Annotated in this window: 48 protein-coding genes and 3 tRNA genes (2 of these 51 only partly in view); 25 read left to right on the top strand and 26 right to left on the bottom strand. The window is 44.7% G+C overall.

Features of this window, described 5'->3' with window-relative positions; genetic code table 11:
- The 5 genes from AAHF05_RS14205 to AAHF05_RS14185 all read left to right on the top strand — a co-directional run.
- Positions 1–635, top strand: the end of a protein-coding gene (locus tag AAHF05_RS14205) for a DotA/TraY family protein (protein WP_182290632.1). The gene continues 2,026 nt to the left of window position 1, outside the view; only the last 635 of its 2,661 coding nucleotides appear in the window; the start codon falls outside the window, past its left edge; the stop codon is at positions 633–635.
- Between the two features lie 309 nt (positions 636–944).
- Entirely contained in the window at positions 945–2,024 is a 1,080-nt protein-coding gene (locus AAHF05_RS14200; RefSeq protein ID WP_048264298.1) for a protein kinase, read from the top strand.
- A 9-nt stretch (positions 2,025–2,033) separates the two neighbouring features.
- A complete protein-coding gene (locus AAHF05_RS14195) occupies positions 2,034–3,668 on the top strand; it encodes a hypothetical protein (protein WP_049121198.1) in 1,635 nt (544 codons plus the stop codon).
- 381 nt (positions 3,669–4,049) lie between these two features.
- Complete coding sequence (locus AAHF05_RS14190; protein WP_182290630.1) at positions 4,050–5,297, top strand: hypothetical protein; 1,248 nt, start codon at positions 4,050–4,052, stop codon at positions 5,295–5,297.
- Positions 5,298–5,415: 118 nt separating this feature from the next.
- Positions 5,416–5,595, top strand: a complete 180-nt coding sequence (locus AAHF05_RS14185) for a hypothetical protein (RefSeq protein ID WP_064839920.1) — start codon at positions 5,416–5,418, stop codon at positions 5,593–5,595.
- Here the strand turns inward: AAHF05_RS14185 and AAHF05_RS14180 are convergent.
- From AAHF05_RS14180 to AAHF05_RS14160, 5 genes are all read right to left on the bottom strand, one after another.
- On the bottom strand, positions 5,582–5,797 hold the full coding sequence (locus AAHF05_RS14180) for a hypothetical protein (protein WP_175154310.1): 216 nt from the start codon (positions 5,795–5,797) through the stop codon (positions 5,582–5,584). The genes AAHF05_RS14185 and AAHF05_RS14180 overlap by 14 nt on opposite strands.
- Positions 5,798–5,858: 61 nt before the next feature.
- The gene (locus AAHF05_RS14175) at positions 5,859–6,266 is read right to left on the bottom strand and encodes an H-NS family nucleoid-associated regulatory protein (protein ID WP_182290628.1); all 408 of its coding nucleotides are present in this window, start codon (positions 6,264–6,266) and stop codon (positions 5,859–5,861) included.
- Between the two features lie 122 nt (positions 6,267–6,388).
- Complete coding sequence (locus AAHF05_RS14170) at positions 6,389–6,667, bottom strand: hypothetical protein (RefSeq protein WP_223584468.1); 279 nt, start codon at positions 6,665–6,667, stop codon at positions 6,389–6,391.
- A 113-nt stretch (positions 6,668–6,780) separates the two neighbouring features.
- A complete protein-coding gene (locus AAHF05_RS14165) occupies positions 6,781–7,251 on the bottom strand; it encodes a hypothetical protein (protein ID WP_048703575.1) in 471 nt (156 codons plus the stop codon).
- Between the two features lie 125 nt (positions 7,252–7,376).
- The gene (locus AAHF05_RS14160) at positions 7,377–7,826 is read right to left on the bottom strand and encodes a hypothetical protein (protein ID WP_182290626.1); all 450 of its coding nucleotides are present in this window, start codon (positions 7,824–7,826) and stop codon (positions 7,377–7,379) included.
- 341 nt (positions 7,827–8,167) lie between these two features.
- Here AAHF05_RS14160 and AAHF05_RS14155 point away from each other — a divergent pair, with 341 nt between their 5' ends.
- The 3 genes from AAHF05_RS14155 to AAHF05_RS14145 are packed head-to-tail and all read left to right on the top strand — an operon-like array spanning position 8,168 to position 9,585.
- Positions 8,168–8,743: a hypothetical protein gene (locus AAHF05_RS14155; RefSeq protein WP_182290624.1), complete on the top strand. Its 576-nt coding sequence runs from the start codon at positions 8,168–8,170 to the stop codon at positions 8,741–8,743.
- Positions 8,744–8,748: 5 nt separating this feature from the next.
- A complete protein-coding gene (locus tag AAHF05_RS14150) occupies positions 8,749–9,300 on the top strand; it encodes a DNA-directed RNA polymerase subunit beta (protein ID WP_374936346.1) in 552 nt (183 codons plus the stop codon).
- A 9-nt stretch (positions 9,301–9,309) separates the two neighbouring features.
- Complete coding sequence (locus AAHF05_RS14145; RefSeq protein WP_048260929.1) at positions 9,310–9,585, top strand: membrane protein; 276 nt, start codon at positions 9,310–9,312, stop codon at positions 9,583–9,585.
- Positions 9,586–9,756: 171 nt separating this feature from the next.
- Here AAHF05_RS14145 and AAHF05_RS14140 read toward each other — a convergent pair whose 3' ends face one another.
- Both AAHF05_RS14140 and AAHF05_RS14135 read right to left on the bottom strand, forming a co-directional pair.
- Positions 9,757–10,797: an ImmA/IrrE family metallo-endopeptidase gene (locus tag AAHF05_RS14140; protein WP_063930100.1), complete on the bottom strand. Its 1,041-nt coding sequence runs from the start codon at positions 10,795–10,797 to the stop codon at positions 9,757–9,759.
- Between the two features lie 12 nt (positions 10,798–10,809).
- Complete coding sequence (locus AAHF05_RS14135) at positions 10,810–11,478, bottom strand: hypothetical protein (protein WP_016240049.1); 669 nt, start codon at positions 11,476–11,478, stop codon at positions 10,810–10,812.
- A 329-nt stretch (positions 11,479–11,807) separates the two neighbouring features.
- Between AAHF05_RS14135 and AAHF05_RS14130 the strand changes: the two genes are divergently transcribed.
- Together AAHF05_RS14130 and AAHF05_RS14125 are read left to right on the top strand one after the other, a co-directional pair.
- Positions 11,808–12,008 (top strand): hypothetical protein, encoded by a 201-nt coding sequence (locus AAHF05_RS14130; RefSeq protein ID WP_016240050.1) that lies wholly within the window; start codon positions 11,808–11,810, stop codon positions 12,006–12,008.
- Between the two features lie 21 nt (positions 12,009–12,029).
- The gene (locus AAHF05_RS14125) at positions 12,030–12,533 is read left to right on the top strand and encodes a hypothetical protein (RefSeq protein ID WP_016240051.1); all 504 of its coding nucleotides are present in this window, start codon (positions 12,030–12,032) and stop codon (positions 12,531–12,533) included.
- Between the two features lie 26 nt (positions 12,534–12,559).
- Here AAHF05_RS14125 and mobQ read toward each other — a convergent pair whose 3' ends face one another.
- Positions 12,560–14,071, bottom strand: a complete 1,512-nt coding sequence (gene mobQ, locus AAHF05_RS14120; RefSeq protein ID WP_374936345.1) for a MobQ family relaxase — start codon at positions 14,069–14,071, stop codon at positions 12,560–12,562.
- A gap of 1,658 nt (positions 14,072–15,729) precedes the next feature.
- Here mobQ and AAHF05_RS14115 point away from each other — a divergent pair.
- The 5 genes from AAHF05_RS14115 (at position 15,730) to pilV (ending at position 19,814) form a co-directional block, all read left to right on the top strand.
- A complete protein-coding gene (locus AAHF05_RS14115; RefSeq protein WP_016240054.1) occupies positions 15,730–16,239 on the top strand; it encodes a hypothetical protein in 510 nt (169 codons plus the stop codon).
- 46 nt (positions 16,240–16,285) lie between these two features.
- Positions 16,286–16,801, top strand: a complete 516-nt coding sequence (locus AAHF05_RS14110; RefSeq protein ID WP_016240055.1) for a hypothetical protein — start codon at positions 16,286–16,288, stop codon at positions 16,799–16,801.
- Positions 16,802–16,884: 83 nt separating this feature from the next.
- The gene (locus AAHF05_RS14105; protein ID WP_001280264.1) at positions 16,885–17,208 is read left to right on the top strand and encodes a conjugal transfer protein TraD; all 324 of its coding nucleotides are present in this window, start codon (positions 16,885–16,887) and stop codon (positions 17,206–17,208) included.
- A gap of 337 nt (positions 17,209–17,545) precedes the next feature.
- Entirely contained in the window at positions 17,546–18,115 is a 570-nt protein-coding gene (locus AAHF05_RS14100) for a type 4 pilus major pilin (RefSeq protein ID WP_094543098.1), read from the top strand.
- A 154-nt stretch (positions 18,116–18,269) separates the two neighbouring features.
- On the top strand, positions 18,270–19,814 hold the full coding sequence (pilV, locus tag AAHF05_RS14095; RefSeq protein WP_374936472.1) for a shufflon system plasmid conjugative transfer pilus tip adhesin PilV: 1,545 nt from the start codon (positions 18,270–18,272) through the stop codon (positions 19,812–19,814).
- A gap of 167 nt (positions 19,815–19,981) precedes the next feature.
- Here the strand turns inward: pilV and AAHF05_RS14090 are convergent, their stop codons facing one another.
- Complete coding sequence (locus tag AAHF05_RS14090; protein ID WP_374936344.1) at positions 19,982–22,942, bottom strand: type III restriction-modification system endonuclease; 2,961 nt, start codon at positions 22,940–22,942, stop codon at positions 19,982–19,984.
- A 9-nt stretch (positions 22,943–22,951) separates the two neighbouring features.
- The gene (locus AAHF05_RS14085; RefSeq protein ID WP_047730336.1) at positions 22,952–24,853 is read right to left on the bottom strand and encodes a site-specific DNA-methyltransferase; all 1,902 of its coding nucleotides are present in this window, start codon (positions 24,851–24,853) and stop codon (positions 22,952–22,954) included.
- Positions 24,854–25,047: 194 nt separating this feature from the next.
- Here AAHF05_RS14085 and AAHF05_RS14080 point away from each other — a divergent pair, with 194 nt between their 5' ends.
- Positions 25,048–26,436, top strand: a complete 1,389-nt coding sequence (locus AAHF05_RS14080) for a SpnT protein (RefSeq protein WP_374936471.1) — start codon at positions 25,048–25,050, stop codon at positions 26,434–26,436.
- 46 nt (positions 26,437–26,482) lie between these two features.
- Here the strand turns inward: AAHF05_RS14080 and AAHF05_RS14075 are convergent, their stop codons facing one another.
- Positions 26,483–27,757, bottom strand: coding sequence for an integrase arm-type DNA-binding domain-containing protein (locus AAHF05_RS14075; RefSeq protein ID WP_106731487.1), 1,275 nt, complete (start codon positions 27,755–27,757; stop codon positions 26,483–26,485).
- A gap of 180 nt (positions 27,758–27,937) precedes the next feature.
- A tRNA-Asn gene (locus AAHF05_RS14070) sits at positions 27,938–28,013 on the bottom strand.
- Positions 28,014–28,174: 161 nt separating this feature from the next.
- Between AAHF05_RS14070 and emmdR the strand changes: the two genes are divergently transcribed.
- Complete coding sequence (emmdR, locus tag AAHF05_RS14065; protein ID WP_129325239.1) at positions 28,175–29,629, top strand: multidrug efflux MATE transporter EmmdR; 1,455 nt, start codon at positions 28,175–28,177, stop codon at positions 29,627–29,629.
- Between the two features lie 103 nt (positions 29,630–29,732).
- Positions 29,733–29,808 (top strand) — tRNA-Asn (locus AAHF05_RS14060).
- A 142-nt stretch (positions 29,809–29,950) separates the two neighbouring features.
- Here AAHF05_RS14060 and AAHF05_RS14055 read toward each other — a convergent pair.
- The 3 genes from AAHF05_RS14055 to shiA all read right to left on the bottom strand — a co-directional run bounded on the left by AAHF05_RS14055 (position 29,951) and on the right by shiA (position 34,580).
- Complete coding sequence (locus AAHF05_RS14055; RefSeq protein ID WP_129325240.1) at positions 29,951–31,717, bottom strand: aminopeptidase P family protein; 1,767 nt, start codon at positions 31,715–31,717, stop codon at positions 29,951–29,953.
- 18 nt (positions 31,718–31,735) lie between these two features.
- On the bottom strand, positions 31,736–33,190 hold the full coding sequence (locus AAHF05_RS14050; RefSeq protein ID WP_129325241.1) for an AMP nucleosidase: 1,455 nt from the start codon (positions 33,188–33,190) through the stop codon (positions 31,736–31,738).
- A 73-nt stretch (positions 33,191–33,263) separates the two neighbouring features.
- Entirely contained in the window at positions 33,264–34,580 is a 1,317-nt protein-coding gene (gene shiA / locus AAHF05_RS14045) for a shikimate transporter (RefSeq protein ID WP_049004969.1), read from the bottom strand.
- A 256-nt stretch (positions 34,581–34,836) separates the two neighbouring features.
- Between shiA and pagP the strand changes: the two genes are divergently transcribed.
- The gene (pagP, locus tag AAHF05_RS14040) at positions 34,837–35,412 is read left to right on the top strand and encodes a lipid IV(A) palmitoyltransferase PagP (RefSeq protein ID WP_028019632.1); all 576 of its coding nucleotides are present in this window, start codon (positions 34,837–34,839) and stop codon (positions 35,410–35,412) included.
- Here pagP and AAHF05_RS14035 read toward each other — a convergent pair.
- From AAHF05_RS14035 to AAHF05_RS14025, 3 genes are read right to left on the bottom strand one after another with little or no spacing between them, the layout of a single operon-like run.
- Positions 35,409–36,374, bottom strand: coding sequence for an acyltransferase (locus AAHF05_RS14035; RefSeq protein WP_108089619.1), 966 nt, complete (start codon positions 36,372–36,374; stop codon positions 35,409–35,411). The two genes, pagP and AAHF05_RS14035, sit on opposite strands and share 4 nt — an antisense overlap.
- Positions 36,371–39,433: an efflux RND transporter permease subunit gene (locus AAHF05_RS14030; protein ID WP_129325243.1), complete on the bottom strand. Its 3,063-nt coding sequence runs from the start codon at positions 39,431–39,433 to the stop codon at positions 36,371–36,373. The genes AAHF05_RS14035 and AAHF05_RS14030 overlap by 4 nt, the downstream gene beginning before the upstream one ends.
- Positions 39,433–40,515 carry an efflux RND transporter periplasmic adaptor subunit gene (locus AAHF05_RS14025; RefSeq protein ID WP_028019629.1) on the bottom strand — a complete coding sequence of 361 codons (1,083 nt, stop codon included), beginning with the start codon at positions 40,513–40,515 and terminating at the stop codon, positions 39,433–39,435. The genes AAHF05_RS14030 and AAHF05_RS14025 overlap by 1 nt, the downstream gene beginning before the upstream one ends.
- Before the next feature lie 397 nt (positions 40,516–40,912).
- On the opposite strand from AAHF05_RS14025, the gene AAHF05_RS14020 reads away from it, so the two are divergent.
- From AAHF05_RS14020 to ldtA, 3 genes are read left to right on the top strand one after another with little or no spacing between them, the layout of a single operon-like run.
- Positions 40,913–41,344, top strand: coding sequence for a universal stress protein (locus AAHF05_RS14020; protein WP_028019628.1), 432 nt, complete (start codon positions 40,913–40,915; stop codon positions 41,342–41,344).
- Between the two features lie 47 nt (positions 41,345–41,391).
- Complete coding sequence (locus AAHF05_RS14015) at positions 41,392–44,088, top strand: cation-transporting P-type ATPase (protein WP_374936343.1); 2,697 nt, start codon at positions 41,392–41,394, stop codon at positions 44,086–44,088.
- A gap of 59 nt (positions 44,089–44,147) precedes the next feature.
- Entirely contained in the window at positions 44,148–45,044 is an 897-nt protein-coding gene (ldtA, locus tag AAHF05_RS14010; RefSeq protein WP_108089622.1) for a L,D-transpeptidase, read from the top strand.
- Between the two features lie 76 nt (positions 45,045–45,120).
- On the opposite strand, the gene AAHF05_RS14005 is transcribed toward ldtA, so the two are convergent.
- A tRNA-Asn gene (locus tag AAHF05_RS14005) sits at positions 45,121–45,196 on the bottom strand.
- 319 nt (positions 45,197–45,515) lie between these two features.
- Here AAHF05_RS14005 and nac point away from each other — a divergent pair.
- A complete protein-coding gene (gene nac, locus AAHF05_RS14000; protein WP_008499475.1) occupies positions 45,516–46,433 on the top strand; it encodes a nitrogen assimilation transcriptional regulator NAC in 918 nt (305 codons plus the stop codon).
- Between the two features lie 96 nt (positions 46,434–46,529).
- Positions 46,530–47,480, top strand: a complete 951-nt coding sequence (gene cbl, locus AAHF05_RS13995) for an HTH-type transcriptional regulator Cbl (protein ID WP_028019625.1) — start codon at positions 46,530–46,532, stop codon at positions 47,478–47,480.
- A 42-nt stretch (positions 47,481–47,522) separates the two neighbouring features.
- Here the strand turns inward: cbl and AAHF05_RS13990 are convergent, their stop codons facing one another.
- From AAHF05_RS13990 to AAHF05_RS13970, 5 genes are all read right to left on the bottom strand, one after another.
- A complete protein-coding gene (locus AAHF05_RS13990) occupies positions 47,523–48,476 on the bottom strand; it encodes a radical SAM protein (protein WP_129325245.1) in 954 nt (317 codons plus the stop codon).
- 207 nt (positions 48,477–48,683) lie between these two features.
- On the bottom strand, positions 48,684–50,294 hold the full coding sequence (locus AAHF05_RS13985; RefSeq protein ID WP_129325247.1) for a bifunctional UDP-sugar hydrolase/5'-nucleotidase: 1,611 nt from the start codon (positions 50,292–50,294) through the stop codon (positions 48,684–48,686).
- Between the two features lie 21 nt (positions 50,295–50,315).
- Complete coding sequence (locus AAHF05_RS13980) at positions 50,316–51,197, bottom strand: nucleoside-specific channel-forming protein Tsx (protein ID WP_129325249.1); 882 nt, start codon at positions 51,195–51,197, stop codon at positions 50,316–50,318.
- Positions 51,198–51,258: 61 nt separating this feature from the next.
- On the bottom strand, positions 51,259–52,821 hold the full coding sequence (locus AAHF05_RS13975) for a bifunctional UDP-sugar hydrolase/5'-nucleotidase (RefSeq protein ID WP_129325251.1): 1,563 nt from the start codon (positions 52,819–52,821) through the stop codon (positions 51,259–51,261).
- An 87-nt stretch (positions 52,822–52,908) separates the two neighbouring features.
- Entirely contained in the window at positions 52,909–54,462 is a 1,554-nt protein-coding gene (locus tag AAHF05_RS13970; RefSeq protein ID WP_129325260.1) for a bifunctional UDP-sugar hydrolase/5'-nucleotidase, read from the bottom strand.
- A gap of 132 nt (positions 54,463–54,594) precedes the next feature.
- Here AAHF05_RS13970 and AAHF05_RS13965 point away from each other — a divergent pair, with 132 nt between their 5' ends.
- The gene (locus tag AAHF05_RS13965; protein WP_129325253.1) at positions 54,595–55,722 is read left to right on the top strand and encodes a cytoplasmic protein; all 1,128 of its coding nucleotides are present in this window, start codon (positions 54,595–54,597) and stop codon (positions 55,720–55,722) included.
- Positions 55,723–55,851: 129 nt separating this feature from the next.
- Here AAHF05_RS13965 and AAHF05_RS13960 read toward each other — a convergent pair whose 3' ends face one another.
- Together AAHF05_RS13960 and AAHF05_RS13955 are read right to left on the bottom strand one after the other, a co-directional pair.
- Entirely contained in the window at positions 55,852–57,378 is a 1,527-nt protein-coding gene (locus AAHF05_RS13960; protein ID WP_129325254.1) for an aryl-sulfate sulfotransferase N-terminal domain-containing protein, read from the bottom strand.
- A 246-nt stretch (positions 57,379–57,624) separates the two neighbouring features.
- A protein-coding gene (locus tag AAHF05_RS13955; RefSeq protein WP_128348776.1) for a M15 family metallopeptidase crosses the window boundary here: on the bottom strand, positions 57,625–57,671 show its 3' portion. 343 nt of this gene lie beyond the right edge of the window; the window shows 47 of its 390 coding nt (coding positions 344–390); its start codon lies beyond the right edge, outside the window; the stop codon is at positions 57,625–57,627.

Here is a 57,671-nt window from a genome sequence, read left to right as displayed (position 1 = left end):
TGATGTTTACGGTAGTGAAAAAATCACTTTCACTGATTCACATCATCCCTGATGAAATTATGAAGTGGCTTGGTGTTCATGGTGGTCAGAGCATGTCGGGTTACGCACAGTCGGCATCAAAAGGTGTTGAAGGTGCTATGTTTACCAAAACCGTGTTGGATCAGGTTTCTCATACCTCAAATGCGATGGGTAATCAGATCAGGAATGCGCAAATCAACAAAGACCGTGAACAGCAACGTGAGCTTCAACAACAGCAACAGGCCCAACAGGGGAAAGCACAGGCGACTAATAGAGCCAATGATACGGGATCTGCATTCAGAACTCATATGAGTAATGCTGGCCCACTTGATCAGCAGGATGAATATCAGTCTCTTGAAAGTGCTAACTCGGCTTACAATGCAGCTGAGGCAGCAGATGCTATTGGTGACACAGCAGGCGCAGCGGGTTATATGAATGTAGCTCAAAAGGCTGCTAACAGAGCAGTATCATTTGGTGAACATAACAGACCGTTGCTGCCTGTAAGTTTACAGGCCCAAGCTTCACCAATTGAAAGCTTTAAGGCTCCAGATAAAGGGAATGGTAGTGGATCTTCCGGTGGTAGTTCATCATCAAAAGAAGGTAATGATGGAATGTGATATTAAGAGGGCTTAGGCCCTCTTTGATTACAATGGATGTATGATATCCTTTAGTTAGTGTACTATTGTAATTATTTCTGAGTAAATAGTTTTATTGGCAACTATATGCGTGAGGTTGGGAGAATTCAAAAGTAAAGTTTGATGTAGAGCACAATTGAAAGGATGAATAGAAATGTAAAACCCTTAACTTATTGATATGTAGATATTTAATTAGTTTCAATTTTATGCAGTAGTGGTTTAATCTTATCAATAGAATAGATAAAGATGTAGGTTATAAAATTCTTTCTTAATACCTAAATGGGATTATTCATGACTACCACAACTCCAGCTAATAAAATGGTCGGCTTAGAATTAAACAACGAATGGCTTGTTGAAAGAATTATACCAGTAGGAACAAAAACGGGCATCGGAACGGGGGGGAACTTTTCGGTGTCTTATGAAGTGAAAAATAAAAATACAGGAAAGATGGCATTTCTCAAAGCCTTTGATTTTGAAAAGACAATGCAGGAAGCTTTGTCTAAAGGCCACGATTTTATGAAGATAATGTCAGTGCTTACGTCTGATTATCAGTTTGAGGATAAACTAAATGAAATTTGCATTGAAAAAAGAATGCGAAATGTTATTAAAGTTCTTAACAAAGGACAATCGGTAATTGATGGTAGAATAGTACCATATTTAATTATGGAGCTGGCCGAATCCGGAGATATAAGGATGTATGTCGAAAGAACAAAGGATGTCAGCCTTGCAATGAAATTAGGATACCTGAAAGATGTTACAATGGGTATTAGACAATTACACTCTGCAAATATTTCACATCAAGATTTGAAACCTTCAAATGTAATGGTGTTCGATTCTTTAAATGCTAAAGTTGGTGATTTAGGCAGAGCAAGTTTACAAGGTGTACCACATCGTTTTGATAACTTTCCGATTACTGGAGATCAAAATTATGCGCCTCCTGAACAACTCTATGGGCTGATAGCCCCTGAATGGATAAATAGAAGGCAGCGTTGTGATATTTATCAGTTAGGTTCAATAGTTGCTTTTTTATTTACTGGCAGAACCGTTAATAGTTTGATGAGAGAGTTTGTTCCTACAGAAATAGCACCGCCACGTTGGGGGGGGAGTGGGAATCAATACGATCTCGCTTTACCTTATTTAGAGAAGGCTTTTTTTCAAAGCTTAGAGGTATTTGATGGGGTTCATCCAGATTGGTTAGGTTTAGGTTTGAAAAACATAGTGTTGCAGTGTAGTCATCCAAGTTATGAAAACAGAGGAATGCTTAAAGGAGGCGGGATAGCAAAGATAGAATTAGGTTTGGATCGACTTATAACTCAATTCGACCTTTTAATTCAAAAATTGAAGGTTTTTGGTCTCAGCAATAAAATATAAGGAAGCAAAATGAGCCTGTTTGATAAAGAAGAAAGACTATTGCTTCCTGAATGGACGAAGTCAATCGACTCCCTAAAGTCTCCTGAAATTAAACCTTTTAATGGTGGAGATTTTTCCTCATTGTCTGATAATACAGATGACTTATATGAAAATTTTGTTCTTAATAAAAATTTAGGCTCAGCAATAGAGTTGTTAAATGTTGCTTATATAGAAAACCGAGAAGCAGAATCGAGAGTTGCGGCAAGATTTATTGTGCAGGGATTTGATTTACCACCACAAATCCTACAATTTGCTAAATTCATTTTAAGAGGTGGTAAGCATGATAGTGAACCAACTGAAACTCAAAAACCAATCATCTCAATATTAAGAGGATGGTTGCATAATAATCCCAAAGATGCATTAGCATGGCTTGATTTAGCAAGGGCTTACGTATCAATTGGTAAGCTGGATTCAGCTGAGAAAGCTGTTACAGTCGGTACAAATCTATTACCTAATCATCGTTGGATCATTAGAGTTGCTTCAAGATTTTATGTTAATAATAATCAAAGTGATAAAGCCCATTATCTATTGTCTAAGCATCCAATGTTAAAAGAAGATCCATGGTTACTATCAGCCGAGATCGCGGTGGCGGAAAGTTATAATCGCCCTTTGAAAATGGTATCTCAAGCGAGAAAACTTATTGAGTCTGAAAGATTTTCTCCTTTGCATCTTACGGAATTGGAGAGTTCAATAGCGACAATAGAATTGTCTAATGGAGCATTAAAGAAAGCAAAAAAATTATATGTAAGTTCATTACGAAAACCTAATGACAATTCCTTGGCACAAGCAAAGTGGGCAGAAAGGAATGCGAATCTTTCGAATTTAGTTAATAGTGAACTTTTGTTTAGTCAACAAGGTGCATACGAAGCGAAAATGTGGGAGAAATACTATAATTATGATCTTTCTTCTGCTATAGATTTTGGAATTAAATGGTTTGAAGATGAGTCCTATTCTGTTCAACCTGCAATAATGGTTACCTATTTGTCGTCAGTTTTAGACAACTATGCATTATGCTATGAATATGCTGTCAAAGGTTTGGGAATAGACAAGCACGATGAAACGTTAATTTTAAACAAACTATTTTCTGAGATATGTCTCTTGGATAGAGTGGAGCAATGTATTAACTGGGAAAGGGTAAAAGAATGGGAGGGGGCTCTCAAAAGTCTTGCTGCTGTTGATAACGAGAATACGGCTGCCCATGCTAATGCTAACTTGGGCCTTTTGCATTATAAAACAAACAGATTTGAATTAGGTAAAGAGTATTATGCAATTGCCTGTGATCTTTTCTCAAAAAGTAAAAATGCGTCAGGCATTGTAGCAAATATGAATCACTATCGTGAGTGCGTTCTTGCTGATGTTTCATGGAAAGACGAAGTGTTCTATGAAATGGAACAGGCTTATAAAAACAGTCTAGCCAGAAAAGAACCTGCTTTAGTTTATTATTTCATAAAAATGAATATGTTAAAAGAGAATCCACTGAAATGGGATGAAATAAAATCGACGAGTTTAGATTTAAGCAATCTTATTGCGAAAGAAGAAAAAAAAGATAAGATTGTAACTTTCGATTTCGATCCTAAATCACCGAAGATAATAATATCCAAATAACAAATAAGCCTAATGAAATCATTAGGCTTCGTTTTTCATTATCTAATTGCGTAAGCGAAATAATAAATTATCCTTTATTAATAATATGCGGTGTTCAATTGTATCGAACTTCATACTACATTTTTATTGCATGAAATAAATCAGTATTTTTAATGCAAGCATTAGTGCATTATGGGGGGATGTGTGTGGGTAATAAATGTTTGAGAAAACTACTGCGTGATGTGAAAATTGTAAAATTAATTACACGAGGTTGGGTTGGTCACATAAAAAATGGTTGTTTTCCAAGTCTTTAATCTATTCTATTATAATTTTTAATAAAATTGACAAACTGCTTTTAATGGATTAATTAAATAATAGGTAGTGAATAAAGAGGAGTGGGCTGTGAGAGGGGGATTTAAAATAAAAAAATTAAACATAGCGAGCGTAATATGTTTGACAATATTGTATTCAAGTCATGCAGAGGCTGTTTATCCGGTCACAAACTATACTCTGGATCCTTATTTGATGGGGCGATCACCTCAATCTATGGGAAATGGAATAATCGAAACATTAGTTTCAATGAACGACAAACTGGCACAAGCAACCATAACAGCAAATGAGAATCAGAAGAATGCTGTTGTCAGTAATGCAAGTCAGGCAATCCAAGAACAGCGTATGAAAAATATCTTAAACAGAATACCTGATGCCAACGCCTGTGAAGAAGTCACAAGCGCAGGTGGTCGTGGTGCAGCAGGATCGAATACAAGCTCAGCGAAAGAGGCTTTATCTGAAAACAGCGTTAAGATGTTTACGCAAGCAAATACCGGAATAAATGAGGCCAAGAAAAACATCATGGGCAGAGTATCAATAAATGTTTGCTCTGAAGATGATGTGAAATATAACAGAGGTGGGTGCAATGCTATAGGTCAGTATCCTGATAAAGATAAATCGGCATCAAGCCTAATTACACCACCATTATCTACATCAGATGCATTGTCTAATAAGGTTTCGAATCAGTCTTATTCTGTGGAGCAGATTGAAGTTGCTGAAGCGGCAAAAAGAAATCTTATAGGTAACTTGCCTGTTGAACCATTGAAGAACAAAGGGTTAGAAGACACAAATGAAGGTCGAGAATATTTATCCGCCTTTTCGAGCTTTGTCTCCAGAAGCACTGCTGGAACAAACGCCATTGATTCCGTACTGGCAATGAAAAAAGCAAGTAATGTATCAGTGAACTCCAGAGGGGCCAAAATAGGATCCACATTAGGTTCTACGCAGGGAGCAAACCTTGCTTGGTCAGATGCTTCCGTAAAAAACAAGTATGCGACCTTATTTCCCGGCACAACATTCCCGGATAATCCTTCAGAGTGGGAAATGTTAAGATATGAGATCTATTCACGCTATGCAGATACAACAGGTGCTGACGCTTGGCAGGTAAAAATCAGTAGTGCTGATGAAAAAGAAACTGCGCATGAGCAGGCAAGAATGCAGGCACTTGATTTAAGATTACAAATGCTTCAAATCGAAAGAACAGAAGACACAAATATTTTGCTTGCGGCTCTGTTAGGACAACAACTGCAACCGGTTGATAAGCAAATGCTGAATAATTTAAAAACAAATGCAACAAGAGCGACTCAGGCAACAAAATAATATATAAACGTAATTGATTAATATTAGGTAGTTATATGAACTTGTCGAAGTTTCAACTCATTGACATAAGTTTATAAAGTGATATTTATAAAATATAACTATGTAAAGGATGGGTAAAATGAAAGAAGATGATAAATTAATTTTTATATGTACTAAGTTAGAAAAGTTGTACCAAGTCTATTTTCATATGAAAGTTGATGCGATTACAGACCTTGAAAATAGACTTAGAGAGAAAATAAGAACTGAAATACTTAAAACCTTAGCATCGCTTGAGGATCTTATAACTAAACAAGATTAGCTTCAGGAATAATCTTGGATGCTACTCGATAAATAGCCCTACCCTTATCTTTATAAGGAAGCTGCTTGTCTTCATCCTTGATTTTTTTCTGAATTTCATAATTGATTGTACTCTTCACATCGGCAGGAAGAGACATGTAAAAAATTTTCAAAATCTCAATAACGGCTTCTGCATCAGTAGTTGATGGTTCTTGTCCCAACATATGAATCTCCTAATTATAATAGAAAAATATTGAAAAGCCCGCAGGGGCTTTTCATATAATGCTATTTAATCTCAAACACTTCAAGAGTTTTACCTGCTTCAAGTGCAGCAGCGATAGCACGAGGAGTTCGGCCCTGACCTGTCCATGTTTTTTCAGAACCATCGGTATCGATGTATTTATACTTAGCTGGACGTGGGGCGCGCTTCGCTCCGGTCTTGGAAGAAAATGGGCTAACAGTTGAAAGTAATTCTGCCGGGTCTATGCCATCTTCCAACAGCTTCTGACGGAATGCTTCCAGCTTGGCCTGTTTCTCTTCCTGCTGTTTGAGAAATGAGGCTTCTTCTTCACGACGTTCTTCTACAACGATAGTGAGTTTTTCTAACATCTCTTCCAAAGTCTCAAGTGTTAGTTCACGAGCCTGAGCACGGAGAGTACGAACATTGTTGATGATCTTTAAAGCATCAGACATGCGATTTCCCTAATGTTTGTGGTAAAGAATATAAGCAATAACATCATAGTTTTAATCGTTCCTGTGCACAAAATCAATACATTATATGGTATAGACCTCAGATCCATCATGAGTTCAAATTTTTATTTGGGTTTGGGATTATTTTTAGCTGGGCGGGTTTCTTCAGATGATATATTATCAATGCGATTTTTAAACTTCCTTGAAAATCTATTTTTCTCAATGCATTTTTTCTCGGCCTCTTCCTGATTATTAATGTAGTGTTCGATTGTAATGCCGTTATCCAAGTCATAAATGACAGAAATCAAGATGTTGATATTTTCATCTCTACTGTCATGTGTAATGTCAAACTTAGATATTAGCTTTGATACAACAACGTAATTTGGATGCAAAATAGTTGTCATGATGGTATTCCATAAAATGGATGGTTGATGTATAGGCGTGTTTTTAGGAGACACAGCAGGTTAGTGTCTTATTAAAATAAATATAATGTTATGATCGAATAGTTAATTACTTATTATGGTTTGTTTTTTACCTCTCTATTAGGAAATGGAAACTCAAGATAATCGTCAGCAAGATTATTATCTTTTATGGCATTCCACCATCTTTCTCTATAATCCTGTTGATTACACAAAATTCTTTGTCTTTGCATTTCATCAAGGATGAATTCCTTTTTATCCGGCCATTCCTCCTGAAGTCTGCGAACCGTTCTGAAGAGAATGTTTTTATGTAAAGCTACACGAAAGAAATTTTGTTTATATTCTTCAAGACGTTGCTCATAATCAGCGACAACCTTCTTATGGCTATTGATTGTGTTATTCAACTGCATCTGTATTCTACTAACCCTGTCATTAGCCATAGATGCTTCAAACTGCGACTGTTGAGAATCCAGCCTTGCCTCATTTGCCTGTTGGTAAGAGTCTACAATTTCTCTATTACGTTGCGCCGCATTATAATCATAATTCCAAAACGGATTTTTTCCAGACATAAATATACCTCGATATCAATTATTCTATGTGTATATAATTAAACATTAACTTTATAAAAAGCAAATAATTCTATTAATTAATATCATTAGTCAGATATTTAATTTCCTTTTGTTTAATACTTCGTTTATGGGCCAAAGAAAATATGGTTATTAAATACTTCCACCCATTGCTCGCAAATATAATATGCATGAGATGGAACCCTGAACGTCCAGACTGGATTTAATACATCACCAGTCATAATACAGATCTCGGCATCATCGGATCTGCAATCAGGCAGCGTGTAGTTGATTTCCCTGATGTTGCTATATGGGTATATAAATGTGCTGTTCATATTTTTACGCAATGTCGAAGACATTACGTTTTTCTTTATATTATTTTTACGCAACTGCTTGGCAGTTACGTTTTTCTTTATATTATGGTTAAAGAGAAGAACCGAGCGCTTCAGTAAGTTTATGGTGAAACCCGCCTGTTCGTATTCGTAAGACAAAACAGCATCGCTGAACGAGTCAACAAAAGCGATTTTTTGATCTTTTTCGAAGATTTCCATAGAGCTTCGCTCGTTATTGTTTTCCATGCTCATTCCTCGCTGTTTTACTGCTTTATCTCAGCCCAGCATAGTCGCCAGTGCCAGCATACTCAAGCAAAATGATCTGTAAAATCGATCGATAAGCTTATATTGATAGATTCTAACGATTAAAAAGGATTTATCGATCGGTTTTTTAATTGCTTTAATCGATCGATATATTGTTTATGATAGTTTGTGACTATCATTTGTTTTGTATCGATCGATTTAAACGATGTGACGAACACCAAAAATAATTCAATTCTATCAATTGATTAGACGATAACCCCTGATCTGTCGGTGAGAGCGCCGGGATTGGGGTATACGAATCTGACTAAATCCTTGAGGAATAAATGAAAGGACATAACTTCTTACCACTGGCGGTCTCTCTGGTGTTTCTTTCTGGCTGCCAGCAGCTCAACGATGGCGTGAACAAAGTTAATGGAGCAATCAGTTCTTCGTTGTCTTCAGTAGGTAAAGCGCTGGGGGGAACTGCCACCACTCAAAGCCTTGGCCCGGTATCGTCTGTATCTGGCCTTGGCCCTGTCTGCAAAGACTATGAAGAAAACGCAATGGCAGCGGAGAAAAACTGGACTGGCAAAAGGATCTCTATCACCAATGCCACTGTTCTTGAAGTTACGAAGGGGAGAAGTGCCAGCGACATGATGACGGGAATGCCTAAGTCAGCCCCTAACTATTACCTCTTATATAAAACCTCTGATACCAGCTACTGCGGCGGGATGGTCTGGCTGGATTACTACTCTGGTATTGATGATGCCGTTCTTACTTACAAGAAAGGCCAGAAAGTCAGTGTCACTGGAACAGTCAACAACTTCGAAGTCCGTGGATTCGCTACCGTCAACAATGCCGATATGCCAGTTCGTCTGGTTGTTCTGAAAAACGGCACTATCAGTCACAAAAAGGGATAAGAACCATGCGTAAATTTTTAGCCATTGCGGGCCTTACCGTGTTGTTATCAGGCTGCGGTGAAAAAGGTGATTTTGAGAAAGCTATCAATGCGAAGATTTCACATTCAAAGCTGTGCTACTCCTTACAGGATAATGACATTGTGTTCAATAAGGGCTTCCCCATCCGGGTCAACCATGGCTACCGTTCAGCGGGGTATAGTGCCAGTGATGAAATATTGAAAGGTCTGACTAATCAGGGGCTGCTTGATGTTTCTCAACAAGCTAATGGTTTCAGTAGTGTCGATGTTCTGGAAGTAACAGACAAAGGCCAAGCGGTTGAGTTTTGGGATCGTAAAGATGGTGCCTGTGTTGGTCATCGTGCGGTTGCTGAGATAAAGGAATGGACTGAACCGGGAAACGGTAATCAGAAAATTGTTCGCGTGTCTTATACATGGAAGTTGGCGGATGTTCCTGCATGGGTGGACAAAAAAGCGTTCTCCAGCGTCAAGGGTATGAATGAACCTGAAGACGGCATGATTAATCTTGTTAAAACCAGCAATGGCTGGAAAGCGATCTAAGGGGCTATCATGGAAAACAATACCATCAAGTGTCCATTTTGCCTGAAAGAAAGCCAAAGGGGTGTCCATGTCTGCACCGGCTGCATGGCGACGGTTCTGTATGGAACCTTCCCCGGCTGGTATGCTTTCGTGGTTATATTATTGGCCTTCGGCCTGTCTATACTGATCGGAATGTCTACAGGTATGGCGGGAGCTACTATCAGCCTACCAATCATTGCTGCTGTTGGGTTTATAGCTGGTAAGGCGATATTCTCTGATAATGTTGTGTTTAGAAGAAGGATGTAATCAGACTTAATACAGGAAACCATACCATTGACTTATCTAGGTATGGTTTTTTTGTATGTAAAAAGTTGAAACTGATACAACAAACAATTACAGACAGACTGATCTGTGCCATAAGTGGACAATGCTAACATCTTGAAATGCTAATCTGTTAGCCTCACTTCATTTGAACATTCAGATACTTTGAATCAAACCAAATCTGAACAACAGATTAGAAAGCTCCCCTACAGGGATATTTAGCTGGCGAGAAATCACCGGTAAGGTTATACCATCATCAGCTAGGGCGTCGAGTAATGAGTCAATGATCATAGATCTTTCTCGCTCCATTACTTGATCCTCTCTCAATCTAAACCCACGTGCAGAAGCTTCTCTTACAAGATTATTATATTGCCAAGTAGTTAATGCTCCCGCTTGCCTCATACGGTAAATAAGAGCAAAGGTAGATACTTTCCAGTTATGACGAAGTTGAAGCACGGCATCTAAAGATGGATTGCGCATTTTTGCAGCTAGAATATTCTCTTTTGGCATTAAAAACGCTGAAGCAAATTCATTAGCCTCAATTTCAATATCCTTGCCTTGAGGTGTTCCATGTTTATGCAGAACCAAATGCCCCAGTTCATGAGCTGCATCAAATCTACTTCGTTCAGCAGTTTTTTGGTTGTTCAGAAATACATATGCCTTTCCTGCTTTCCAAAACGAATAAGCATCAACTTCCGCTGTATTTTCTGATAATGAAAATACTTTAATCCCATTCATTTCTAACAAATGAACCATGTTAAAAATGCTTTTACTGCCAAGTTTCCAGTAATCACGAAGTGCTCGTGCAGCTGATTCAGGTGTTTCGCCTCTTAAATCAATTAGGTTGAGTTCTGGTAATTTAAAATACTGTTCAAAATAGTCACTAACAATCAATCCGAGTTGACCTGCACCAATTGCTGCACCTTCCTGTGCAGATGTCATTTTCTTCAGAGAACGAAAAGATACTGTAGAAGGATCAATTGATTCAATATCTTCACCGAAGAAAAAATCGGCAGGATATTTTAAAACATCTACAAATGAAGCTATAGTTTGCTCAGATGGCTCATATAGGCAATAATCTTTCTCATAATCAACGATCATTCTCAAAGAAAGCCCTGCTTTTTTTGCTAAGGCTGTCATTGTTAATCCTCTTCTTGTCCTTGCAAGTTTAAGGCGCGAAGGGTTAAATTTTGCCATGTGATATCCGAACTACTCGTTTCTAATAACTGTGAACGCAGGGGTTTCGTTAAACTCTTCTTTAAGAGGGATAACTTTATTAACAAACGGAATCGCTTCGAAAATGTATCGTTCCTTCCATGAAGCTATTCGCGTTTTACCAGCAGAATTGCTCATTCCATCGGGAATGGATAATTCATAGCGCACTTCTTTATTACCATAATCGAAAAAGTAAAGGAGAACAAAGTTGATCATCGAATCAACAGGTTCTGATGCGACAATGGGAGAAATCCCTTTTTCAGGATTAAACAATTCAAAGTTTTCACCGACCAGAACTTCAGTAGCAGCCCCTTTAGGGTTTTTGCTCTTGGGATTCCCATCTAAAAGACCAGTGTACTTGTCGCCACTCATAACGAGAATATTTAACCCTTTATCCTTGTTATGAGTCAGGTTTAACCCGCTAACAAATGAAAAGCTCCATTCTTCACTATCAGTAAGCAATTCACGGCGCAAGCCACGAATAACCGCTCCCCAAGCACGAGACCCCGGATCTGTTTTAGCATCTAGATCAGTACTTTGTCTGATCTCCAGAAGACCATCTTCTATAGCTGCTTGAAGTGCATACTCGCTAATCCCATATTTAGAAACATTGGCAATTGCCTCATCACCAAAAACTACCTTACGCTGCATTTGATTGTTCATACGGTTCTCGCATCACTCGTCACTTCCTGATTTTATACCTAAAATTAGGGGGTAAATCAAGAAGTGAACTGATGATTTTTACAGTATCTATGTGTAAAGACTAAGAGCCTATCCTATTAGCCTATTTAATTGGTCATTTTGAAGCGAGGTGGTGCTCAAAATCCTTACGTACTACCTGTACGCTCCGGGATTGAAGCGTTGTTTGTGCTTAAACTGCCTGCAACAATTACGCCTAGCCTAATGGATAGGCTCTTAGTAGGAAACTGTATAAATAATTGACAAAAAGAGATTTTTGGCTTAAATTTATTTAAGAGTGATAGGAGGTTATTATGTTGAGTTTAAAGCCTAAAGAACATGAAATGCTTCTCAAGCGTGGTGAGCACATTGACGAATCGGACCTGATCAAAGCACCTGTTTGTGATGGCACAAGAGAAGAGCGTTTACAGTCTCTTCTAGAGTGGCAACGTCAGGTTGCAAAAACAGTTCTTGGTGAAGAGCAAGAGGCTACCCCTCACCTTTTTTATAAATAATCTATTATACGTTAATTTACTATGCCTGCTATCGTTTATTATCATCCTGATTTTATTAGTGGTAATTATAGAGGAGAGAAATTTTGTGATTTCTCACTCTTGACTAATGATCTTACTTCTAATTGCGAAGCTGGTCTTTTAACACTATTTGTTCTTGATGTAGAAGATGGAAAACTTCTTCGAGGGAAAAATAAGCCGTCTTGGACTGATACTAATGGTGATGAAATATCAATCCTTATAGGATATAAAGCAGGCGGTCATTGGCATTATCATATTGGACCATATGATCCTAACTCAACATCTACCCAAGCCAAGATCCGTGATTTAAATATATCTGGGGCAACATCTGCAGCAGTTATTCATTACAGATGGTATGACCCTACAACTAAGAAAAAGCTAATAATACTATCTTTTGGTCCGAAACACCGTAAATTTCCCAAAACCAGAGAGTTGCCTAATCATTTGACTTCTCGGGGTGGGCTTATCAGCTTTGGTAAACTAATCAAAGCTATAACTGATAAATGATATTATAGTTTCATTCTGTTATAGCTCTACGAATCTCTACTTCGTAATCCCGGTGGCCTGAACTTTGGATAGCTATCCTTTCCCATCTGCTCAAGTGGTACAGACGGGGTGAGATTCTCACATTGATTGTGTTCTGCCTGATCCTGCTTAAGACGGCTTGGGAAACGGGTGATCTCGTCAGTCGTTGGCTTGTAGTCATCTTGGTTAAACTTAGCTCGTTTCTCATATTCAGGGCGTAGAACATGACGGCCTAATACCTCATCAAAGACATAGTTTTCAGCAATACGTTTATCATGTTCTTCACTGATAAGATCATTTTGGGATTTGTTTGCTTTAGCCCATACAAACTTCTGCTTAAAAAAATCTATGACAAGAGTTGTGAAGCGTTTAAAAATATTATCCTGACGTGGAGTAGTCTTATGCTTTCTTGCACGGTCAGGGGCGCTTCTGGATGCCCTGTTTGGGTTTTGAGAGGTGGATGTTTTCAAAATAGTATTTGTTTCATAATCAGAAATACTGACCGATGGTTTCTTACCAGCAACAACCTTACTGACTTTGGATTTATCACGATAGGATTTAACGCCACGCATACGAGTATGAGGAGCTGGTGCTACCAGTAAAGGTCTTTGTTCGTCATTTGTAGAAGAGCTGGATCGCGTTTCAGGTAAAACAATTTCTTCTGGTTCAGCAAGATGTGTAATCGTGAAGCTTCTGACATCAACGACGATTTCAAGATCAAGTTCGCTGAATGTTTTGTAGACTTCAACAGCTTCTTGTTTAGCAGCGTCACGAACAGCCTGTTCTGCTGCTCTTTGCTCTTGTGCTGCTTTACTACGCCATTTGGCACTATGGATACGCTTCATTGGAGGACGGTTTGTTTCAGCGGCTTTAGCAAGCCATAGTGCTTGTTCTTCATTGTCCAGAGCAGCCGCCGCTTTTTCTAATGCCTCTTCGTGCTGGGCTTGAAGGGAACGATGATCAATACGTTCTGGCGAACCAGCAGCAGCGAGGTAGCTGTTCGCCATAGATGCCCATGATTCACGCCACAACACAGACATTTTTCTGTCATTCCAGCTTCTTTCTTTTTTACCAAACCCTTCCGAGCCAATGGTTTTTAACGTCAACATAACGTGAGCATGTGGGTTGTCGCTATCGAGATCATGGAAAGCGATATCAGCAATCATACCTTTATCAACGAAATTTTTCTGACAATACTCAAGGACAAGTTTTTTCTTTTCATCATTATTTAACTCGGTAGGAATGGAAACATCGAAATAACGGGCTGTTTGACCATTGTTCTGGCGCTCAACTTTTTCCACTTCATTCCACAATGCTGTAGAATCTTTTACGATGTGTTCTGGTGCGTTAGCTGGAGCTAATATGAAGTGCCCATATAAATCAGTACGGCGACTGTAATCATACGTATCACCTGTTCTTTCATCTGTTATACGTGTACGAGCATGATAGGCAGCCTTCGCAACGGAAGACCTGCCTTCTGAACGTTTCACAATTTTAAAATCAAGATGAAAAATAGCCATACAATAAAAACAACCTCAATATAAATTTAAATATCAAACCAAAATATAACTCTCCAATGCGACTATGCTGGTTTTAGTTTTTCGCAAGAAAAACTCTGGTGTTGACGTTGACCTTGTTTCCGAAGGAAACGGTGTTAGCCTGCGGCAGGCAACCGTCGGTAGACCCCACACACTGCGTAGCAGTGTATAGGTGGGCATTGCTTTATTTTTATATCTCCTAAAGGAGCTAAAAATAACGACAATGTAAAAAAGTTTTTCTATAGTTAAATAATAACTCTAGTTTTACGGGCTGTGAAATTTACAGGGCTAGAATCGGATGAACGGCTGAGGTATTACACGAATCTTAATGACTATGGTTTTAGAGAGCGCCCGTAAGGGCAAAAGAGTTAATTTCCCTCCCGCCGTAAGGCGGGAAAAGCTAAATGCACTAAAACAGACTTATAACGACAGTTTTTTTAAAAAAATGGATGGTGTAGGTTCGGACTTAAAATAAGAGTGAAAAAGCAAAGGGTGAAAAATAAACCATAAGGAAAGAGAGTCAAGTAACGTGGGGAATATTAGATGATTTAGGTTAATGATTTTGATTGTATATGTTGCATGATTACATATAGAGCTTGTTGCATTTTTGTGCAGAGTCTTGTAAACACCATTTTTGTTATCACCTTTTGTATCATAACCATTTGAGTTATTGCTGATTAAACAGTAAAAATCAAATAAAAATCCATTAGATCATATGTTAAATGTGTTTTTTGACGAAATATATTTAAGTTTGTCTGGTCTTTTTTATTTTTAATAAAGTTAGGTTGTTTTATTTGACAAGTAAAATGTTGTGTTGTAAATAAAATAAAGATACAAAAAAAGCCAACTTATCAAAGTTGACTTTTTAAGGACTAAAAAAGTTTTGCCGACTTTTGAAGCCTTGTAATCAGTTAGAGGAATAACGTGATTACAAATATAATAAAGTATTAAATAATCTTTTCATATTTGTCAAATCTAAATCTCAACTTTTTATAAGCTTTTCAAATACCATTTCCAAAAACATTTTAGTCTTCAAAAGCAATAACGTTAAACCTGTGTATCAGGTCTAAGAATCTTTGGACATCATGTGTTAAAAACTGTTTTGTTCTTAGGTTATTGTAGGTGGCATATAAACGGGGGGAAGTCGGTAGCCACCAACTTGAAGCGTTCATCTAAAATCTATAAAGCGGTAGTATAATTTTCTTTAGTAAAACGAGAAAATGCTTTAAATGATCATGATGTATCTGTAGGAGTCCGATGGGGTGTCCCAGTAATGGAAACGTGCTGGAACTCAATAGCTACGGTGAGAATCGCCAACCTGCGAACCTAAAAAAAATATTACAATAGTATTTTTTTACGGGGGGTTAGGGGGGTGAAGCTTGCAGAAAAACTAAGTTTTCCTGACGGAAAACTACTACGACTGAAAGTCGCTATCTAAAACCCCAGAACCTAATCTAATAAAATTCTAGTACTACTAGTACAAAAAAATAATTTTAAAAATATCAGTAGGTAGGTGCCATTTCATCAAGGCACTAACGAAAGATAAGTAGGCTTATAAATTAAATATGGTGCATGGATTAATTTGAGTTTCTTGTTTTTTAATTGTATTAATTAAAAAATATAAATAAAAAGGTAATGATATGGAAAGTAAAACAAAAAAGCTAAGAATGGGATGGATACAAAATCTTACTGAGAATGAAAAAAAGATAATAGATGATTTTCTGGAAGAAGCCGCTAAGTTAAAAGGTAAAGCACTAAATAAAAAAGAAAAACAAACTGTCAAATTTATTGCTCGTGATCAAGTCCGCTCGATTAGAAAAGAGCAAAAATCAAAAAAACAAAAGAAGAGTAGAGTTGATATGGAAGAAAAAGAAGATGAAACAATTAATACCATTTCAAATAATGCGTATGAGCAAGGAAGATTAAAGATACTATCAGCTAAAGAAAGAGATTTTATCAATAATGCCATATATGAAGAAATGAAAATTAAAGGTAGAAAGCTTGTAAAATGTGAAATGAAAGAAGTTTTAAAAATTGCTCGAAAAAAGATCCTCAACAATCGTATATCTTGTCAGATCAAAAATGAAAGAAATAAAGAAAGGTTTGAGGCAGAGTTTGAATGGAGAAAACCAGTGCCATTTCGTCGTTAAAGCATTCATTAATGATGATATTATAATTTTTTATAAGAGGTAATACATGAAAAAATTGAAAACAAAAAACTTGAAGGAAAGTGAGTTTATAAGACATATAGAAAACAATCCTGTTGTCTCAACGGCTCTATGCGAGAAATATGGAATCTCTACTGAAACTATTGCCTATGCTTTATATGTTCATAGCAATAGTTTCTTTCTTAAAAACGACTACGTTCAGGATGACATTCACTATGATATAGTTAAAAACAATTTAATAATAATGAAACCCACGCTTAGACAATATTATAGAAGAACAAGGCAAGTAGATTACAACGGATATACTTTTTTATCAGGTATTAAAGAATATCAAGACTATTGTATTTTGTTGACGCTTTGCTGCTATCACTGGATAGCTGATGTATTTACTGTCTATAATCATAGCGAAAAAAGTCAATTTATCGTTGATATTGCCAATGATCTTCTGAAAAGGAGTGTAGATCATTTTTCAGTAGAGCATGAAAATGTTATCAACTGCTTTAACATTTTAAAAGAAAAGTTCCCATCGTATAAAAAGAAATAATAATCCAATTATTCAAATATCCTCATTGACTAACATATTTATAAGAAATATATATGTATCATGGAACTATAAGAGGATAGAAAATGAGTGATATTTCAGATAAAGAACAAACCAGAAAGAAACCACGAATAAAAAAGACACTGGAACAGCAATTAGCATCTGCTCAGATGCGTTTAAATCGTTTACAACATAAGTCTAAGAAAGAGTCTAAACAGATAGAAACACGCCAGAAAATAATTTTAGGTGCGGAAGTTGCCAAGGCTCTCGATTGTGATGTTTTTACAGTGGATAAGGATCTTGTTTTAGGTATGCTACTAGAGATACCTCACCTACATCCAGATGATAAAGAAAGATTTAAAAGAAGCGGAATGTTATTTCTGGCTAGTATGAAAGGCCGAAAAACTTAATGGAATATAGAAGTCATTGTATAAGTATAAAATGTTATATGTATTCAACTTTCATTGAATTAAATTTGACATTATTTTATATTAATTGTATTTTTTATTTTATCATCACAGATGGATAACTCCATATTCAAATCTTGTAAGCTGTGGTGGTATTTAATAAAGTCATGGGGGTATCCTCCCGATAAAGCGACCGTAAGTGAACACGGTCTTTTTATTTTCTGTTAGGTAATCCGCTTATCGGCTACTTTGTATATAATATTTTTTAAGTGGTTGCGTTTATTTTTAAATTTATTATTTTCTTTATATCATTTTATTAAACAATGGAGATATAAAGGAAATGAAAAATACAGTATTAATTAAAAACATAAAAAGTAAAAAAGGTTTCTCACTTTTAGAACTATTACTTGTTCTTGGTATTATCGCAGCGTTAGTGGTAGCAGCATTTATCGTATATCCTAAAGTGCAAGCGTCTCAACGTGCACAGGCTGAAAGCAATAACATAGCAACAATCCAAGCTGGTGTTAAAGCGCTTTATACTTCAGCTTCAAGCTTTACTGGTCTTACAAACTCTGTAGCTGTTCAGGCAAAAATATTCCCAGATAACATGTTAAGTGGTTCTGGTTCTTCAGCAACACCTATTAATGCCTTTAAGGGGGATGTTATCGTTGAATCAGCAAATACAGGTCCTTCATCAGCGCAAGGGTCATCATTCACCATAACATATAAGAATGTCCCTGCAGCAGAATGTACAAAAATTATTACAGCAGCGGCAGGTAATTTCTATACGGCAGGAGTAGGCACGGTCGGTAATGTTAAACCTGCTGGCGGTGTGCTGGATGTCGCAGGAACGGCTACACAGTGTCAAAATGGTGGAAATGATAATACATTGATCTTCACTTCTATTTAACAACAATGTTTTAATAAATTATTTTTTTTGGCTCCTTATTTAAAGGAGCCTTTTTAATCATCTATTGGTTTTTATTCTTCTATATAGTTCTTCTTCCATCTTGATTTTTGTTTGTTATTTGATAATTAATTAATACGTGAATATAAAAATGGCGATGAAAATGAAAATTAAAAAAGGATTCTCTTTACTAGAATTAACTCTTGTTTTAGGTGTTGGGACGATGGTGGCTTTTATGAAGTTTCAGGATATGAAAAATGAACAGGAGAGTATAATGGCTTCTGCTGTCGGTCAACAAATGAAACAGATCGGTGAAGCAGTTAATGGCTATATAAATATCCGTTATGATAAATTATCAACCTTATCCAATGCTGCCGGAACAGGAACCGATCCGGGGCCAAGAACCTGTTCAGGTTCAGTATGTGAAATTACTTACCAGACATTGATTAACGAAGGTTTGCTACCTTCAACCTACACAGGCACTAATGCTAATAAATCCTCGTATAAAATCATATTAAAACGAGATGGAACTTCACCTAACTTTGTTATTAATGGTCTTATAACGACATCGACGGCATGGATTGAAGGCGGTAAAACACGTTATGATTTATTAGGGAAAGCCATGCAAACAGCGGGTATTGACAGTGGTATGACGCAATCAGCAACGTTAGCATCAGGTTTGCAGGGTGCATGGAAAGAAACATCAACAGTTTACAGTAATATCACCAGTGCAGGTCTTATGGCCTATCGTGTTGGATACGATTCTGCTATGTATTCTGTTTATCTCCGTCGTGATGGAACATTGCCGATGACGGGAAACCTCAATATGGGAGCTAATGATATTGATAATGCAAAAAACATAACAGCATCAGGAACAGGTGATTTTGGAAGTGATATAACATCAGGAGGAACAGTAACGGCTGCTGGTCAAGTTATAGCGCACAATGGATATGGCGACATGATAACATTCGGTGGTGATGCTGCTAATAATGATTATGAAATACGTTTAGGAGCAGCAAAGCAGTTAACGTTATACTCACCATCAGCAGGAAACTATACTACTGTATTACAAGTTAATAGAAATGTTAAGATAGATCAAAGATTAGGGATAATGGGATATGACCCGAACGATTTACCTGCCGGATGGGGTGGCGGTTTAAGAACGCTTGATGTATATGCCGCGGGCACTCTGGCAACAGGAAGTGGGGGTAATCTGACATCATATATGAATGCTACGGGTGTTCATACACAGTCCAATATTACAGCCTCTGGAAACATAGAGGCCGCCAAAAATGTCAAAGGCGCCACATTAGAATCCACTGGACGCACTACGGTGGGAGAATTTATACAGCTTAATGGACAGGCATCAGTTAATAGTAGTTGTTCTCCTAATGGTTTACAAGGAAGAGATGCCGAAGGTTCGGCATTAAGTTGTGTTAATGGGTTATGGGTAAAATTTAAATTTAATGAAAAGACATACAGTGTTGTGTTTGAATCATCCAGCAATGGAGGTGGTGATGTTTATAAAACATTAAATCTTGGAAAACACCTTCTGTGTGTTTTTTCAGGAGATCAGTCTACTGATATGGCAACTAAACACTCTGTTGTTTATCGTTCAGGCGACACATGGATTTTAGAAATGAGGGTTACTGGTTGGAAAGCAGGTGTTGTTACATGGGCAAGAGCGTCTTGTTTTGATTGAAATATAAGGTTATAATATTATATCGAATTTTCATAAGAAATTTTTGGAGTATAGGGTTACTATAGCTGTAGCTAGCAACGGAAGACAAAATCCAAATCAGATGTGTTTTTTTATATTTTAATTTTGTAAATTATAAACTGGCCTCCTAAAAGGCCAATTTATATAATTTAAAGGCTGCTCATTATTTCTGTAAGAACTGTGGCTCGAACATATTTTGCCGCATTGATTTTTTCTGCTTTTAAAGTACTAAAATGCGCTGTTCCACAGGCTATCTTCGCATCTTCTTCATTACCAAGACCAATGTGTTTACTTTTAGTCTCGACAACAAAATAGATATGTTCTTCACCATTATCCTCAATGACTAAGGCCCAGTCAGGATTGTAAGTCCCTAATGGTGTCGGGATTTTAAACCAGCCGGGAAGCTTCACATAAAGCTTAACTTCATCCTGTTCTTCGAGTTCTTGAGCGAAATGACTTTCGACTTCAGAATCTTTAGGAACATATTCGTAAACTGACTTAGACGAGGTTTCGAAAAGATTGCGGGCATATCCTGTTAGCTCCTTATCCATAAAGAGACTTTGCGCATACACCTCGCCTTTTAGTGGATAATATTTAATACCATCAACAATTGACAGGCGTTTGCAGTAGTTGATTCGGCCTATAGCTTCACTGATAAACTGCTGTGGATTTTTAGCAAAATCAGCGAGTCTTCCACTCTCTTTCAGGATGGTGCTTAAACTGCGTTTTGTCAGTCCGGTTTTTTCCTGTAGAACACCAAGAATATCTGGCAATGGCTGCTCTGCAACATCAATTACAGTGCTTGTTGTCCCATTAGACAGAGCTTTAACATCAAGGCCAGATTGACTTTGTTTGATTGTTGCTTTGCTGAAACTGACCATTGCTTTTGCTACAGGCTGCATTTCAGAAAGTGATTTCGTACAGGATTTAATCAATTCTTCTTCATCAAATGCCAGTCGGTACAGCGTTTTTTGACAAATGCGCTGCCACAACGCTTCGAATTCCGGGCTGTTTAAGACTTCTTTCCGGTATTTGATTGTTTTACGCTCATCAGCATTGTTTATATTGAGTCGCCCTGCTGATTTACGCAGGATAGTTTCAATTTGTTCCTGTAGTGAGGCATACTTCTCACTAACAACAAAAGTGTCTTCGAATAACACGTTTTTCAGGGCTTTTGTGATTTTCCCCGATTTTTCCAGATATCCTTCGGTCTGTAGTTCAGCCCAAATCTCATGTGAACCTGCGATACCCACAACTTGTGAGGAATCAGAGAAGATCAGATGGGCAAACGCATCTTTTTCGATGATACCAAAACGGATGCCTGTTTCGTTCTCAATTTCGCTCTGTAGTCGTTCGGCATAGGCTTCATAATTTTCACTGGCAACGACAGTCAGAATGTTAATGCTGTCATCACGAACACGTTCACCCTCTTGGTTAACGCACAGGCGAAGACCACGGCCTAAAGTCTGGCGGCGTTCTCGTTCACTTCCCATCTCTCGAAGGCTACAGATCTGGAACACATTGGGATTATCCCAGCCTTCTTTCAAAGCAGAGTGTGAAAAAATAAACCTCACCGGATTCGAGAAACTTAAAAGCTTCTCTTTATTTTTCATGATGAGATTATAACCACGTTCCGCATTTTCGCGGCCTGCATTATTGCTTTCGCTTGTTTCAGCCCATGCACCTTTTTTATCAATGGAGAAATAACCATCATGAACGTCTTTAGCATGTTCTGGATGAGAAGGGAGTAAATCTTTATAGGCAGGACTTTTGATGGCTTTAAGGTATTCTTCCTCAAAGATACGGGCATATTCACCCGGCTCACGTTGTCCTTCTTCAGTGAACTGACGGTAGAAATCAACCTTATCGATGAAAAACAGGGTAAGAACCTTGATTTGCTGAGTATTCAGGCGAAGTTCTTTATCCAGATGTTCACGGATTGTACGTCTGATCATATGACGCTGGATGAGCATAGGGTCAATATCCCCCACGACATCACCGACTTTCATATAGTAGGTATCAGAAGGTGTTTCCAGTGTAAGATAACCCTCTTTGCCAGCTCGGATCTCGCTTATCCGGTAACCCTGATAAATATCACGTCCTGTTTCGTCATCGAGTGTCATACCGTCATATACGGTAATCTCTGAACGATTTACGTTCCCTTTTTTATCGGCTATATCAACAAGAACAGTACCGCTGATAACATTTTTCTTACTATTAATACTGACCAGTTTCACATAAGGACTGTTGCTTGCATTCTGGACTTCAAGCCCGGCAACCTCGATCTGTTTGACCAGTTTCTGATTGTAAGCATCAATGGCATCAAGGCGGTACACCATATGATGTTTATGAATATGTGTTGCTGAATAGCGTAAGGTGAACATAGGGTGCATAGCATCAAGTGCGGTTTTACCCGCACCGTTCAAGCCACCGTCAACACTTTGCGGTTCATCGACAATAATAATTGGACGTGTAGCACGGATTAAATCAATGGGCTTATCCAGATCGTCCACAGTTGTTTTTTCACTGGACTGATAGAGCTTGTTAACATCTTTTTTGTTAATCGCACCCACAGTCATTACCATGATCTGCATAACAGAACTGGTTGCAAAATTTCGAACATCCGCAGGTTTTGCCGAATCATACAGATAGTATTCGTATGGAACTCCCGCATACAGGCTTTTGAAATGTTCTTCAGTGATTTGTAGTGTTTTATAAACGCCTTCCTTGATAGCAACTGAAGGAACCACAATAATAAATTTACTCATGCCATAGCGTTTATTTAGCTCCAGCATGGTGCGAAGATAAACATACGTTTTACCTGTCCCTGTTTCCATTTCGACAGTAAAATCATGACTGTCAAGGACAGGTGAAGGTAGAAGCTGGTTTTTTAACTGAACATTGTTCAGATTTTTAAGCAGTACATCATCTTCGGGTATTTGTGGGTTAACAGGCATTGAACCCGTTGCGCCTTCAAATGAGAGTGCACCCTGAGCTGGGGCCAGCACAGTCATTTCGCTTTCCCATTTCTCTTGCCCTTCAAACAAATCACAGACCGAAGTTATGGCGTTTTGCTGATAGGTAAGGTCAGATTCAAAATGTAGTTTCATCTCATTCCCTTACAGGCTGTGCAGGTTAGTCAGGCCATGTTGTTCCAGAATGGCGCAAAGATTTGTTTTAGCAACGTTATTTTCAAATGCGTCATCAAGGAAATAGCAGACCGTATCTTTGCCAGCTTTTAAACTCTTATGCCAGTCAATGATCCCTTTGGTTAGTGCCTCAACAGAAGAGGCAGGGATTTGACGGGTAAAGCAGGTAAACAATTTTCCACCGTCAACACAAGAAACGGTTAATCCATCAAACTGACGGGTTTCAATGTTAACACTCAAGTCAATGCCACGCTTTAGCATTAACTCTGTGAGCAAATCTTCTTCACTACGGCCTTCAAGGATTGGGCTTACATAGGCATCAATCTGTTCTGAAAGGGTTTCTGCTGTGGCTTCCCACGGACGGATATTAGATGTATCGAGTTTAAACACACGAAAACCGGTATCTCCATTCCAGTCTGGATTAATTGCTTTAACCTTATTACCTGCACGGCGGAGGCGTTCTTTCGTTAATTCAGATAGATACAATGGCTTATCAAGCTCTTCGCAGAAGTAGATTGCAGAAAGATCTTCCTTATTGCTTTTAGATAGTGTTTCAGGGAGTTGAACCAGAATGAACTTTCTATCTTGTTTATCCGTCTCGTTCAATTCGTACACTGCTTGCCCTGTAGTACCACTTCCCGCAAAAAAATCCATGATAATATCATTTTCTTTGGTCGCTATTTGTACAATCCGCTGTAGCAACCTCACGGGTTTTGGATTAGGAAATGGTGAACGTGTGCTATCAAATAGTTCTGCTAACTGTTTTGTACCTTCATCTGTGTGCCCAACATGCTCAAATCCCCAAAGAGTTTGTGGAGGAATAGTGTCTCTCACCTCTGAGCGAAATCTTTTTAGTCGCGGCTTGTTATTACCATCTTCGCCAAACCATATTCTGTTATCAGAAATTAACTCTTCAATTTTATCCTTGTTAAATCTCCAACTACTACCAGCGGGAGGATAATGTTCCATCCCCGAGGGGGATGTGATACCAAAAACTGCATAATCTCTGACTTCAGTTCTGAGAAGATTATCTGAAGCCCATACACCCCTAGGGTCATTATCTAAATTCTTGTATGTTGATTCTTGTTGCTTACTTCTTGGTAAGCCGAGTATTTTTGATTGGTCTGATTTTTTGTAGCAAAGAATATAGTCATGTGACTCTGAAAAGTTTTTTGAATCTGCTTTTGTGCTATATTTTTTTTGCCAAATAACATTGGCAACAAAATTTTCTTGCCCAAAAATATCATCGCACATTAATTTCAAGTTATTGACTTCATTGTCATCAATGCTTAAAAATATAAACCCATCCTCTTTGAGAAGATTTCTTGCAAGTTTAATACGTGGATACATCATATTCAACCAGTCTGTGTGATAACGCCCACTGGTTTCTGAATTAGAACTTACACGCACGCCATCTTCTGTTTGCCCAGTAATCTCCAGATAATTTTTCATATTATCTTGGAAGTTATCAGGATAGACAAAATCTTTACCGGTATTGTAAGGAGGATCGATATAAATAAGCTTAACTTTTCCGGCATAACTTTTTTGAAGAAGTTTTAACACTTCAAGGTTATCACCCTCGATCATGAGGTTCTTGGTGTTATCCCAATCAACGCTTTCATCTTTACATGGGCGTAAGGTGCCACGGGAAGGGGTAAGAGCAAGCTGACGAGCCTGACGCTTACCATGCCAGTTCAGGCCATAGCGTTCTTCTTTGTCGTCTACATTTTCACCCAAAAGCTGCTTTAAAACCTCAAAATCAACACTGTCTTCATTAAAAGCTTCAGGAAACAATGATTTAAGTTTGGTGATGTTATCGGCAGTGATATTCATTGATTGCAGTTCGGGCATTTCAGGCGAAAGTTTGTTCATTGACCATTCCACGTATCTGTATCAGGTTACTGTGTGATGGGGGATATTTTACGGTAAATAGTGCATTTCATCAATGAACAGTGTGCTGCAGATTTCTTTTTAAATCATTATGTTAATGCATTTATTGAATGTCCTGTCCTTGTATTAGTACAATTAGCTTTTATGCGTCTACCAAACATTATCAGGATGTGATGATGGCTAAACTGAACAAGAAACAACTTGCTTTACTCAAGGAAATGCCTGCCGATCAACTCATGCAAATAATTTGTGATATTGCAGAGAGTAATGGTCAGGCAAAATCCTTTATTATTAATAAATATCTGTTAACTCCAGAAGAATCACTGAAAAAGGCTGAGGCTGAATACAAAAGGGTAATTAAAACAAAACGCTTTTATGATTATTATGAAGCAGCGGTTTTTTTTGAGGGGCTATACAGGAATGTCATATTTCCACTTGAAAAGACGGTATCAACGCTGCCTGAAAAAACCGAGGCGTTTTGCCATGATTTACTGCTCTCATTTGATAAAGTCAGCGAAATTGCTGATACATCAGATGGATCATGGATGAACTATTATAATGGTGCTGTCGAAATATGGTTAAAATCCCTGTTCCTACAAAAAGACAAAAGCATTGATGTTATAGCGGATAGAATACTTTCCGTACTTAAAGGTGATGTATATTTTAACTTTGATATTTTTGATAAGTATAAAAAAGAGCTGGGATACAATGTTATTCGTGCTTTAAGGGAAAGTCTTCTTAAGACAGGTGATGTTAATGATGCTGTTGAGTTAAGTCTGTATATCAGGGATGTTGATTTTATCAGGCAATGCTTTGAGAAAAGAAAACTGAACCAGCCAGAATACATCATTAAGTTTGCTGAGTTGCTGGTTGATGAACTGTGCACTGAGGAAGCCATTCAGGTTCTCAATAAAATCAAAGAAGATAAATCAGTTGATCAGGCAGGGCTTCGTGATAAATGGACTGAGGTGTTGGCTCTGGCGTTGATTGAAGAAGGCGAGATTCAGCAGGCAAAAACAATTTGTATAGACGGATTTAAGAACAGGTGTGATGTTATTTTTTATAATATCTATAATCGGGTAGAGAAAAATAATGACTCACTGGATTTGTTCTCTGGCATAGCAAAGAAAAAAGGCTTTCCGTTTGTTATTCTTTTCTTGTCCGGGACAGATAGTTATGGAAAACTTGATTCTGAAGTCATGAATGCGAGTGAAAATGAAATCGCAGAGATGATGTCTTTATTACGCGGTTCTTTTGTTCGTACTTTATCGAGTGAACTTTACAGGCATGGTTATGCATGTTCTGCAACTCTGCTCCGTAGAGTTCTGGCAGAGGACAGTATCAGTCGTTCTCAGAGTAAATACTACACCTATGCAGCATCTGATATGAAAAAAAGCATTGATTACAGTAAAGATATTACATGGACTGAAAAAATCCCTTCTACAGAAGAGTATTTAAAATCCCTGTTTATTGAGCACAAAAGAAAATACGCACTCTGGGAAATAATGCTGGAAAAAATCGCTGGTTTAGTGATAGAGAAAGATTCAGTATCATATTCAGCATAGAGTGTAATTAAGCATGAAGTTGAAAGGCCGCGAACGGCCTTTCCCTTTATTTATTTGAAGCAAACTCAAACGGCCTTACCATACCGTTTCTGCTTGCATCAAGGTAGTCAGCCCACCATTGGAGCATCAGACGGCGTTGATCAAGGTGTTTAGCCTTGTGGGTATAAGCTGCCCGGACACTGTTGCTTTCCTTATGGCTCATCTGAAGCTCTACAGCGTCTTCTGACCATAGCCCGGACTCAATTAAGGCACTACAGGCCAGTGTTCGGAAACCGTGTCCACAGATGTCCTGCTTCGTGTCATAGCCCATATTGCGGAGGGCTTTGTTGATGGTGTTTTCACTCATGGGTTTAAACGAGTCATAACAGCCAGTAAAGATTAACCCATCATCTTGACCTTCTTCATAAGTCAGTTGTCGGATCTCTTTCAATATCTTCATGGCCTGCTTACAAAGGGGAACGAAGTGCTTACGCTTCATTTTAGCCCCACGAGTTGAATGTTTGACGTTTTCAATCGCTTCACGCTGTTCGGGTATCACCCATAACTTACTTTTGAAATCAATTTCTGACCAGCGAGCGAAACGCAACTCACTGGAACGAATGAAAATCATCAGATTGAGCTGTATTGCCAGTATGGTTAACCTGCGGCCTTTGTATTCGGCAATTTTGTTCAGTAGCTGGGGTATTTCTTCCAGCTCAAGTGCAGGGCGGTGTTCAGTCTGTGGTTTCTGAACTGCACCTTCCATATCATAGGCTGGGTTATGGCGTATCAGCTTTTGCTGGACGGCATGACGCAGGATTGCCGTAATGTATTGTTGAATGCGCATGGCAACTTCAAGATAACCAAGAGCCTCAACTTTTTTCACCGGAACCAGCAGATCACCCGTATCCAGTTCGGCAACATCTTTGTCACCGATTACCGGGAAGACATAAGTTTCAAGGCGCTTCCATACGGCATCACCATAATCATCAGACCATTTTGTTTTCGTGGAGAACCACGCTTTGGCTACTGTTCTGAAGGAGCGTGTATTATCACGTTTGGCTTTAAGCTCTTTAACCTCTGCCTGTTTCTTTGCATTAGGGTCAATACCCTGAGCCAGAAGCCTTCTGGCCTCGTCACGGCGTTGTCTTGCGTCAGAAAGAGAAACTGCAGGGTAAACACCAATAGAGAAGAGTTTTTGTTTCCCTTCGAAGCGGTAAGCCATTTGCCAGTATTTCGAACCTTTAGGGGTAACACGAAGGAACATACCAAAGCCATCAGTAAGCTTGTATTCCTTCTCAAGGGGTTTTGCATTTTTTGCTTTAATATCAGTCAGTGACATGAAAACACCCCCTCATTTGTTGGTAAAAGGGAAATCGAACCAGCATTACCAGCATTTTTACCATCAAAATGATATGGCTTCGAGTGGTTTTTAGTGAACGAGGGTGAACGACTGAGAGGGGATAACCAATTGATAGAAATGCAGAAAGCAGACGTTAGTGAACGTCTGCTTTCTTGAAAATGGCTCCTCTGACTGGACTCGAACCAGTGACATACGGATTAACAGTCCGCCGTTCTACCGACTGAACTACAGAGGAATCGTTGTGGAGGCTTATCTTAGCGGCGAAAAAAGTTTTGTCAAACCTGATCTTAGGGAAAATCGATCGATTGCTGATTCTGTCGTCAGTTTGTTGTAAATCCAAACATTTTTTAATTGAAAATACTTTGCAGGATTAGCATTTCTCCCCCATTATTTGAAATGGAGTTTCAACTTTTCTCGCTAAGGTCCATTTTGAACGTCACTGCTCCCCTGCGCCAGGTGATAACGCGCACACCATGGTACGCAAAACGTAAAAGTTATCGTGTTCTGTTCTGGCGTGAAATCACCCCTCTTGCGGTACCTATCTTTCTGGAAAATACCTGCGTTCTGCTAATGGGTGTACTGAGTACCTTCCTGGTAAGCTGGCTGGGAAAAGAAGCGATGGCAGGGGTCGGGCTGGCGGATAGCTTTAATATGGTGGTGATGTCATTCTTCGCCGCCATAGATCTCGGGACGACGGTGGTGGTTGCGTTTAGCCTGGGTAAGCTTGATCCCAAACGCGCCCGTGAAGCGGCACGCCAGTCGCTGATGATCATGACCATCTTTTCAGTCATCCTCGCGGCAGTGATCCACTATTTCGGTAAAGAGATTATCGACTTTGTCGCGGGTGAAGCGACGGCCGAGGTTAAGGACCTGGCGCTGACCTATCTGGAAATGACGGTCTTAAGCTATCCGGCGGCAGCCATTGCGCTGATTGGCAGCGGCGCGCTGCGCGGGGCAGGCAACACCAAAATTCCGTTACTGATTAACGGCGGGATGAACATCCTGAATATCATCATCAGTAGCGTACTGATCTACGGTGTGTTCTCGTGGGATGGGCTGGGATTCGTCGGTGCCGGGCTGGGGTTAACCATTTCACGCTATATTGGTGCGGCTGCTATCCTTGGTGTGCTGATGACGGGGATTACCCCCTCGCTGCGGCTTACGCTTAAAAGCTATTTCCGACCCTTTAATTTCGCCATTATCTGGGAAGTGATGGGGATCGGTATTCCCGCCAGTATTGAATCGGTATTGTTTAACGGAGGCAAGCTGCTCACGCAGATGTTTGTCGCCGGGATGGGGACCGACGTGATTGCCGGTAACTTTATCGCCTTCTCCATTGCTTCCTTGATTAACCTGCCTGGTAATGCGCTGGGTTCGGCATCGACCATCATTACCGGTAAACGACTCGGTAAAGGGCAGATAGGGCAGGCGGAACGACAGCTGCGACACGTATTCTGGCTGTCGACTATTGGGTTAACGTTGATTGCCTGGGGAAGCGCGCCTTTTGCCGGGCTGATGGCCTCATTCTATACCCACGAAGACGATGTAAAAGAGGTTGTTAAGATCCTTATCTGGCTCAACGCGGCCTTTATGCCCATCTGGGCGGCTTCATGGGTACTGCCCGCCGGGCTGAAAGGGGCGCGCGATGCCCGTTTTGCCATGTGGGTGTCGATGCTCGGCATGTGGGGTTGCCGCGTTGTCGCGGGTTATACGCTGGGGGTGATGCTCGGATGGGGAGTGGTTGGCGTCTGGCTGGGGATGTTCCTTGACTGGGCCGTGCGCGGGGCGTTGTTCTACTGGCGTATGGTGAGTGGGCGCTGGCTATGGAAATATCCACGGAAGAATGCCTGATAAATGCGCGAAATGGAGAATAAATCGGCAAACAATCAGAAATATGCATTCTGCCTTTGACATCCCTGGGGAGCCTCGATAATATGCGCCCCGTTCACACGATTCCTCTGTAGTTCAGTCGGTAGAACGGCGGACTGTTAATCCGTATGTCACTGGTTCGAGTCCAGTCAGAGGAGCCAAATTTAAGAAGCCTGCTTTTAAAGCAGGCTTTTTGCTTTTCTGCGCAAGGTAAACGCAAAACGGCAACCTTGTTGCCGTTTTTAGTGTTTGTTCCCTCTCCCGTGGGAGAGGGATGGGGTGAGGGCACCAGACCGCACGAAATTACACGCGAATCGGCGCCGTTGCCTCAACCAGCCACGGGCGTGCATCGCTTTCCACCAGTGGTGAGAGGGTCTCGCGGACCTGCTGGTGATACTCATCCAGCCACTGTTTTTCCTGCTCGCTCAACAGATGCAACTCAACCTGGCTTAAGTCGATAGGGATGAGCGTCAGCGAAGAGAATTTGCAGAATCCTGGGCGGCTTTCAACAATCTCTACCTGGTTCTCAATACGAATACCGTGGCTATCGCCGAGATAGTAGCCTGGTTCGATAGTCATGATATTGCCCGCTACCAGCGGCCACGGGTTGACCTTTTTGGCGATACGATGCGGGTTCTCGTGGATCAGCAACTGATGCCCCACGCCGTGCCCCGTACCGTGATCGTAATCCAGCCCCATCTCCCATAGCGGGCGACGCGCAAACGCATCCAGCTGATGCCCCTGAGTCCCGGAAGGGAACTGCAGGGTAATAAGCGACAGGAAGCCTCTCAGCACGGCAGTGTAGTGCAGGCGCTGCTGCGGGGCGACCTTACCCCATGCCAGCGTGCGCGTGGCATCGGTGGTGCCGTTAACATACTGACCGCCGGAATCATTCAGGTAAAAATGGTCATGCCCGATGGGCTTGTTGCTGGCTTCGCTCGAATGATAGTGGCACATCGCCGCATTGCTTGATGAGGCGGAGATAGTCGCAAAACTTTGTTCAATAAAACCAGGCTGCTGTTGACGGAACGCAAGCTGCTGCGCCTGAACCTCCAGCTCGGTCAGGGGTTGTCCCGCAGCCTCACGCTGCGGCACCTCACGGCTCAGCCACGCCAGGAAGTTCACCCATGCGGCACCGTCCTGGTGATGGCATTCGCGATAACCTGCCAGTTCTACCGGGTTTTTGGTGGCCTTCATCAGGGTAATGGGATCGGTTTGCCAGACAATTTCCCCCTGTGGCTCAATGGCAAAGCGCAGGGCTACCGGTGCGGAACCGGCATCCATCATCACCCGTTTGCCTTCGGCGTTCTGCTGACAGCGCGCGATAAAGGCGTCTTGAGGCGCAATGGAGAAAGCATTACGCACTGCGTCCGGAAGGGCGCTGAGCTTAGTGTTGTCAACAAACCACTCAACGTTCCCGTCCCGGCCCAGAAGTGCAAAGGAGAGGGGAACCGGGCTGTATGGGATATCCGAACCGCGCACGTTTAACAACCAGGCAATGTTGTCCGGCAGGGTAACGGCCAGATAATCGGCGTTGTTTGCAGCCAGCACTGCGGCGATGCGCTGACGCTTGTCGGTACTGCTTTCGCCACTCATCTCGATCGGCATTTCACGGATAAGCTCCGCCGGAGCCGCAGGGCGATCGGTCCAGAGCACGTCGAACGGAGAGGCACTCAGAGGGACCAGCTTGCACGGTGTAGCAGAGAGTTGCTCAAACTCCGTATTGGTCATCAGCAGCGCTTCAAAGCCGATACGTGTACCCGCCTCAACGTTTGCGGATAACCATTCTGCCAGCGGCTCGTTGTGCAGATGATGGATCTCAACCTCATCCGTATTCACCTGAACGCGGGCCTGAACCTGATAGCGGCCATCAACGAACAGCAACGCTTTGTTTTTCAGTACCAGGGCCAGACCAGCAGAGCCGTCAAAACCTGTCAGCCAGGCCAGCTTTTCGTCGTAAGGCGCGCAGTATTCGCTCTGCCAGGCATCCGCGCGCGGGACGATCATCCCGTCGAGATTGTTTTCCTGTAGCCACTGACGCAGGGCTGCTAACGGTGATGTAGAGTACATTTTTTTTCCTTATTGTTATTAGCGGAATGGCGGCTCGTTGAAGGTACGTAGCTTGCGGGAATGAAGCTTGTCACCTTCGGCCCTCAGCAAATCAATGGCACGAATACCAATTTGCAGATGTTCGGATATTGCCCCTTCATAAAAACGGTTGGCCTGGCCGGGCAGCTTAATTTCACCATGCAGCGGTTTATCAGAAACGCACAGCAGCGTGCCGTAAGGGACGCGGAAGCGATATCCTTGTGCGGCAATGGTGGCGCTCTCCATATCAATCGCTACCGCGCGGCTGAGGTTGAAGCGCAGCGCAGAGGCGGAGTAACGCAGCTCCCAGTTGCGGTCATCCGTCGTGACGACCGTACCGGTGCGCAGGCGCTGTTTAACCTCTTCACCCGGCATGCCGCTGACCTCTTTGGTAGCGTCATACAGCGCGCGCTGTACTTCGGCGATGCTTGGAATAGGGATATCTGGCGGAAGAACGGCATCAAGTACATGGTCATCACGCAGATAGGCGTGAGCCAGCACGTAGTCGCCAATCAGCTGGCTTTCACGCAGCCCGCCGCAGTGTCCAATCATCAGCCAGACGTCAGGACGCAATACCGCAAGATGATCGCAGATGGTTTTGGCATTAGACGGGCCAACGCCGATGTTAATTAGCGTGATCCCCTGACCGTCGGCGGTGATCAGGTGCCAGGCGGGCATCTGGTGTTTTTTCCACGCCAGGTCGGAAATGGCCTGCTCGGGGGCTTCGGTCTCTGCGGTGATCCAGATCCCACCCGCGCAGGAAAGCGCGATGTAAGGACTCTCCGGGTCGAGGATCTGGCTGCAGCCCCAGCGCACAAACTCGTCGACATAGCGGGTGTAGTTGGTAAACAGCACAAATGGCTGGAAATGTTCAGCGGGCGTACCCGTGTAGTGGCGCAGGCGCGCCAGGGAGAAGTCGACGCGGCGAGCATCAAAGTGCGACAGAGGAGCGTACTCCGCCGGATGGAAGATGCCGTCAGCCGTCTCATCGCCAATCTGGGAAAGCTCTGTCGTCGGAAAATGGCGGGTCAGACCCGCGCTCATGGAGCGGTCAAGGGTTAACGCTGAACCGTCAATGACATAAGGATAGGGGATTTCATGTTGCGATGGCTCAACGGCGATATGCGCGCCGTAATCCTGATACAGCAGCGTGAGTTGCTCTTCAAGATAGGGGCGGAACAGTGCAGGGCGGGTGACGGTGGTGCTATAGCAGCCGGAGTGGGTAAAACGGGCGTAGGCGCGGGTTTTCGGGGTATTACTGGCGCTACCGTCCCAGGTCACAGAGAGCGATGGATAAACAAAAAGGCCCTCGGTTCTGGCCTTTTCATTGGGAAGTTTCCCTGTTTCGATGTATTCGCTGATGGCGCTGCGCAGCGCGTTGACGGACTGTTCATACAGTGCGTCGAGTTTTTCCAGCGCCTGAGCCGGGGTCAGGCTGGAGCCCTTATTATTCATCTCTGTCTCCTTGTTCCACAGGTGTGCGACTCTACCCGATAGTATGTCACACGCCTGTGAAACAAAAGTGAGATCAGCGGTGGCTCGTCTCTTTCATAAACAGGGCTGTGGCGGCGGACAACAGGCAACCGGCCAACAGATAAATCGCCACGCTGTGCCAGTTCCCGCCGGAGAAGGTCACCAGCGCGGCGGCAATAAACGGCGTAAACCCGCCACCGACCACGCTTGCCACCTGATATCCCACGCCTGCACCACTGTAGCGGTAGCTGGCGCCAAACAGCTCGGTAAACATCGGCTGCTGGACACAGACCACCATATCGTGAGCGATGTTCGCGAGCATGATGGCAAAGAAGACAATCCAGAAGATCGACTGCGCTTCCAGCGCCATAAAGAATGGCCAGGCGCTGAGGGTGCCGATCAGCGCCCCGGTGATGTAGACGCGACGGCGACCAAACCGGTCTGCCAGCCAGGCGAAGCAGGGGATCGTCAGGCAGCTGATCCCACCGACCACCAGACCGATATTCAGGAACAATTCACGCGGCAGTCCGAGGTTCTGCGTCGAGTAATTCAGTGCAAATGCGGTGACGATATACATCGTCAGCAATTCGCACAGGCGCAGGGCGATGATTTTCAGAAAAGCGCCAGGATGCTGAACCAGGGCTTCCATCACCGGCAACCGCGTTTTGACGGCGGTTTTTTCGCGCTGCTGCTGTTCGAATTCAGCGGACTCTTCCATTCCATTACGGATCCACAGGGCAGCAATCACCAGCACGATGCTGAAGATAAACGGAATGCGCCAGCCCCAGCTCAGGAACTGTTCGTCGGTGGTGAGCTGACTGATTAAGGATACCAGTCCGGTAGAAAGCAGCAGACCCACGCCATACCCGACCTGCACACCGCTGCTGTAAAACGCTTTCTTATTTTTCGGCGCACTCTCAACGGATAGCAGCGCCGCGCCACCCCATTCGCCACCCACGGCAAATCCCTGAATAGCGCGTAGCGTCACCAGCAGCACCGGGGCCCACCAGCCAATAGTGGTAAACGAGGGGAGAATGCCAATCAGCGCGGTGGCGAGCCCCATCATCCAGACGGTAAGCATTAACATGCGCTTGCGCCCGAGACGGTCACCAAAATGGCCGAAAATCACACCGCCTAACGGTCGAAACAGAAAACCGACACCGAAGGTGGCAAACGCCGCGAGCGTGCCCATCGCGGGGCTAATCTGCGGGAAGAATTCACGGTTAAACACCAGCGCGGCGGTGATGCCGTAGAGCAGAAAATCATACCAGTCGACGACGGCGCCAGCGAAGCTACCCAAAGCGGCACGGCGGGCGCGGTTCAGCGAAGGAGTCTCCTCGTTGGGGCGATCGGAGATGAGGGTGGAGTCCATAGTAGTCCTGTCTGTACTGATTTTTAATTATTGGTATAAGAAAAGGTCACTCACATAGCAGCCGTCATATAAACGGAACCTATGAGACTACCGCGACAGAACGCTGGAGAAAACGTTTTTATCTTTCCGGAAGGTGCAGAATAAATAAATTTCATCGACACCTGCTACAACATAAATCAGGCTGTTTGACTCTGGTTCGCACTCAATGGTTTACAGTTATAGAGACCGCTGCGTGACGGAAGCTGAGGGATTAACGATGCAACGCACTTTTCTGACATTCTGGATTGTCCTGTCTTTATTCATGGCACCGCTCCATGCTGAACCCAAAGTCTATGGCGAACAGCGTCTGGGCGGCTGGTGGAATGCGCTGACGGATGATATTTCGCAAACCTGGGAGCAGCCTCAACGCTACGATCTCTACCTGCCGTTTCTGAGCTGGCACGCGCGCTTTATGTACGACAAAGAAAAAACGGACAAATACAATGAAATGCCGTGGGGCGGAGGCTTGGGTGTCTCGCGCTATAACGAAGAGGGCAACTGGAGCGCGCTTTTCGCAATGATGTTCAAAGACTCGCACAACGAATGGCAGCCCGCGATGGGCTATGGCTGGGAGAAGGGCTGGTATCTGGATAATGCCAAAGACTTCCGGCTTGGGCTTGGTGCTGCCGCGGGGATTACGGCGCGCGATGATTTTGCGAACTATGTGCCCCTGCCGTTTATCTTCCCGCTGTTTTCTGCTGGCTATAAGCGCGTTACCGTCCAGTTCACCTATATTCCCGGGACCTATAACAACGGTAACGTGCTCTTTGCCTGGTTGCGCTTGGGTTTTTAAAGGGTGATCACTTTTTTTGCTACGGCATTTGAAAGCACCAGCATGGAGAACAGAACCGAGGTGACGAAAGTGAGCACGATCAGGGTCAGCTTCATACCGAGAGACGTCACCGGGAAAAGCGCCGTCAACAGGTGAAATACCGAGTAGTGCACAATGTATACGCCGGTCATCGTTTTACTGATGGCGGCCAGAATGGACTCTTTGAATTCTGCATTGCGGCGAAAGCGTACGCCGTTCGCCGCGATCACCAGCGCAACGATCAGAATGTAGATTTGCGAGCCGGTGAGAATAAAGGCGTTTCTGTCAGCCTTGAACAGGGCAAAAAAGAAGTGGCGCTCGTAAAACCAGGTGAAGAGATAAATAAACGGGATGGCGATAACCGCGGCCCTGACCACATTCCTGCGGCTTATCCACTCGGCGATGCTGGGATCGCAGAAAAGCTGCCCCGTCAGGTAAAACAGTAACCACGTCCACAGGCGGTACTGTGGCGAAAGGGAAAAGACGTGGACGTCCGGATAGAGCGCTGAAAGCAAATCATACCCGTAGGAGAAGATCAGCAGGCAGGCAATCACGCCGCAAAACAGCGCGCGCCGCTGGCTGAGCCACTCCACCGCCGGGTGGAAAGTGTAAATCACGACAAACGCAAACACGAACCACGGCTGGATTAAATACCCGCGCTGATACGGTTCCCACAGGTAGTAGATCGTTATCCAGAACAGAAAGACAATCACCAGGCTTTTAATCTTGCTCAACTGCCAGCGGGTGCCGTGCCGGGACTGGCCGTCGAGATAGCCCGCGACCACAAAAAACAGCGGCGTGGCGATGGTCGAGATAAAGGTTAAAAACCCCAGGATCCAATGATAGTCATAATCATAATGATCCCAGGTATTGTAGATGGTGAAGAAGGTGACCGCCGTCATACAGCCCAGCGTCTTGATAATGTTCAGGCCTGTCGCATTCATTGTTGTTCCGCTTTGTCCTTACGATGGAAGCACGCATAAATCACGGGAAGTACCAGCAGCGTCAGGATTGTCGCAAACCCAAGTCCGAACATAATCACAACGGCCATGCTCTGGAAGAAAACATCCAGCAGCAGCGGCGCCAGCCCCAGAACGGTGGTGAACGCGGTGAGCAAGATAGGGCGCAGGCGCGAGGTGGCGGCGTAAACGATCGCCTCGTGCTGTTCTTTATGCGCTTTCTGCTGCTCGATCTCTTCCACCAGCACAATGCCATTACGGATCAGCATCCCGCTCAGGCTCAGCAGTCCAATCAGCGCCATAAAGCCGAACGGGATCCCGGTTACCAGGAATCCCGGCGTGACGCCAATCAGCGCCAGCGGCACGGTCAGCCAGATCGCCACGGCGTTTTTCACCGAGCTGAACATCAGAACCGTAATGACAAACATCACCAGGAACCCGATTGGCAGCGTGGTGAAGAGCCCCTGCTGTGCTTCGCTGGAGTTTTCAGCATCGCCTCCCCACTCGATGCTGTAGCCATGGGGCAGGGCAAGGGCGTCAATGTGTGGTTTCACCCGGGCGAGAATATCGCCTGACGTTTGCTGGCTAAGCGGGTCGGGATCGGTCTGAACCGTCAGCACCCGCGAGCGGTCGCGTCGCAGAATAAGTGGATCTTCCCACTCCAGCGAAAAGCGGCTGACGACGTTACTCAGCGGGATATACTGCTGCCGGGTCTGGCTCCAGACCAGCACGTTGTTCAGGTGATTGGCGTCCAGCCGTTCGCTTTCCGGCGGGCGCACCACGACGGGAAGCAGATCGCTCCCTTCGCGATACAGTCCCGCACGACTGCCGGAGAAATTCATCTCCAGCGCGTTGTCGACGTCCTGTTTATCCACGCCAAGTTCGCGTCCCAGCGCGGCGACATATTGAGGACGGATCACCTTGCTACGGTTTTGCCAGTCGTTTCTGACGCTACCTGTGGCCGGATCGCGTGCCAGAATATCATCCACCTGGCTGGCAATCAGACGTAGTCTGTCAGGATCGGGGCCCTTGATGCGCACCTCTATGGCGCTGTCGCCGGAAGGGCCAAACATTACGCGTTTGGTGCTGGCGTTGACCTGCGGGTAGTTCCGGGCGATGTACTCGTCGACGTAGCGCGTCAGTGCGGAGATGTTGCGCTGGTCATCCATGCGCACCATGATCTGCGCGTAGTTGCTGTACTGCCGCTGTCCGCTGTAGGTCAAAATAAACCGCATACTGCCCTGGCCAATGGTTGAAACGGTGGTTTCTACGCCCGGCTGGCCGTTAATGGTTTTCTCAATATCGCTGGTCATTTTCTCGGTCCATTTGATATCGGTGCCGTAGGGCAACCAGAGGTCGACAAAGAAAATCGGCGTATTGGACGACGGGAAAAAGTTTTGCCGCACCGCGCCGAAACCCCAGACAGACGCGGCCAGCAGGGCGGCCATCACTACCAGCGTCGGTGCCTTATAGTGCAGCAGCGTGTTAAGCAGGCGCTGGTAGAGGCGGTACAGACGTTTGTCGTAAGGATCTGACTCGTCGGCGTTGTCCGGCGCGCTGTCGTTTTTAAACAACCACCACTTAATCAGCACCGGCGTGATGGTGAGCGCCGAGAACCAGCTCAGCATCAGGGAAATCAGCAGTACCTGGAACAGGGATTTACAGTATTCCCCGGTAGAATCCTGCGACAGCCCGATAGGTGCAAACGCAAGGATGGCGATCACCGTCGCCCCCAGCAGCGGCAGGGCGGAGCGACGGATGATGTAGTTAATGGCGGTCAACAGCGAGGAGCCATGCTGCCTCGCAATCAGCACTCCTTCAACAATCACGATGGCGTTATCCACCAGCATACTGAGGGCGATAATCAGCGCGCCAAGCGAGATGCGCTGCAGTTCAATGCCCCACAGATACATGATCAGCAGCGTGCCGAGCACGTTGAGCGCGAGGGAAAAGGCGATGATAATCCCGCTGCGCACGCCCATAAAGATCAATAGCACGCCGATGACAATCGCCAGCGCCATCAGGAAGTTAATGATAAAACCGTTAACCGAGTGGCCCACTTCGGCGGCCTGATCGTAAAACAGATTTATGTGTATGCCCGCCGGTTTTTCCGCCGACATCTGTTTTAGCTTTGCTTCCAGGGCGTGACCCACGTCAATCACGTTCACGCCAGAGATAAACGAGACGCCCATGGTAACGGCTTTTCTGCCGTTGGCATGATAGATACTGGCAGGTGACTCGTTCAGCCCGCGCGACAGCGTGGCGATATCCCGCAGACGCGTCGCTGCCCCGGTACCGGACGGCGTAATAATCAGGTCCGCCAGCTCGTCAAGATTTTCGAACTCACCGGTCGGATGCAGGCGAATCGACTCCGTGCCGGAGGTAATCTCCCCGGCGCTGGACACCACATTAAGGCGACTCAGCAGGGCGGAAAGCTGGCTAAGCGTAATACCGCGCGAGGCCATTTTGGTCAGGGAAATATCAATATTGACCTGCTGGCTAATGGCCCCACCAATTGCGACCTTCGCGACGCCGGGGACCAGAATTAATTCGCGACGCAGCTGCTCAGCGTAACGCACCAGCTCCGGGTTGCTGAATTCGTCTCCGGAAATTGCGAAGAAAAAGCCGAACACGTCGCCGAAATCGTCATTCACGAAGGGCGTGACGACACCGGGCGGGAACTGGCGTGAGGCATCGCCCACGCGGCGGCGCAGTTCGTCCCAGATCTGCGGCAGTTCGTTCGAATGATAGCGTGAGGCAATGTTCACGGTGATCTGCGACAGGCCGTTTGAAGAGATGGAGCTGACATTGTCCAGATAAGGCAGCTGCTGGAGGGCATTCTCCAGCGGCAGCGTAACCTCCTCTTCAACCTGCTGAGCAGAGGCGCCGGGATAGTGGGTGATGACCACGGCAGTTTTGATCGTAAACGCGGGATCTTCCAGCCTGCCGATATTCAACAGGGCGAAAATGCCCCCGACGCCCAGCAGCAGGATCGTCAGCCAGACACGGATGGGGTTATTGATGAATTGACGAGAGATATCCATTACAGTCCCCGTTCACGCGTCCAGATGCGAACCGGCTGGTTAGCATGGAGCTCTCCTACGCCAGCGGCCACCACGCGTTCGCCTGCCTTAAGGCCACTGGTAATTACCACGCCCTCTGTGGTCACTTGCCCCACGCTGACCTTGCGATCTTCCAGGTGGAGCGTGTCGCCTTCCCCGGCCACAACCCAGACGTGCGGTTCATTGCGCGGGCTGTTGTCCGGGTTAAAGACCGCCTCGACCGGCACAACCAGCGCCTGAGCGCCTGCGCCAGCCGGAAGGTTGGTTAGATTGATGGTAACCGTACCGCTTACACCTCCCACGACGGGAAAATCGTCCGGGCGGGGCATGGTTAAAATCACCTGCCAGGTCAGCGTATTGCTGTCGCTGCTGCCCGAGTGTTCTTTGTAGACGGCGGTAAATTCACGATCCGGAATGGCGTTAATTCTCACCACGGGGCGATACTGCGCGTTACGGATATCAAAGGTGTTGAACAGGTTCTCAGGAATACTAAACACCACGTCCAACAGGTCGGTGCGGGTCAGGGTTGCAATCGGTTGACCGGCAGACACCACCTGATGGTTTCGAACGTGTACGCTGGCCGCCGTCCCGCTGAAGGGGGCGACGAGCGTCATCTGATTCAGCTCTTCACGGGCTATTTGCAGCGCTGCATTCGCCGAATCGCGGTTCGCGCGCTGTACGTCCATTTCTGCTTTCGAGACAGCCTGGCGTCCCGCCAGCGTCTGGAAGCGTTCGAACTGCCGCTGGGCGAGTGTCGCTGCGGTTTGTCTGTCGTTTACCCGCTGCTGGGTTTCACGGGCGTTCAGCCTGGCGAGCTGCTGCCCTTGCTTAATGGCTGCACCCTGACGTATATCGAGCGCCTCGATTTGACCTCCTCGCTTGAAGGAGAGGTCTGTTGCATCACCCGATTCAATACGTGCGGGAAAAACACGCTGCTGGGCGTGAGCGGGGATAGTTACCTCCGCCACTTTAACCATTCGCGGCAGGGGTGCGGCTTGCTCGGGTTTTGGGTCGCACGCCGTGAGCGTTAGGATAACGAACGGTAAAATGAGGTAGCGGTTCACTGTATTCCCCTAATAAATAACTGTTTTATTTCTTCCGTAGCAAGGGCAGGGGGTGACACTATTCTGCCAGAACAGTGACAACCATATAGGTGAATAGCCCAATTGCCGTGCTGGCAATAATGGCAAGTGCAATAAACAAACCAAGACGGAAAAGGCTTAAACCGTACATTCATTCCTCCATGCGCTGTATAGAGCGTCTTTCTAAGAGCATAGTTGGAGAAAAGATAAATGTTAAATAACCAATATCAGTGGGTAAGCGTTAAACCTGATATTCCTGTGCTACGTTTAATATCATTCATCTTTTTTTCCCGTAACTGGCATTAAGGGTAACTCCCTGCATTTAATGCATTTTATTGCTTCACTCACTACTGTGTTGGTTATAAAAAGGATGCTCGATATGTACAAAAATATTCTGGTTCCGGTGGATGTTTACGAGACTAGCCTGGCTGATAAAGCCCTTCAGCATGCACAGTTCCTGGCACAAAGCGCATCGGGTGACATTCATCTGCTGCACGTCATGCCTAAGTTTTCTGCCGAACTGACGCGTGGTTTTATTTCAGATGCGCGCAAGATGGATGAATATATGATTAATAATTCTAAAGAAAAACTGTCTGACCTGGTCAAAAAACTCAATTTGCCAGAAGAACGTGTTCACCTCCATGTTCGTAGCGGAAATGTTCGAGATGAGGTTATTAAGCTGGCGGATGAACTTGCTGCCGGGGCAATTATTGTCGGCTCTCGAAATCCCAATATTCAAACCCATCTCCTGGGGTCAGAGGCGGCAAGTATTGTGCGTTACGCACATGTTCCTGTTTTCGTTATTCGTTAATTGCATGAAAGCAAGGTGATTTCTGAAAAGAACCTGAGGAAGGAACGATGAAAACAGAAAAACCTGAACGTCCTTATTATCAACAAACCGTTGACGACACCCTGGCGAATATCAACTCCACTGCGGAGGGGCTGAGCAGCAGTGAGGCATCGGTCCGACTCCAGCAGTATGGTGAAAATGCGTTACCGCAAAAAAAAGGCAAACCCGCCTGGCTGCGCTTCCTGGCCCATTTTAACGATGTGCTGATTTACGTTCTGCTGGTGGCTGCACTACTCAAGCTCTTTATGGGCCAGTGGGTCGATATGTTTGTCATCCTCGGGGTTGCCATCGTTAACGCACTGATTGGTCACATTCAGGAGAGCAATGCTGAAAAATCGCTGCAAAGTATTCGCAATATGCTCTCCAGCGAAGCCGTGGTGGTTCGACAAGGTAATCATGAAACGATCCCTACCACGACGCTGGTTCCGGGTGACATCGTGGTGATCCGCGCCGGGGATCGTATTCCTGCGGATTTGCGTGTGATTGAAGCGCATAACCTTCGCGTGGAGGAGGCCATTCTGACCGGTGAATCCACCGTTGTAGAGAAAAACAGCGATGTGTTAAGCGGGGAATTGCCTTTAGGTGACCGGTATAATCTGCTTTATTCAGGTACTACCGTCAGCTCCGGCGGTGGAAAAGGCGTGGTGGTGGCAACCGGGGGCGAAACCGAGCTTGGACACATCAATCAGATGATGTCTGATATCGAAAAACACCGCACGCCGCTGATGGTGCAGATGGATAAGCTCGGTAAGACTATCTTCATCACTATCCTGGTGATGATGGTGGCGCTGTTTGTCTTCAGTCTGCTGTTCCGCGATATGCCGGTTTCCGAGCTGGTGTTGTCGCTCATCAGCCTCGCCGTTGCTGCGGTGCCGGAAGGCCTGCCGGCGATCATTTCCATCATCCTTTCGCTTGGCGTACAGGCTATGGCGCGCCGCAAGGCCATCATCCGTAAGCTGCCTACGGTGGAAACGCTGGGCGCGATGACGGTCATCTGCTCGGATAAAACCGGCACCCTGACGATGAATGAAATGACGGTCAAAGCGGTGATTACCGCTGACACGACCTATCGCGTGGAGGGAGACAGCTACGAACCGGTGGGGAACATTCACCCCGTAGACGATCCGACGCCCGTCAGCGTGGTGCAGGGTTCGTTACTGGAACGCTACCTGCGCACCATCGACCTCTGTAATGACAGCCAGTTGATCAAAGACGAGCAGGGGCTGTGGAAAATCACCGGGGGGCCGACCGAGGGCGCGCTGAAGGTGCTGGCGGCGAAAATTCAGCTCCCGCCGCTCGATACCGAAATGCGCAGTAAAATCCCGTTTGATTCGCAATATAAATACATGTCCACGCTTTACCGTCTGGGCGATGAAGAGGTGATTCTGATTACCGGTGCGCCGGACGTGCTGTTCCGCCTCTGTCAGTACCAGCAGACGAATGACGGAATACAACCGTTCGATCTGCCTTACTGGGAAGGGAGGATTGAAGAGTATGCCCGTGAGGGGCTGCGCATGGTGGCTGCGGCCTGGAAACCCGCCCGCGACGGTCAACGAGAGCTGGATCATCCGGACCTGCAGGATGGAGTGATCCTGCTCGGGATTGCCGGAATGATGGATCCGCCGCGTCCGGAGGCCATTACCGCGATTGCCGACTGCCTGCAGGCGGGGATCCGCGTGAAGATGATCACCGGCGACCACCCGCAAACGGCGATGAGTATTGGGCAAATGTTGGGTATTGGTAACGCCGCAAGCGCTATCACCGGACGTGAGCTGGAGGCGATGGACGATCGTCAGCTGAGCGACGCCGCGCAGCAGTACGATATTTTTGCGCGAACCAGCCCGGAGGATAAATTCCGCCTTGTGCAGGCCCTGCAAAGTAAACAGGAAGTGGTGGGCATGACCGGGGATGGCGTCAATGATGCCCCGGCGCTCAAGCGGGCGGATGTGGGTATTGCCATGGGGATTAAAGGCACGGAAGTCACCAAGGAAGCCGCCGACATGGTGTTAACGGATGACAACTTTGCCACTATTGCCCGCGCGGTACATGAGGGACGGCGGGTTTACGATAACCTGAAAAAAACCATTCTGTTCGTTATCCCCAGCAACATCGCTCAGGCCCTGCTGATCATCATCGCGCTGCTGGCGGGGAACCTGATCCCGCTGACGCCGGTCCTGATCCTGTGGATGAACATGGCGACATCGGCGACGCTCTCTTTTGGGCTGGCGTTCGAGGCGGGCGAGAAAGACATCATGAACCGACCGCCTCGCAAGGCGAATCTGCATGTGATGGACGGCTATGCCATCTGGCGCGTGGTATTTGTCGGCCTGATGATTGCCATCAGCGCCTTCATCCTGGAGGCCTGGCTGCAACCGCGTGGCTACTCGGCGGAATTTATCCGTACCGTGCTGCTGCAAACCCTGGTGACGGCGCAGTGGTTTTACATGCTCAACTGCCGCGTGAATGATGGTTTCTCGTTGAGCAAAGGTCTGCTGGCAAATAAAGGGATTTGGATCGTGAGTGGTGTGCTGCTGGCGCTTCAGCTCCTCATTATCTACGCACCTTTCATGCAGATGCTGTTTGGCACAGAAGCGCTGCCGTTCCGCTACTGGGTCATCACCTTGCTGATTGGTTTTGTGATGTTCCTTATTGTTGAAGCGGAAAAAGTTCTGACACGCAAGTGGCGCAAAACTGAGGCGAAATAGCGTAAACTGAGAAAGCCTGCTTACGTTCAGGCTTTCTCTATTTTCGAGCTCAGGACACTATGATTCGACTTGCCTCGTTCGTTCTCACGCTTTGTGCCGCCGTTCCCGGCGCGTTTGCCGTGACCTATACCTTGCCACCCGAAGGCAGCCGTCTTGTGGGTGCTCCGATAACCATCACTGTTCCACAGGGTAACACGTTGCCCCTTGAAGCCTTTGCCGCGCAGTACGGACTGGGGCTGAGTAATATGCTGGAGGCCAACCCTGGCGTGGATCCTTTTCTCCCCAAATCAGGTACGACATTAACGATCCCTCAGCAGCTGATTTTGCCTGATACTGTCCGCGAAGGAATTGTGGTGAATGTGGCAGAAATGCGTCTCTATTACTATCCGCCGGGCGGCAACACCGTTGAGGTGCTGCCCATCGGCATCGGTCAGGCCGGGCGTGAAACACCGCGTAATTGGGTGACGGCCGTTGAGCGTAAGCAGGTGGGGCCGACCTGGTCGCCTACGCCGAATACGCGCCGTGCCTATGCGGCTGAAGGTAAAACACTGCCAGCGTTTGTCCCTGCAGGGCCAGATAACCCAATGGGGCTATATGCGATCTATATCGGCAGGCTGTATGCCATTCACGGCACAAATTCGAATTTCGGTATCGGACTGCGGGTGAGCCAGGGCTGTATTCGTCTGCGTAATAACGACATCAAATACCTTTTCGATCATGTCCCTGTAGGGACCCGAGTACAGCTCATCGATCGGCCCGTTAAAGTCACCACGGAGCCAGACGGTAGCCGCTGGGTGGAAGTGCATGAACCATTATCACGTAACCGTGCGGAATTTGAATCGACCCGAAAAGTGCCCCTGCCAATTTCAGCCGCGCAGCGGACGCAGTTGATTAACGAGGGCGCAGGAACTGAACTTGAACGGCGCTCGGGGATGCCGGTTAAGCTTGGCATGTGAAGCCCTTTTCGCCCCCGGCAATTTGCCCTGGCGCAGAAAAGCAAAAAGCCTGCTTTAAAAGCAGGCTTTTCAAATTTGGCTCCTCTGACTGGACTCGAACCAGTGACATACGGATTAACAGTCCGCCGTTCTACCGACTGAACTACAGAGGAATCGTGTGAACGGGGCGCATAGTATCGACGTCAGCCGAGCTTGTCAAAGGGTGGATCAACACCTTTTGATCGTTTGCCGACAAAATCGGCAAAGTGATGTTTTTGACAGCGGAATGCACCGTAATGGTGCGGTTATACCTCTAATGGGGCAGATCATAAACTGCTGTTTCAGTAATAAATGCCCCCTCCATGATTAGGTTTCCTTATTTTCAGCCGCTTAGCAACAAATCAGACCTCTTCGAAAAACTGGCATTCATATTGCAAAACCTGTTCAACAACGACAGCCGGTTACGGCACAGCATTTCGAACAGGGGGCAAAATGAACTTAAGACGACTGAAATACTTCGTAAAAATCGTCGATATCGGCAGCCTGACTCAAGCGGCAGAAGTGCTGCATATCGCGCAGCCTGCGCTGAGCCAGCAGGTGGCTACTCTGGAAGGCGAGATGGATCAGCAGCTGTTGATCCGCACCAAACGCGGCGTTACGCCAACGGAAGCAGGTAAGATCCTTTATACCCACGCACGCACCATCCTCCGCCAGTGTGAACAGGCGCAGCTGGCAGTAAACAATGTCGGTCAGACCCTGAGCGGGCACGTCTCCATCGGTCTGGCGCCGGGAACGGCCGCATCGTCTATTACCATGCCGCTGCTGCAGGCCGTGCGCGCCGAGCTGCCGGAAGTGCTGGTATACCTGCACGAAAACAGCGGTTCCGTACTGAATGACAAACTGCTCAACGGCCAGCTGGATATGGCTGTGCTCTACGATCGCTCTCCGGTTGCCGGGATCACCAGCCAGCCGCTGCTGAAAGAAGATCTCTACCTCGTGGGTACTCGCGACTGCCCGGGTCAGAGCGTAGACCTGACCGCCGTGGCTGAGATGAATCTCTATCTTCCGCGCGACTACAGCGCCGTGCGCGTGCGTGTGGATGAGGCATTTTCTCTGCGCCGCCTGACGGCAAAAATTATTGGCGAAATCGACTCTATCTCCACGCTGACCGCAGCTATCGCTAGCGGAATGGGAGTGACGGTTCTGCCGGAATCCGCTGCACGCTCGCTGTGCAGTGCGGCAAATGGCTGGATGGCGCGCATCACAACGCCGTCTATGAGCTTACCTTTGTCGCTGAACATGTCCGCGCGCGGTTCGCTGTCACCGCAGGCGCAGGCGGTAAAAGAGATTTTGATGTCGCTGGTCAGCAAGCCTTCGCTGGAGAATCGTGAGCTGCAGCTCGTGAGTTAATATTCCATAAAAGAATAAGATGCTGGTTTTTATTATTTGTTCTGCAGCTCAGCTGACTCTAACAATAGAGCTATGTCAGATGCGCCGGAGTGAATCGTGAATTTCCAGCAACTTAAAATTATCCGTGAGGCGGCCAGGCGGGACTTTAACCTGACCGAAGTCGCCAATATGCTTTATACCTCTCAGTCCGGCGTGAGCCGCCATATCCGCGAGCTGGAAGAGGAGCTGGGTATAGAGATTTTTATCCGTCGTGGTAAGCGACTGCTTGGCATGACGGAGCCTGGCAAGGCATTGCTCACCATCGCGGAGCGGATCCTCAACGAGGCCAGCAACGTTCGTCGTCTGGCGGATCTCTTTACCAATGATGCCTCGGGCGTACTCACCATCGCCACCACCCACACACAGGCTCGCTACAGCCTGCCGCCGGTGATTAAAGCGTTCCGTGAACTTTTCCCTGATGTCCGTCTGGAGCTTATCCAGGGCACGCCGCAGGAAATTGAAGTGCTGCTGCAAAACGGGGGAGCGGATATCGGTATTGCCAGCGAACGCCTGAGCAACGACCCGCTGCTGGTGGCGTTCCCGTGGTTCCGCTGGTACCACAGTTTATTACTTCCTATTGATCATCCGTTGAATCAGGTATCCCCCCTGACGCTGGAAGCCATCGCTAAGTGGCCACTGATTACTTACCGCCAGGGCATTACCGGGCGCTCGCGCATTGATGAGGCCTTCAACCGCAAAGGGTTAACGCCGGACGTGGTGCTGAGCGCGCAGGATTCTGATGTGATTAAAACCTACGTCGAACTGGGTCTGGGTATTGGTCTGGTGGCGGAACAGTCCAGTGGAGAACGTGAAGACGGGAACCTGGTGCGTCTTGATACGCGTCATCTGTTTGACGCTAACACCGTATGGCTTGGCCTGAAACGCGGGCAGCTGCAGCGCAACTATGTATGGCGCTTTCTCGAGCTATGCAATGCCGGGCTATCCGTTGATGAGATCAAGCGGCAGGTGATGGAACCCGAAGAAGTGGCGATTGATTATCAGATTTAACTTCGGGGCAGCGCGTCGGCACGACTCGTACAGGGAACAATGTCAGGCCAAATACTGACGAATATCGGAAGGCGCATAGCTTTGTTCCCACAAAGCTCTCATCATTAACATATAGGGTTCAACATATGTAAAAAACGCCTTATAACCTTCGCAAAAATAATTAAGCTGCGGATCAGCGCATTGGGAAAGTGCAATACTTTCTCTTGCGCAACCGCCGTGGCAGGCGAATTCTACTTTGCAACGCGTACATTCTTCTAATCGTGTTGTTTGGGACTGCTCAACTCTCTGATTCGCAATAATTTCCTGCATAGCAGTTGCCGTAGCTTGATTGCTGTCATCACTTGGTGCATAAACGCAGTTCGGTACAAATAACCCACACCACGCAGCAAAAGTATGCTCAAAAAAGGGGATTTTAATCGTTCCAATATCCAGGCGTATCCAGGTATAAAAAATCGTTTTCAAAAAAATCCCCAATGCGGTGGGCGAAAGACTCTGCGCTTCGAACCCACCTCGTTCAAGCGGTTTAAGGAAGGGGATAAAGAGCATATGACGACTTCCAAGATTCCTCAAATAATGGTACACCTGCAGCGGTTGCTGGCTATTTATGGCGTCAATGACCGTTACTGTCTGAAATTCAAGGTCATGTTGCTGCAGCAATCTTACGGTTTTTTCAACAATATGATTCGTAGATTTAACGGAAATTTCATTGTGGAGTTTATCAACTGGCTGAATATCTACATCGACTTCAACGCTGATCAGAAACTGATTTTCCTTGAAAAACTCACACCAGCTATCGTCCAATAGAGTGCCGTTGATGGGCAATGTATTTATAATTTTTTTATCTTGTGAAAATTTCTTTTGTAGCTCGATAACGCTTTTAAAGAAAATTAGCCTTTCAGGTGTTAACTCACAGTCCTGCCAGGAAAAAATAACATCGTGAGTTCCCCTGGTATCAATTTCCTGACGAATAAATAGTTGAAGCTCCGTATCGTCCATGCAATACGTTTTGCTGGGATAGGAGCAATCCTTACTATGTACATAGCAGGATGCACCTGGAAGTTTCGCTCTCATATGACAATATTCCATTATTATTTTTCCTTTGGTCCGCAGTCCCTTTGGCAAAGCGTATCGCGTTAGAATCGCGAGTGAACGAAACGGACAGATAGCTGATGCCACCCAAAGATGGATGGCATCAATATTTTATTATTTACTGACTTGAACCCGCATCTCGTTTACGTGTGCAGGAACGATTTTGTGCCCTGATTTCAGATAATCAATCACGACATCGGAGACATTATGTCCGGCACGCACTTGAACATTTTTTCCCTCTTTAAATGCCAGAAAACCATCGCCCCCCAAAGCCAGGAATGTCGTCGTAGCAACATGATAAGTCTCCGTATCGACGATCTTTTTGCCGTTGATTGTGAAAGAGACTACGCGCTGCCCTGCAGGTTTCTGCGGTATATAATGCATTTCAGCGCCCTGTGACATTTGTAGTATGCCATTAGTGAGCGATGCCCCATGTTCCATCAAATTCAGCAAATCCTTGCCGCTGAGGTCCATCTCTGTAAGCTCATTCTTGAAAGGGAATGTGCTGGTAATGTCACCAAAGGTAATAGGGCCCGCGTTGAGATCAGCACGTAAGCTACCGGAGTTGATCAGCGCGATTTGTGCATTTGGCGCGGCGGCAAGCATGGCATCTGTAAACAAATTGCCAAGCTGTGATGACTCGCCATAGGCGCGGGTTAGCATGACAGGTGATTCACCGACTGGCTGGCGCACGATATCTGCGAGTTTTTTGTTCCAGCTATCGATAACCTTCTGTGTTGTTGGGTCAGGTTTCCATTCGTCGGCATAGAGTGTTTTCAGCTCGAAGCTTTTCATTGCGTGGGTATGAGCGGCAGGGTCGACATCAAGTACCAACTTACCTACATCGATACCGCCACTGTCAGTAGAAAGGATTAGCGTATTCCCCACCTTGATAGGTTCCGGTGTACCTGTGTGAGCGTGCCCGGTGATGAGAATATCAAGTCCTTTGACCTGACTTGCGGTTTGAATATCTTTATCCAGTGCACGCCTGACGTCTGTATTACCAATACTGGACTGACGTGCAGGAACGCCTTCGTGAACGAGCGCAACGGTGACGTCAACCTTATCCCGCAACTCATCCAGATAATGCTGCAGATATTTCACCTCGTCGCGAGCTTCAATCCCCTGGTTTTTGAGGGCTGCGGCGGATTTATCAAAGCGATTATTTTTATCATTATCGAGCCCTCGGATCGAGAGTTCTGAAATAGTGTCATTAAACGCAAACACACCGTGCAGCCCAATAACGCCAATTTTTACGCCATCCTTTTCCAGAATGGTATACGGTTTGTTCCAGAAAGGAATTTCACTGTCCTTATGGAACACATTCCCCAACAGAACGGGGAAGTTTGCCTTACTTAACTGGCGTAAAAGATTGTCCCAGCCATGGTCAAATTCATGGTTACCAATGGATACCGCATCGAAGGGCATGGTATTCATTATATCAATTATTGCCTCTCCCTTTGTCAGACTGCTGATATAGGGGCCAGTAAAATAGTCACCGGCATCAAAGTAAAAGGTGGCTTTATTGTTGGACTTTTCCTTTTTGACTAACGTCGTTATATTAGCAAATCCACCAATTTCGCGCTTACCGTCCGCGACATACGGGAGTTTATAAGCATCGACATGAGCATGGAGATCATTGGTGTAAATAATAGTGACATCTTTGGCGAAAGTCCAAAGTGGCAACGTCAACAGAATACCTGCTGCAATTATTTTTATCTTCATAACCAATCCCTTTGATTTAAGTTAAAAAGTATAGCCGACAGTTAAATAGTAAGCCCATCCTGTTGAATCTATAGTGGTTACACCCCCGTTACTGTTAAATGCTTTACTACCTTCTTCAAATTGTCCGCCATGATAGAAATAACGAAGGGTCGCGCCATAGCTCCAGTGAGGGTAAACTAAGCTGAGTATATGGGTGGAAACTATCGATTCATTTGTACGGGAGTAAAATGGTTGCGCACCACCTGATTCTTCTTTTAAATCTGAACCGAAATCAAAATTGGTAAAGCCGATGTAGTTTAGCTTTCCACCCAATAACGTTGTAATAGGGATGGCGTATTTTATTTTAACGCGATATCCATCCCACTCATTTTCGTTGGCAGCATTATAATTGTTTCCTTGATATTTGGCATAGATGTTTGCAGATAATGTCATCGGTAGCCCAGTATCAATATCTGTCCCTAACCCCATATACCATGTGCTCTGACGCTGTCCGGCATTCGTACCTGCATCATAGATATAGTTATGAGCAAAATACCATTCTTTAAATGGACCAAAGCTCAGGTCGACTCCCGTTAATTTGTCGATACTAAAACGTGGTTCTATCTCCGTAAAAAATGGAGAGCCATTATCCCAGATACCGATATCGTTATCATTACCTATACCGAAAAACTTAGGTAAGTCCGCGTAACCATAGAAATCAAACCAATCTACATGCGCCCATGCGCGATACTCTGGATATAAATCTGCTCTTTTCAATGGACCAAAGCGAGTGGAATTACTTCCTACTATATTAATGCTTTGATGCCACCAGTCTGATAGATATTCATCATTTCCAGAGTCTGCAAACGTTACCATGGGTAGAAATATAAATGCGCCTGATAAAAAACATTCCATTTTTTTCATGTGTATAATTCCTTGCACAGAGGTATGTTGAAAAGACTATTCCAGCAATCTTTTATTGAACCTATTTAGCTGCACTTACATCAGTCACCCTCATTTCAAGATCAGGTTTTAATGGGTTATGAGCCTTGACATAATCAATGATTGACTCTGCAGATGTGGTACTGTTGATAGTTTTGACATTCTTTCCTTTTAAAAATGCCTCAAATCCATCGCCGCCTGTTGCACAAAATGAATGTGTAGCAACCCGGTATGTTTTGTCAGGAACTACTGCTTGGTTATTAATAGTGAACTTAATGATTCGTTCATCCAAAGGTTTTTTACTGTCATATTCAACATGAACGCTTTTTGATACTTGTAAAATACCATTGGTGAGATTAGTTGCGTGAATCATTAAATCGGTGAGATCTTTTCCGGTGAGATCCATTTCAACCAGTTCGTTATTAAAGGGGAAGGTAGTAATCACATCACCATAACGTAATTTTCCTTGTGGAAAATCAGCACGCAATCCTCCGCTGTTCTGTAATCCCACGACGGCGTCCGGCGCTTTGGCCATCATAGCGTCAATCACTAAATTACCAACAGGTGATGATTCTCCATAAGAGCGAGTGAAGGGCGCTGTTGTCGAGCCAATGACCTGCTCAGTGATACTTTTCAGCTTTGCATTCCACTCATCAATCCTGGTTTGAACTTTAGGATCTGGTTTATATTCGTCTGCAAATACAGTGATTAATTTACCGCTATAGCCATCAATTTTTTTAGTCTTAGGGTTGAGGTTCAATACTAATTTACCAATATCAGTACCATATGCATCTGTTGAAACAATGAGTGTGTCATTGACTTTAATTGGCTCAGGTGTACCTACATGAGCGTGTCCTGTGATTAAAACATCAATGCCCTTAAATTTCTTTGCAGTATCAATATCGGCTTGTAATAATCTGGCGACGTCTTTATTTCCATAACTTGATTGGCGTGCTGGTGTACCTTCATGAATAAGCAGTACGGTGATATCAACTTTGCCTTTTAACGCATCAAGTCCTTTTTGAATGTAAGGTACTTCATCACGGGCTTCTGCGCCAGCATAAGCTTTGGCGGCAACAGTGTCATAAAATGCAAACTTCTGATGTACTCCAATTACTCCAATTTTCACACCATCTTTTTCGATAATAGTCCAGGGATTATCCCAGACAGGTTTGTCACTGTTGCTATAAAAAACATTACCCAGCAAAACAGGGAATTTCGCTTTTGATAACTGCTTAACCATATTATCAACGCCATGATCAAATTCATGGTTCCCCACTGACACAGCATCAAAAGGCATAGTGTTCATTATATCAATAATGGCTTCACCCTTGGTCAGGGTGCTTATATAGGGTCCAGTAAAGTAATCTCCCGCATCGAAGAAAAAGACATCTTTATTTTTTTTCTTAGCATCATTGACGATGGTCGCTATATTAGCAAAACCGCCAACTGCACGTTCTTTATCGACGGCTGGAATTTTCCCTGGAGAGACATGAGCATGTAAATCGTTGGTGTAATAAATAGTCACATCCTTCGCGCTAGCTGATGCGACTAACGTAGCGGACATGCACAATGCAATCAGACTAAGCTTTATATTTTTATTCATAATGAGTCCCTTTGAAAAAAGCAAGAGTTTAAATAAGGGTTCATGCAGATGCATGAACCTTTTTAATATGCACAGTCGAATAAACTGTTATTTTTTCACATCAACAACGCGCATGCCGTTGAGCTGTTCATCCGTAATGGTATTGCCCGCCTTGAAGTAATCGATCACTGCGTTAGAAACGTAGTAACCGCCGGTTGTATTGCGTGCTTTACCCTCAGTAAACGTGGCAAAACCATCCCCGCCGTCGGCAAGGAAGCTCTGGGTGGCAATGTGGTAGACTGTCGCATCCTCAATCGGTTTACCATTAAGGGTAAATGCGACGACCCGCTGTCCGACCGGTTTACTGCTGTCATATTTCATCTCCAGGCCTTTCGATACCTGCAAGACGCCATTGCTTAAACCTGCGGCATGCTCCATCAAAGTACGCAATTGTTTGCCCGTGAGATCCATCGTGGTCAGTTCGTTAGGGAATGGGAACGTACTAATGACGCCGCCTATTGTAATCGCACCAGACGGGATCTCATTACGAATACCACCCGAGTTGGTTAAGGCCAGCTGTGTATTTTTACCCGCTGCTGCCAGCAAAGCATCCGCAGCCAGATTACCCAGCGAGGCTGATTCACCATACGCACGCGTCAATTCAACCGGCGACTGCGCCACCGTTTTTTGAACCTCTTCATCAAGTTTCTTATTCCAGCCGTCGATTACCTGTTTTGTCTGCGGATCGGGCTTCCACTCATCTGCATAAATGGTCTTAAGCTCAAAATTCTTCATCGTAAACTGATGTGGCTTCGTGTAATCCAGTACCAGTTTACCCACATCAATACCGCCGCTGTCGGTCGAGAGGATCAGCGTCTTGCCTACTTTAATCGGTTCCGGCGTACCGACATGCGCATGTCCCGTAATCAGAATATCCAGACCTTTCACTTGGCTTGCGGTTTGAATATCTTTATCCAGGGCACGGCGTACGTCGGTTCCGCCTATGCTGGACTGACGCGCCGGCGTGCCTTCATGAACCAGCAATACGGTCAAGTCGACTTTTCCTTTCAGTTCATCGAGATAGCTCTGCAGCCACTTAATTTCATCCCGCGCTTCAATACCTACGCGCGTTGCCGCAGAAACGGTATCATTGAAGGCAAACACACCGTGCAAACCAATGACACCAATTTTCACACCATCTTTTTCGATGATGGTATAAGGCTTATCCCAGAATAATTTGTTGCTGTTCTGATAGAATATGTTGCCCTGTACAATAGGGAATTTCGCCTGGCTTAGCTGTAATAACGTATTATCCCAGCCATGATCAAATTCATGATTACCTATCGTAACAGCATCAAACGACATGGTATTCATAATATCAATAATTGCTTTTCCCTTCGTTAAACTACTAATATACGGACCCGTAAAGTAGTCACCTGCATCAAAAAACCACGTTGCTTTACTTTTTTGTTTTTCCTTTTTTACCATCGTGGTGATATTCGCCCAGCCTCCGACATCGCGTTTACCGTCAGCGATCCATGGGACTTTATAAGGTTCGACATGAGCGTGGAGATCGTTGGTATAAATAAGCGTGACATCCTTGGCACAGGCCCAAAATGGTAATGTCAACAAAATACCTGCGCTAATCGCTTTTATATTCATCATCAGTTCCTTTCTGTTATATAAAGAACAGTTACTTTACGTTCTGAAAGAATCTTTTATGCGAGTCTGCTCACACAATCACCCAGGAGTTATGGGGCAAAATCATCGACCTTTTGAAATCGTTGGTAACGCATATTGACTCTATTTACGATTAATACATGCAAATCGTTTGGTTGCCGCAATTTAGGGCTACCACTATCAGCATCTATAGATTACAGTTGGCCAGATTACAGACTGGGATTTCCGGCATTACACTGTCGGGCTTGCGGGAGTTATACCCCGCTGTTTGATGAACAACAATATAATGAATGGCTATCTGCTCACTTAAAGGCATATGCCTCAGAAAAAGGTTATTTTTGTCCTGAATGTTATAACCTGAAAACTATCTGTTATGGTTATAATCCACAGAGAACACAACGCGTTCAGTGCCGAGCCTGCAGAAAAGTCTGGACACCCAAACGGCAAACAAAAAGCAAAATCGTCCCCCCGGAACGAATTGAAACTGTTCCACTTATTGTGCCGTTCCAGGGGAGCAGTGCTGAACAGAAACTGTATGTTCTATTCAGTTTAGATGCCGACCGCGGTACTGTTCTTCATATCTCTACCAATTTTACTCCGCATGCCAGCGGTGAAACGTTAAGGTATCACTGGTGTGGGAATATTGAGCCTGATTTGCCCCATAGTGATATCGTAAATCGTGTTGATATGCGCGAGATGCAATTTCTACAACGGAGCCAGTTTGATGAAATTCAGTATGGAAGTGCGGCTCTCAAACGTAACGCCAGAGGTGTGATTCTGCGTCCCGTTATCGCGGTTCACGGGCATTTTCGCGTGCTGAACATCCTTTTTCCTCAGGTAAAAACGCACGTTATTTCACACGAATGCTTTCTCCGAGGAGCCGTTATTACCGCCTGGGCAGATCTGTTTCGCCAGCGGGAAGGTGAGCTTTGGTTTATAGAAGAGGAAATCAATGAAGCTGAGAATGATATACCCTGGACTTTTCTGAGGACAACACAGCATGGCTGGTGGCAAAGTCAGTGGCAGCTTTGGGTTCAGGGAAAAAACCGTAAGATGGCTTGCCCATTAACAGGGGGGGACAGGAGTAACGCTAAAATACTCTCTTTAACGGCCAGCAGGTATTTTATCCACTGGCTATACAAACAAACGAAATTTACCCATAGTGCCAAACTATCTGCAGGGCGTGTAACGCAAGTTCTTCTTGCCCTGGCGCATGACTATAATGATAAAATGACGAGATAGGATCTAAATACGTAGTCTATATCGTCAAGGGTTCATGAAGATACATGAACCCTTTTAACATTTGCAGTGCGATCAATGGGTAATTAAAACCTGCCGATCAAGTGCTAATGTTTTTATTACATCTTTTTATTAATTTGCATGAATGGATGCCGCAGTGATTACGTCAGTAAGCTCCGTTTCATTAAATAATCTTGCACGATAGGCTTCTGCAGGGAATTGAGGTGCACCATCAGGCAAAGAAATGACATCGTAGATTGTGGCAATCATATTGCCGTTTACATCGGAAATAAAGAATGAGCGGGCATGGTTGGTAAAAATAACGAAGTAATCGTCATGGTCAAACACTCCTCCCATAAAATCAGTCCATTGGATGATAGGGGTTGTTGGTAGTTCAATAGGTGCGTGAACTTCCACAGCTGTTTTAGCTGCTAAATCTACAGCATAGAATAGAATACGAGCTGGTGGCGTTGAATAGGCATCTGTTGTCGCATTGTCATTGATAGGGCGAACAACAGGATTTTCATTCGCATCAAGACAGGATCTATTATCAAAGACGGATAAAACAAATTTCCCAACAGTAGGGTCGATATTTTCTGCAAATGCACTATTATTCGTGGTGCACACAGTGTGAGCACCATTCTCATAGTTAGTAATACCGGAATTATCAATGTGAATAGTTTCTGGGTTTACCGGGAATTGAGGGTTGAAATTACCTGTATTGATCACCCACAGGATACTACCATCAACGATAGAAATACCAAAAGTCGTACTCGTTGAACGGGAGTGAACAATCACTGCCTCTTCATTATTCGGACTGCTTGCAATCCATGAAAGCGAGTTTAAGTGAATATCATTAGGTGTGCTATTATTTAAGATTTGAGAGCCGCTATACTCACTGGTATAATTTTTTGCCCAAATCATTTTTCCGGTCTGATCGTTGAATTTAAGAACCAGGGCATCTTGCCCCATCGTATTGGTTATCCGATTAGGACTGTCGTTACCAAACATATAAATATCACCTGCCGAGTCCCAGACCAAATCGTGAGTGTTTGAATAGTGATTGCCATCAGAATCACGCATGTCGAACTCAAAGATGACATTACCAAGAATGTCAATTTTGAAAAAGCGACGACCATACCATGACATATCTTCATCGCTACCGGTATAGATGTAACCGTTGTGAATTCTCAACGGCTGGAGATGATAAACCGATAGGAAGTTAAAGCGCAGGTCACCATTTTGGTCATAACCGCGGCCAGAAGATTCCATTAACCAACTGTTTCCCCATACAGAGGTAAATAGTGCAGGATCGGTTTTTTCAATATCGAGGTGGAAGATGACAGATGTATCATATACCTGATCTTCCGTGCTAATAGTGAATGCTTGATTGAAAACTTCAGCTCCAGCTTCATCCTTAAACACGACCTGCACGCTGTTTGCATATTGTGCATAAAGACCAATAACAGGAATTTTTATGGTTTGAGAAACACCATAAATCAGGTCTGATGTATAAGTGAAATCTACGCTGGTTGGGCTGGTCGTCCGTTTTGATACGGTGTAAGAGTAGCTTACTGGCGTATCTGAAGTAAAATAAATATATGCAGCAAGCTGATTGTCGGCTGGAGCAAGTTCAGTTTTAACATAAGTAATAGTCATGATTGTATTCCTTTTTTTTGTTCAATGAGATATATGTTTTTTTGTCAGCGCAATAAAGCATCGCCAATAGAAATAGCGAACAAATAAACGCCTGATCGATAATTTCGTGCTGTGGTAATTAAGAACAGTTTTGTATTGTAATTCTCCTCTTATAAAATAGTTGCGTAAACAGGGTATGGTTAATCAACCAGCAAATGCCGGTGTGCCGTATTATCCTCTGGAATAAACCTGCCAAATATTTAGTACCTATTCAGGATACATCTTTCGTGAGAGCTGAAAATGAACGCCATCCT

Origin of the sequence: Enterobacter adelaidei (genome assembly GCF_041937165.1) — a bacterium.
In the GTDB taxonomy this organism is placed as follows: Bacteria; Pseudomonadota; Gammaproteobacteria; order Enterobacterales; family Enterobacteriaceae; genus Enterobacter; species Enterobacter adelaidei.
Note: the sequence above shows the minus strand (reverse complement) of the source record. Positions and strands in the feature narration are given on the sequence as shown.

Bases quoted from the DNA above. Each gene is read 5' to 3' on its own strand.
- AAHF05_RS13990 (WP_129325245.1), bottom strand. From the start codon at position 48,476: ATGGACGATACGGAGCTTCAACTATTTATTCGTCAGGAAATTGATACC.
- AAHF05_RS14170 (WP_223584468.1), bottom strand. From the start codon at position 6,667: ATGACAACTATTTTGCATCCAAATTACGTTGTTGTATCAAAGCTAATA.
- pilV (WP_374936472.1), top strand. From the start codon at position 18,270: ATGAAAATGAAAATTAAAAAAGGATTCTCTTTACTAGAATTAACTCTT.
- AAHF05_RS14085 (WP_047730336.1), bottom strand. From the start codon at position 24,853: ATGAACAAACTTTCGCCTGAAATGCCCGAACTGCAATCAATGAATATC.
- AAHF05_RS14135 (WP_016240049.1), bottom strand. From the start codon at position 11,478: ATGAACAATCAAATGCAGCGTAAGGTAGTTTTTGGTGATGAGGCAATT.
- AAHF05_RS13960 (WP_129325254.1), bottom strand. From the start codon at position 57,378: ATGACTATTACTTATGTTAAAACTGAACTTGCTCCAGCCGACAATCAG.
- AAHF05_RS14195 (WP_049121198.1), top strand. From the start codon at position 2,034: ATGAGCCTGTTTGATAAAGAAGAAAGACTATTGCTTCCTGAATGGACG.
- AAHF05_RS14155 (WP_182290624.1), top strand. From the start codon at position 8,168: ATGAAAGGACATAACTTCTTACCACTGGCGGTCTCTCTGGTGTTTCTT.
- AAHF05_RS14160 (WP_182290626.1), bottom strand. From the start codon at position 7,826: ATGGAAAACAATAACGAGCGAAGCTCTATGGAAATCTTCGAAAAAGAT.
- pagP (WP_028019632.1), top strand. From the start codon at position 34,837: ATGCAACGCACTTTTCTGACATTCTGGATTGTCCTGTCTTTATTCATG.
- AAHF05_RS14140 (WP_063930100.1), bottom strand. From the start codon at position 10,797: ATGGCAAAATTTAACCCTTCGCGCCTTAAACTTGCAAGGACAAGAAGA.
- AAHF05_RS14105 (WP_001280264.1), top strand. From the start codon at position 16,885: ATGAGTGATATTTCAGATAAAGAACAAACCAGAAAGAAACCACGAATA.
- AAHF05_RS13980 (WP_129325249.1), bottom strand. From the start codon at position 51,197: ATGAAAAAAATGGAATGTTTTTTATCAGGCGCATTTATATTTCTACCC.
- AAHF05_RS14115 (WP_016240054.1), top strand. From the start codon at position 15,730: ATGGAAAGTAAAACAAAAAAGCTAAGAATGGGATGGATACAAAATCTT.
- AAHF05_RS14100 (WP_094543098.1), top strand. From the start codon at position 17,546: ATGAAAAATACAGTATTAATTAAAAACATAAAAAGTAAAAAAGGTTTC.
- nac (WP_008499475.1), top strand. From the start codon at position 45,516: ATGAACTTAAGACGACTGAAATACTTCGTAAAAATCGTCGATATCGGC.
- AAHF05_RS14035 (WP_108089619.1), bottom strand. From the start codon at position 36,374: ATGAATGCGACAGGCCTGAACATTATCAAGACGCTGGGCTGTATGACG.
- AAHF05_RS14110 (WP_016240055.1), top strand. From the start codon at position 16,286: ATGAAAAAATTGAAAACAAAAAACTTGAAGGAAAGTGAGTTTATAAGA.
- AAHF05_RS14080 (WP_374936471.1), top strand. From the start codon at position 25,048: ATGGCTAAACTGAACAAGAAACAACTTGCTTTACTCAAGGAAATGCCT.
- AAHF05_RS13970 (WP_129325260.1), bottom strand. From the start codon at position 54,462: ATGAATATAAAAGCGATTAGCGCAGGTATTTTGTTGACATTACCATTT.
- AAHF05_RS14145 (WP_048260929.1), top strand. From the start codon at position 9,310: ATGGAAAACAATACCATCAAGTGTCCATTTTGCCTGAAAGAAAGCCAA.
- AAHF05_RS14030 (WP_129325243.1), bottom strand. From the start codon at position 39,433: ATGGATATCTCTCGTCAATTCATCAATAACCCCATCCGTGTCTGGCTG.
- AAHF05_RS14125 (WP_016240051.1), top strand. From the start codon at position 12,030: ATGCCTGCTATCGTTTATTATCATCCTGATTTTATTAGTGGTAATTAT.
- AAHF05_RS14055 (WP_129325240.1), bottom strand. From the start codon at position 31,717: ATGTACTCTACATCACCGTTAGCAGCCCTGCGTCAGTGGCTACAGGAA.
- AAHF05_RS14185 (WP_064839920.1), top strand. From the start codon at position 5,416: ATGAAAGAAGATGATAAATTAATTTTTATATGTACTAAGTTAGAAAAG.
- AAHF05_RS14050 (WP_129325241.1), bottom strand. From the start codon at position 33,190: ATGAATAATAAGGGCTCCAGCCTGACCCCGGCTCAGGCGCTGGAAAAA.
- AAHF05_RS14150 (WP_374936346.1), top strand. From the start codon at position 8,749: ATGCGTAAATTTTTAGCCATTGCGGGCCTTACCGTGTTGTTATCAGGC.
- shiA (WP_049004969.1), bottom strand. From the start codon at position 34,580: ATGGACTCCACCCTCATCTCCGATCGCCCCAACGAGGAGACTCCTTCG.
- AAHF05_RS14130 (WP_016240050.1), top strand. From the start codon at position 11,808: ATGTTGAGTTTAAAGCCTAAAGAACATGAAATGCTTCTCAAGCGTGGT.
- mobQ (WP_374936345.1), bottom strand. From the start codon at position 14,071: ATGGCTATTTTTCATCTTGATTTTAAAATTGTGAAACGTTCAGAAGGC.
- AAHF05_RS14015 (WP_374936343.1), top strand. From the start codon at position 41,392: ATGAAAACAGAAAAACCTGAACGTCCTTATTATCAACAAACCGTTGAC.
- ldtA (WP_108089622.1), top strand. From the start codon at position 44,148: ATGATTCGACTTGCCTCGTTCGTTCTCACGCTTTGTGCCGCCGTTCCC.
- AAHF05_RS14175 (WP_182290628.1), bottom strand. From the start codon at position 6,266: ATGTCTGATGCTTTAAAGATCATCAACAATGTTCGTACTCTCCGTGCT.
- AAHF05_RS13975 (WP_129325251.1), bottom strand. From the start codon at position 52,821: ATGAATAAAAATATAAAGCTTAGTCTGATTGCATTGTGCATGTCCGCT.
- AAHF05_RS14165 (WP_048703575.1), bottom strand. From the start codon at position 7,251: ATGTCTGGAAAAAATCCGTTTTGGAATTATGATTATAATGCGGCGCAA.
- AAHF05_RS14020 (WP_028019628.1), top strand. From the start codon at position 40,913: ATGTACAAAAATATTCTGGTTCCGGTGGATGTTTACGAGACTAGCCTG.
- AAHF05_RS14075 (WP_106731487.1), bottom strand. From the start codon at position 27,757: ATGTCACTGACTGATATTAAAGCAAAAAATGCAAAACCCCTTGAGAAG.
- emmdR (WP_129325239.1), top strand. From the start codon at position 28,175: ATGGAGTTTCAACTTTTCTCGCTAAGGTCCATTTTGAACGTCACTGCT.
- AAHF05_RS14200 (WP_048264298.1), top strand. From the start codon at position 945: ATGACTACCACAACTCCAGCTAATAAAATGGTCGGCTTAGAATTAAAC.
- AAHF05_RS14090 (WP_374936344.1), bottom strand. From the start codon at position 22,942: ATGAAACTACATTTTGAATCTGACCTTACCTATCAGCAAAACGCCATA.
- AAHF05_RS14180 (WP_175154310.1), bottom strand. From the start codon at position 5,797: ATGTTGGGACAAGAACCATCAACTACTGATGCAGAAGCCGTTATTGAG.
- AAHF05_RS13985 (WP_129325247.1), bottom strand. From the start codon at position 50,294: ATGAAGATAAAAATAATTGCAGCAGGTATTCTGTTGACGTTGCCACTT.